The 57,671-nt window shown below is 60.8% G+C and carries 52 protein-coding genes and 1 pseudogene (1 of these 53 running past the window's edge); 33 read left to right on the forward strand and 20 right to left on the reverse strand.

Translation table 11 applies throughout. The annotated features are described in order from the left end of the window. On the forward strand, positions 1–237 hold a 237-nt coding region (locus NKI70_RS07115; RefSeq protein ID WP_352724418.1), incomplete at its 5' end, for a hypothetical protein. 4 nt (positions 238–241) lie between these two features. Here NKI70_RS07115 and NKI70_RS07120 read toward each other — a convergent pair. After that, complete coding sequence (locus NKI70_RS07120; protein WP_352454197.1) at positions 242–1,798, reverse strand: family 16 glycosylhydrolase; 1,557 nt, start codon at positions 1,796–1,798, stop codon at positions 242–244. Between the two features lie 1,623 nt (positions 1,799–3,421). On the opposite strand from NKI70_RS07120, the gene NKI70_RS07125 reads away from it, so the two are divergent. After that, positions 3,422–4,138 (forward strand): class I SAM-dependent methyltransferase, encoded by a 717-nt coding sequence (locus NKI70_RS07125; RefSeq protein WP_352724419.1) that lies wholly within the window; start codon positions 3,422–3,424, stop codon positions 4,136–4,138. Between the two features lie 129 nt (positions 4,139–4,267). On the opposite strand, the gene NKI70_RS07130 is transcribed toward NKI70_RS07125, so the two are convergent. The 5 genes from NKI70_RS07130 to NKI70_RS07150 are packed head-to-tail and all read right to left on the reverse strand — an operon-like array spanning position 4,268 to position 9,725. Then, positions 4,268–5,149 carry an NAD-dependent epimerase/dehydratase family protein gene (locus NKI70_RS07130; RefSeq protein ID WP_352724420.1) on the reverse strand — a complete coding sequence of 294 codons (882 nt, stop codon included), beginning with the start codon at positions 5,147–5,149 and terminating at the stop codon, positions 4,268–4,270. Between the two features lie 6 nt (positions 5,150–5,155). Then, entirely contained in the window at positions 5,156–6,772 is a 1,617-nt protein-coding gene (locus tag NKI70_RS07135; RefSeq protein ID WP_352724421.1) for a Rossmann-fold NAD(P)-binding domain-containing protein, read from the reverse strand. Further along, complete coding sequence (locus NKI70_RS07140; protein ID WP_352724422.1) at positions 6,773–7,951, reverse strand: glycosyltransferase family 2 protein; 1,179 nt, start codon at positions 7,949–7,951, stop codon at positions 6,773–6,775. After that, a complete protein-coding gene (locus NKI70_RS07145) occupies positions 7,939–8,460 on the reverse strand; it encodes a glycosyltransferase family 2 protein (protein ID WP_352724423.1) in 522 nt (173 codons plus the stop codon). The genes NKI70_RS07140 and NKI70_RS07145 overlap by 13 nt, the downstream gene beginning before the upstream one ends. Then, a complete protein-coding gene (locus NKI70_RS07150; RefSeq protein WP_352724425.1) occupies positions 8,457–9,725 on the reverse strand; it encodes a glycoside hydrolase 5 family protein in 1,269 nt (422 codons plus the stop codon). Before NKI70_RS07150 ends, NKI70_RS07145 begins: the two co-directional genes overlap by 4 nt. Positions 9,726–10,080: 355 nt before the next feature. Here NKI70_RS07150 and NKI70_RS07155 point away from each other — a divergent pair, with 355 nt between their 5' ends. The 11 genes from NKI70_RS07155 (at position 10,081) to NKI70_RS07205 (ending at position 22,871) form a co-directional block, all read left to right on the forward strand. After that, positions 10,081–11,742, forward strand: a complete 1,662-nt coding sequence (locus NKI70_RS07155) for a glucosamine inositolphosphorylceramide transferase family protein (RefSeq protein ID WP_352692691.1) — start codon at positions 10,081–10,083, stop codon at positions 11,740–11,742. Positions 11,743–12,431: 689 nt separating this feature from the next. Further along, positions 12,432–13,250, forward strand: a complete 819-nt coding sequence (locus NKI70_RS07160; RefSeq protein ID WP_352454205.1) for a glycosyltransferase family 2 protein — start codon at positions 12,432–12,434, stop codon at positions 13,248–13,250. Next, the gene (locus NKI70_RS07165; RefSeq protein WP_352724426.1) at positions 13,238–14,383 is read left to right on the forward strand and encodes a glycosyltransferase family 4 protein; all 1,146 of its coding nucleotides are present in this window, start codon (positions 13,238–13,240) and stop codon (positions 14,381–14,383) included. Before NKI70_RS07160 ends, NKI70_RS07165 begins: the two co-directional genes overlap by 13 nt. Continuing rightward, positions 14,383–16,359 carry a putative glycosyltransferase family protein gene (locus tag NKI70_RS07170; RefSeq protein WP_352454207.1) on the forward strand — a complete coding sequence of 659 codons (1,977 nt, stop codon included), beginning with the start codon at positions 14,383–14,385 and terminating at the stop codon, positions 16,357–16,359. The genes NKI70_RS07165 and NKI70_RS07170 overlap by 1 nt, the downstream gene beginning before the upstream one ends. A 100-nt stretch (positions 16,360–16,459) precedes the next feature. After that, positions 16,460–17,104 (forward strand): hypothetical protein, encoded by a 645-nt coding sequence (locus NKI70_RS07175; RefSeq protein WP_352569942.1) that lies wholly within the window; start codon positions 16,460–16,462, stop codon positions 17,102–17,104. Positions 17,105–17,118: 14 nt separating this feature from the next. Further along, on the forward strand, positions 17,119–18,396 hold the full coding sequence (locus NKI70_RS07180; protein WP_352454209.1) for a glycosyltransferase family 4 protein: 1,278 nt from the start codon (positions 17,119–17,121) through the stop codon (positions 18,394–18,396). Further along, entirely contained in the window at positions 18,387–19,721 is a 1,335-nt protein-coding gene (locus tag NKI70_RS07185) for a lipopolysaccharide biosynthesis protein (RefSeq protein ID WP_352692686.1), read from the forward strand. Before NKI70_RS07180 ends, NKI70_RS07185 begins: the two co-directional genes overlap by 10 nt. 13 nt (positions 19,722–19,734) lie before the next feature. After that, a complete protein-coding gene (locus NKI70_RS07190) occupies positions 19,735–20,025 on the forward strand; it encodes a hypothetical protein (protein WP_352454211.1) in 291 nt (96 codons plus the stop codon). A gap of 40 nt (positions 20,026–20,065) precedes the next feature. Then, positions 20,066–21,247: a GNAT family N-acetyltransferase gene (locus NKI70_RS07195; protein ID WP_352724427.1), complete on the forward strand. Its 1,182-nt coding sequence runs from the start codon at positions 20,066–20,068 to the stop codon at positions 21,245–21,247. Between the two features lie 93 nt (positions 21,248–21,340). Further along, positions 21,341–21,631: a hypothetical protein gene (locus NKI70_RS07200; RefSeq protein WP_352569937.1), complete on the forward strand. Its 291-nt coding sequence runs from the start codon at positions 21,341–21,343 to the stop codon at positions 21,629–21,631. A gap of 70 nt (positions 21,632–21,701) precedes the next feature. Then, positions 21,702–22,871 (forward strand): FAD-dependent oxidoreductase, encoded by a 1,170-nt coding sequence (locus tag NKI70_RS07205; protein ID WP_352724428.1) that lies wholly within the window; start codon positions 21,702–21,704, stop codon positions 22,869–22,871. Between the two features lie 127 nt (positions 22,872–22,998). Here the strand turns inward: NKI70_RS07205 and NKI70_RS07210 are convergent. The 3 genes and pseudogenes from NKI70_RS07210 to NKI70_RS07220 form a co-directional block, all read right to left on the reverse strand. Further along, a pseudogene (locus NKI70_RS07210) lies at positions 22,999–23,235 on the reverse strand (class I SAM-dependent methyltransferase); the annotation flags it as partial. A gap of 514 nt (positions 23,236–23,749) precedes the next feature. Then, positions 23,750–25,840 carry a polysaccharide biosynthesis/export family protein gene (locus NKI70_RS07215; RefSeq protein ID WP_352724429.1) on the reverse strand — a complete coding sequence of 697 codons (2,091 nt, stop codon included), beginning with the start codon at positions 25,838–25,840 and terminating at the stop codon, positions 23,750–23,752. Between the two features lie 366 nt (positions 25,841–26,206). Next, positions 26,207–26,656: a hypothetical protein gene (locus NKI70_RS07220; protein WP_352569934.1), complete on the reverse strand. Its 450-nt coding sequence runs from the start codon at positions 26,654–26,656 to the stop codon at positions 26,207–26,209. Between NKI70_RS07220 and NKI70_RS07225 the strand changes: the two genes are divergently transcribed. Beyond that, positions 26,634–27,455 (forward strand): LuxR C-terminal-related transcriptional regulator, encoded by an 822-nt coding sequence (locus tag NKI70_RS07225; protein WP_352569932.1) that lies wholly within the window; start codon positions 26,634–26,636, stop codon positions 27,453–27,455. The genes NKI70_RS07220 and NKI70_RS07225 overlap by 23 nt on opposite strands. A 336-nt stretch (positions 27,456–27,791) precedes the next feature. Further along, positions 27,792–28,058 carry a hypothetical protein gene (locus NKI70_RS07230; protein WP_352454217.1) on the forward strand — a complete coding sequence of 89 codons (267 nt, stop codon included), beginning with the start codon at positions 27,792–27,794 and terminating at the stop codon, positions 28,056–28,058. A 114-nt stretch (positions 28,059–28,172) separates the two neighbouring features. Here NKI70_RS07230 and NKI70_RS07235 read toward each other — a convergent pair whose 3' ends face one another. Both NKI70_RS07235 and NKI70_RS07240 read right to left on the reverse strand, forming a co-directional pair. Continuing rightward, entirely contained in the window at positions 28,173–28,931 is a 759-nt protein-coding gene (locus NKI70_RS07235; RefSeq protein ID WP_352454218.1) for a LuxR C-terminal-related transcriptional regulator, read from the reverse strand. A gap of 550 nt (positions 28,932–29,481) precedes the next feature. Then, positions 29,482–30,138 (reverse strand): Crp/Fnr family transcriptional regulator, encoded by a 657-nt coding sequence (locus NKI70_RS07240; protein WP_352454219.1) that lies wholly within the window; start codon positions 30,136–30,138, stop codon positions 29,482–29,484. A 920-nt stretch (positions 30,139–31,058) separates the two neighbouring features. Here NKI70_RS07240 and NKI70_RS07245 point away from each other — a divergent pair. Both NKI70_RS07245 and NKI70_RS07250 read left to right on the forward strand, forming a co-directional pair. Then, positions 31,059–31,625: a D-glutamate cyclase family protein gene (locus NKI70_RS07245; RefSeq protein WP_352724430.1), complete on the forward strand. Its 567-nt coding sequence runs from the start codon at positions 31,059–31,061 to the stop codon at positions 31,623–31,625. A 143-nt stretch (positions 31,626–31,768) separates the two neighbouring features. Next, positions 31,769–32,626: a protein-L-isoaspartate O-methyltransferase family protein gene (locus tag NKI70_RS07250; protein WP_352724431.1), complete on the forward strand. Its 858-nt coding sequence runs from the start codon at positions 31,769–31,771 to the stop codon at positions 32,624–32,626. 231 nt (positions 32,627–32,857) lie between these two features. Here the strand turns inward: NKI70_RS07250 and NKI70_RS07255 are convergent, their stop codons facing one another. Then, complete coding sequence (locus NKI70_RS07255) at positions 32,858–33,475, reverse strand: glutathione S-transferase family protein (RefSeq protein ID WP_352724432.1); 618 nt, start codon at positions 33,473–33,475, stop codon at positions 32,858–32,860. Between the two features lie 95 nt (positions 33,476–33,570). Then, on the reverse strand, positions 33,571–34,644 hold the full coding sequence (locus NKI70_RS07260) for a pyridoxal-phosphate dependent enzyme (RefSeq protein ID WP_352724433.1): 1,074 nt from the start codon (positions 34,642–34,644) through the stop codon (positions 33,571–33,573). Positions 34,645–34,731: 87 nt separating this feature from the next. Between NKI70_RS07260 and NKI70_RS07265 the strand changes: the two genes are divergently transcribed. The 7 genes from NKI70_RS07265 (at position 34,732) to NKI70_RS07295 (ending at position 41,291) form a co-directional block, all read left to right on the forward strand. Then, positions 34,732–35,214 (forward strand): Lrp/AsnC family transcriptional regulator, encoded by a 483-nt coding sequence (locus tag NKI70_RS07265; RefSeq protein WP_352724434.1) that lies wholly within the window; start codon positions 34,732–34,734, stop codon positions 35,212–35,214. Between the two features lie 269 nt (positions 35,215–35,483). After that, the gene (locus NKI70_RS07270; RefSeq protein WP_352645741.1) at positions 35,484–36,146 is read left to right on the forward strand and encodes a TetR/AcrR family transcriptional regulator; all 663 of its coding nucleotides are present in this window, start codon (positions 35,484–35,486) and stop codon (positions 36,144–36,146) included. A 116-nt stretch (positions 36,147–36,262) separates the two neighbouring features. Further along, positions 36,263–37,126 (forward strand): TauD/TfdA dioxygenase family protein, encoded by an 864-nt coding sequence (locus NKI70_RS07275; protein ID WP_352724435.1) that lies wholly within the window; start codon positions 36,263–36,265, stop codon positions 37,124–37,126. A gap of 24 nt (positions 37,127–37,150) precedes the next feature. After that, on the forward strand, positions 37,151–38,098 hold the full coding sequence (locus NKI70_RS07280) for a carbohydrate ABC transporter permease (RefSeq protein WP_352724436.1): 948 nt from the start codon (positions 37,151–37,153) through the stop codon (positions 38,096–38,098). After that, positions 38,088–38,924 (forward strand): carbohydrate ABC transporter permease, encoded by an 837-nt coding sequence (locus NKI70_RS07285; RefSeq protein ID WP_352470924.1) that lies wholly within the window; start codon positions 38,088–38,090, stop codon positions 38,922–38,924. Before NKI70_RS07280 ends, NKI70_RS07285 begins: the two co-directional genes overlap by 11 nt. A 28-nt stretch (positions 38,925–38,952) precedes the next feature. Continuing rightward, a complete protein-coding gene (locus NKI70_RS07290) occupies positions 38,953–40,242 on the forward strand; it encodes an ABC transporter substrate-binding protein (protein ID WP_352724438.1) in 1,290 nt (429 codons plus the stop codon). A gap of 395 nt (positions 40,243–40,637) precedes the next feature. Beyond that, a complete protein-coding gene (locus tag NKI70_RS07295; RefSeq protein WP_352570003.1) occupies positions 40,638–41,291 on the forward strand; it encodes an aromatic-ring hydroxylase C-terminal domain-containing protein in 654 nt (217 codons plus the stop codon). Between the two features lie 232 nt (positions 41,292–41,523). Here the strand turns inward: NKI70_RS07295 and NKI70_RS07300 are convergent, their stop codons facing one another. Continuing rightward, positions 41,524–42,036, reverse strand: coding sequence for a phosphatidylglycerophosphatase A family protein (locus NKI70_RS07300; RefSeq protein WP_352636382.1), 513 nt, complete (start codon positions 42,034–42,036; stop codon positions 41,524–41,526). Between the two features lie 235 nt (positions 42,037–42,271). Here NKI70_RS07300 and NKI70_RS07305 point away from each other — a divergent pair, with 235 nt between their 5' ends. From NKI70_RS07305 to NKI70_RS07315, 3 genes are all read left to right on the forward strand, one after another. After that, on the forward strand, positions 42,272–42,898 hold the full coding sequence (locus NKI70_RS07305; RefSeq protein ID WP_352569917.1) for a CDP-alcohol phosphatidyltransferase family protein: 627 nt from the start codon (positions 42,272–42,274) through the stop codon (positions 42,896–42,898). 68 nt (positions 42,899–42,966) lie between these two features. Next, positions 42,967–43,401, forward strand: a complete 435-nt coding sequence (locus NKI70_RS07310; protein WP_352570002.1) for an antitoxin Xre-like helix-turn-helix domain-containing protein — start codon at positions 42,967–42,969, stop codon at positions 43,399–43,401. Then, complete coding sequence (locus tag NKI70_RS07315) at positions 43,398–43,880, forward strand: RES family NAD+ phosphorylase (RefSeq protein ID WP_352569916.1); 483 nt, start codon at positions 43,398–43,400, stop codon at positions 43,878–43,880. The genes NKI70_RS07310 and NKI70_RS07315 overlap by 4 nt, the downstream gene beginning before the upstream one ends. A 51-nt stretch (positions 43,881–43,931) precedes the next feature. Here the strand turns inward: NKI70_RS07315 and NKI70_RS07320 are convergent, their stop codons facing one another. From NKI70_RS07320 to NKI70_RS07345, 6 genes are all read right to left on the reverse strand, one after another. Then, positions 43,932–44,951: an LLM class flavin-dependent oxidoreductase gene (locus tag NKI70_RS07320; RefSeq protein WP_352569915.1), complete on the reverse strand. Its 1,020-nt coding sequence runs from the start codon at positions 44,949–44,951 to the stop codon at positions 43,932–43,934. Between the two features lie 161 nt (positions 44,952–45,112). After that, entirely contained in the window at positions 45,113–45,319 is a 207-nt protein-coding gene (locus NKI70_RS07325) for a hypothetical protein (protein WP_352569914.1), read from the reverse strand. 18 nt (positions 45,320–45,337) lie between these two features. After that, a complete protein-coding gene (locus NKI70_RS07330) occupies positions 45,338–46,480 on the reverse strand; it encodes a DegT/DnrJ/EryC1/StrS family aminotransferase (RefSeq protein ID WP_352569913.1) in 1,143 nt (380 codons plus the stop codon). 253 nt (positions 46,481–46,733) lie between these two features. Then, positions 46,734–47,657, reverse strand: coding sequence for a carbohydrate kinase family protein (locus NKI70_RS07335; RefSeq protein ID WP_352724439.1), 924 nt, complete (start codon positions 47,655–47,657; stop codon positions 46,734–46,736). Further along, a complete protein-coding gene (locus NKI70_RS07340) occupies positions 47,654–48,100 on the reverse strand; it encodes an RbsD/FucU family protein (RefSeq protein WP_352724440.1) in 447 nt (148 codons plus the stop codon). The genes NKI70_RS07335 and NKI70_RS07340 overlap by 4 nt, the downstream gene beginning before the upstream one ends. A 2-nt stretch (positions 48,101–48,102) precedes the next feature. Next, a complete protein-coding gene (locus tag NKI70_RS07345; RefSeq protein WP_352724441.1) occupies positions 48,103–49,332 on the reverse strand; it encodes an ROK family transcriptional regulator in 1,230 nt (409 codons plus the stop codon). A gap of 229 nt (positions 49,333–49,561) precedes the next feature. On the opposite strand from NKI70_RS07345, the gene NKI70_RS07350 reads away from it, so the two are divergent. From NKI70_RS07350 to glgC, 6 genes are all read left to right on the forward strand, one after another. Further along, complete coding sequence (locus tag NKI70_RS07350; RefSeq protein WP_352449223.1) at positions 49,562–50,578, forward strand: sugar ABC transporter substrate-binding protein; 1,017 nt, start codon at positions 49,562–49,564, stop codon at positions 50,576–50,578. Between the two features lie 88 nt (positions 50,579–50,666). Further along, positions 50,667–51,749 (forward strand): ABC transporter permease, encoded by a 1,083-nt coding sequence (locus NKI70_RS07355; protein ID WP_023679302.1) that lies wholly within the window; start codon positions 50,667–50,669, stop codon positions 51,747–51,749. Further along, the gene (locus tag NKI70_RS07360; protein ID WP_023679303.1) at positions 51,746–52,534 is read left to right on the forward strand and encodes an ATP-binding cassette domain-containing protein; all 789 of its coding nucleotides are present in this window, start codon (positions 51,746–51,748) and stop codon (positions 52,532–52,534) included. Before NKI70_RS07355 ends, NKI70_RS07360 begins: the two co-directional genes overlap by 4 nt. Before the next feature lie 175 nt (positions 52,535–52,709). After that, positions 52,710–55,178 (forward strand): glycogen/starch/alpha-glucan phosphorylase, encoded by a 2,469-nt coding sequence (locus NKI70_RS07365; RefSeq protein ID WP_023679304.1) that lies wholly within the window; start codon positions 52,710–52,712, stop codon positions 55,176–55,178. Positions 55,179–55,324: 146 nt separating this feature from the next. Continuing rightward, complete coding sequence (gene glgB, locus NKI70_RS07370; RefSeq protein ID WP_352698740.1) at positions 55,325–57,538, forward strand: 1,4-alpha-glucan branching protein GlgB; 2,214 nt, start codon at positions 55,325–55,327, stop codon at positions 57,536–57,538. Between the two features lie 35 nt (positions 57,539–57,573). Continuing rightward, on the forward strand, positions 57,574–57,671 hold the beginning of the coding sequence (glgC, locus tag NKI70_RS07375; RefSeq protein WP_254819896.1) for a glucose-1-phosphate adenylyltransferase. It continues 1,168 nt past the right edge of the window; 98 of the gene's 1,266 nt are visible here — the first part of the coding sequence; the start codon lies at positions 57,574–57,576; its stop codon lies beyond the right edge, outside the window.

A 57,671-nucleotide genomic window follows, 5' to 3' on the forward strand; every position in this document is an offset into this window, starting at 1 on the left:
CAAGCCGATCTCCGATCCCAATACAGGATCGGCAACCTCACAGATCGCGACCACTCCCGAAAGGTGGTCCCACAACAGCGCTTACGATGGCATCGGGATGGAACCGCATCTCTTTTGCTTGAGCAGATCATCGCCGAAAACCGGGCTCCCGCCTTTGGTACGCTGACTTCGGTTCGGCACCATGGCTTTGAGGTGCTGTTCATCCAGTCCTTATTTGGCCATGGCAGCCCCGCGTAGTCCTTCAGGTCACATAGAACGAGGCTGCGCTGAGCGACAGATGTGGGGAAAGGCTGGCGAACTGTATTTGAGATGCGCCGCCGGCCCCGTCACTGTCGAAAGAGAGCGCCCCGGTTGCACTGTCGTAGATGATGTGATCGGAGCTGTCATGCGCGGCTGCACCAATAAAGAAAGCTTTGGATGGAAGCCCTCCCGGCTGAAGCCCGGCAAAAACGGTATCGCTGAGATGGAACGTATCCTGGGAGCGCTTGAAGTCGGTGATCTTGTCGACATTACCGGCTCCAAGAGCAGTATTGAACGAGAAGGCATCGTGGCCTCCGTAGCCGGTCAAGACGTCGGCGCCGAGGCCGCCGTTAATGACATTGTTGCCGGCATTGCCCTGGATGGTCTGGGCGAACTCGTTGCCGGCGAGGGTCATTGCTTTCGTGCCTGACGCGTTATTGGTAGCGAGGAGCTCGATCTCCGAGCCGGCGGAAAGCGCATAGCTCACCGAGGCGAGCACACTGTCGTTGCCGCCGCCCACCGCCTCAACCACCTTCTCGTTGGCATTATCGACATAATAGGTGTCGTTGCCGCCATAGCCAATCATCGTGTGGCCGCTGGTTCCGTGTAATACATCGGCGTCGCTGGTGCCGTACAAGGTGCCATCGCTGGTGCTGCCGGAAGAAGGAACCGTCCCGGTGCCAGACACGGGCTCGGTCCCGGTCGAGCCAGTGATTGGGGGAGTGACGTTAGCACCCGTCACCGTGTCACCGCTGCCTGCCTTCTGGTAAAGCTGAATCTGATCGACTTGCATCTGCATCGACGAAGGAGTCGAACCATCCAGAGCCGTATGCCATCCGGTCACGTTCGAATTCGCGACCCCATTGTTCATGATCAATTCCATCGGTTCATCCGGGATCGGCGCCTGTGCGCTGGTCACTTGCGCCATCTGATGCCCGTCGAGATACCAGGTGATCGATTGACCGGGCACCCAGTTGATGCCGTACGTGTGGAAGCCGGCCGTGAGGTCGGTCCCCGTATCAATGCTGTTTCCTACCCACCCTGACGGCGAGTGGAGGTGCCAGGAGAACATCTGGTCCGCCGGCCCCGAACCGGTAAATCCGCCCTCCTGCATGTCGATCTCGAAATTGTCGCCGCTGCTGCCGGCGCCATGGCCGGGCAACAGCCAAAGGGCCGGCCATGCGCCATCGCCGCTTGGCGCCTTCATGCTGATCTGAAGGTAGCCGCCATTGAATTCGAAGTTGCCGTAGCTGCTGACCGCGCCGGACGTGACCGGGTATGTCTGTGTGGTCCCCTGATTTATGCCGCTGATGGGCTGCTTGATCGCCGTGAGATCCAAGGCCCCGTTGCTCACGGAGACTTGGCTCGGCACATCGTAGTCGGCATAATATTGCGAGCCTGCGTTGCTTCCTCCTGATCCATTGCTATTCCATGGCCAGCCATTGGCGGCATTGCTGGTGATGTAGGTATGCCAGTCGCTGTCGAGCGCCGTACCGGAGAAGTTTTCCTCGAAGACGAGATCGCTAGAGGCAAAGCCTGCGGGGGCGGAAAGAGTCATTCAGTGATCCTCTTAGGTGTTGAAAACAGGGAATTCCACTGCCGCGCATCGCCAAGGCGCGCGGCAGATCGCATGCTCGCAGTTGGGCACTGCGAACGGAGTTTCAAAGTAGCGGAGATTTGGAAGTCCTCGCCCAGACATTATTGTCGAGCAAGCTGAACGTTGAACTCGCCATCCGAAGACGAATTTTGTCGAGGGTGCTGCCGCGCACGCAAGCTGTTCGGCGGTTCCAGCCGCAGCCAAATTGAAGTCGAGCGCAGCTCTTCCGGCACCGCCGAGCTGTTTAGTAAAAACACGGTGTATCCTTGGTTAGTTGTGTTTTTTTGTTGTAATTACGCCTGCGCGCCATAAGTAAAACGCAGGCATTTCCGCTCGTTGGACCTATCCCGCTTACCGTCTTATACTATCGGGAAGTGATTAATCCGAGGACGATGTATCGAGCTAACACGAGCTTACTGCCATTTGCGGCGAGAATGAGGCTCAGTGAGAACTTATTAACACATTCTAATGTAGGACGTGTGTCGAACGGCCGCACCGAAGCGCCCTTCCGGACGTCCTACCAAAACCGTGTCCGTCGGCTGAAATGTTGCGCCGGTTTGAGCGCATGTGTTCGCGGTGTCGTTCGCATGTGAGGTCGTCGACAAGGATGGCCGGGATGTCTTCCGAGTTGCGCGGCGGACGAGCCGTCGAACCTATGGCTGGCGCTGCCGGTCCGATGTTCGACCGTGCCGTTTGCGCGGCCGATGCAGTCTCTACACGTATTGCTGAGGGATCTCGCCAGCGCCACGGCGGCGATGTCCCACATGATCCGCCTTCAATGATCGAAGGTGAGAGCTGGCCCTGCTATCGAGTGCAGGCCCTACAGCGCCGACAGGCCGTTCAATCGAAACGCCAGCGTGCCTGCATGTAACGCGCCGAACCTGCAACCGCATCCAGGGGAAGTGCGATCGCTTAAGCGGCTTGTTGAAGTGGCTGATACTTGACCCCTATGGCGCGGCGCGTTCTCGCCGCGTGGCGCCTGCCACGAGTCTGAACCGCGCAGCCAGTGGCCAAAGCTCCACCTGGGGCACAGTCGATTAGCGTGCTCTTTTGCTGCATGGTCGTCTATGCAGGTTGACCGTCGTTCAGAACGCAAAGCCGACAATGCGGCATCGCTTGTCCCTGATCGGCGAAAATTTCTGCCAGTCAGCCTCGCTGTGGGCCGAGAGGAGTTGGATTCCCATGAGCTACCTCGGATGGGCCGCGTGCCTTACGGGACCTCCCCGGAAGCTTCGCCGCCGGCGGCTTGACGCCATCGAGAGTGTCGTTACATTTGTAATGGCTAGGTTTTGTTTTTATCCGGTTGCGCCCACTGAGATGCGCGGTTCGCATGTAGCGTGTAGCCCCGAGGCAACGGAGGAACCCTGAGCGACCTCAAGACCGGTGCGGCTCCCTAACATTCGTCCATTCCCGAAATGTGAAGTGCGATCGACAGGACGACTTAGGATCCCCTTCTGGACCTGGCCTTGTGGCCATGCAGCGACCTCGATCGCTGGTCGATTTCAAGCCAAAAGAAACTATTAGTAACACCGAAATATTTGAGGCAACTTAATCTGGCTCAACCACAAAAGATGGCAGAGATGAATGTCAAGTAATGACCTCTATACCGGAATAGATTATGCCGCTGCTAATCCGACTTGGCATGACGAAGATGGCGGTGTTAAGGCCGAGAACATCGCCAAGATCGTGCGCGCCAACAACATCAGTTGCCAGAAAATCGTCGATACAGGTTGTGGGACGGGAGGCGTTCTGGATGCTCTTCTTCGGCATGATATCTTCCGTGATTCAACAGCCATCGGCTACGATATCGCTCCCTACGCTATAAATTTGGCCAAACACCGAGAAAAAAACAACCTCAAATTTCACTGCGGCGACTTCTTTCAGACCGGCGAGAATTGCGATCTTCTTTTGTGCATCGATGTTTTCGAGCACGTTGATGATTATATTGGCTTCCTTCGAAGACTAAGAGGACGATCAAGATACTATACTTTCCATATTCCACTTGACATGAATGTCGTCGGACTTCTACGTGGTCAGCATCTTAAGCAACGCAAGGAGGTTGGTCACCTGCATTACTTTGATCAGGCAACGGCGCTGGCGACTCTGCGCGACACAGATTTTAAAATTATTGACGCACAGTACACTAGGACCGCGGAAGATATTCTGCAGATCCATCCCGAATGGAGAACCACTACAGCCATCCTCGGTAATGCCGCCCGAGGCATTGTCCGGACTATGGCCGGAGAGGACCTGTCGGTGCGCTTACTCGGCGGCGCCTCGTTGATCGTCCTCACGAGCTGAGGTGGTGTTCGTGCGCGTCGAGCGCGAACCGACCTTTGTGTGCTGGAGGCTCACGAAGGTGAAAGTTGCAGTTGCCCGGGAAGTGTCAAAACGCTGTCACCCGCAGGGCTGGGCAAATCTCCCATATTTTTAACGTCGATCTCCGTCCAGCGAGAAGCTTCGAAACCTGATTCCGAGCTGCTTGAGCTGCCCTACCCCGGGAACCTCTGCCGCCGGGTGCACGAGCCCCAGGATGGAGTCGGATCGGAAGGGTAGGGGGACGTGCAGGGCCTCTCCTGCCCGGAGCATGCAACTGACAAGCTGCGAGGGCACCGGGACGGCACGCAGTGTTCTGCCTTGTGACGCGGCGATCTCGTTCATGAGCCGTCGGAACGGCACCGGTTCGGGGTTGGCCAGCCCTACCGGTTCCGGCAGGGGCATGTCCGACTCGGCAATACGCACCATGGCGGCTGCCATGTCTGCCTCATGCACGGTGAACTGATGGGAGCGCGCCCCGATGAGAGGTGTAACCGGCAGTTTGGTGAGTTTGCGCAGCGCGCCGGCCATCCCGGCCCAACCGGGGCCGTAAACCAGTCCGAGGCGGGTGGAGACGCCTCCCAGACTGCTGGCTGTGCGCTCACACGCCAGCTTGGCCTGGCCGTACAACTGTCGGGTTCCCTTGTAAGCGGACATCGAGGAGATGAAAATGACCCGGCGAACCCCTGCGTCGGCGGCATTGCGGAGGAGGTGCTGCGAGCCGGACACATTGACACCCCATACATCGCCGGCACTGATGAGACTCAGGTCCCATGCACTATGTATGAGCACATCTAGGTCGCTGAATGCGGGCCCCGACGGCGGGCGCTTAATCTCATATGGGCGCCATTCGGCGACGCTGGCCATTGCGGCGGCAGATGCGGAGGTCGCCCGGTTCGGGCGGGCGAACGCGATGACCTCATGCCCTTGCTGGGCGAAGGTAGCACGCAGGATGGACCCGACATACCCAGTCGCTCCGGTGATGCCGACCCGCATTGATGCTCACCCCGTCAGTTCCATCGCCTCGCAGGCGATGCGATGAGAATTGGCCATCACAGTCAGCGTAAAGGTAGTCGCCGGAACATTTGGGAAAACCGAACCGTCGATAAGATGAATCCGGTCCCAACGCGCCAGCCGCCCGACGCGGTCTGTCGTCGCACTCCGGGCGTCCCGCTCACTAGCGTGGGGAAAGCTGCCGCCAAAGTGGTAGCTCTTGGCCCCACCCGACCACAGCATTTGCGACGTGACCGGCCACAAATCAAGGTAAGGTGCTGCCCTATAGATGCGCTTTATTACGTCAGGCAGCGTCGGAGGCACGTCTTTGCCCCTGACCCTGGTCTCGCTGAACCCCTCGGAAGTAAGGGTAATCCGGGGTAGCTCATCAGGAGCTGCGGGCACCTGGGCTGTGATCCGTATCTTGGGTGACGCCCAGGATGGCAAATAGCCGAGGCCTACCGTCAATCGGCTCAGCAGCCGATCTGTCGCGAAGGCGGCGGCGGGATGTTGGAGGAAGCCGGGCAGCGCATCGTAGTATGCGTGGTTGAACGGGTAAAAGTGAACCTGTGAGACGTCGAAGCCTTCGTCGTCCCGGCCGATGACCATGTTGAACTGGTTGAGTGTGAACTCGCGCCTTGTACGTGGGTCGGGAGTCGGCTTCACGGACATCATTGGAAGAACGAACTGAGCCGATTCCGAAAGATGGACCGGCTGGTCCGATCCGAGCGAGCCCAGGATCAGCCGAGTGGTGCCGATAGCTCCGCAACCCACGAAGACCCGGTCGGCTGCGAATCGCTGGATCCGGCCGCTGGATAGCTCCCGAGCCTCCACGACTGCCGTGTCGGCCTCCTGGCCGACTCGAACCGCGAGCAGCCCGCTGTGGTAGTCAATCCTCCCGCTGCGCCTGAAGCGGTCGAAGCTGTGCGAGGCCGAGTAGATCAGCGACCGCGGGCACCCAGTCATGCACAGGCCGCAGGGCTGGCATTCGGGCGCCGAGAAGGCGAGCCGCGCGCGCCCTATGGTTATTCCGGTGGAGCGTACACGATCGCGGTGCCGGTCGTAGTTGGCCAGCACCATCTGCGTCCGCGGTGCCAGCGGCGGAAGCGGGTGCGGAGATCCGATGAGCGGAAACCACTCATCGAGATCGTCGGACTCTCCGGCGAACGGAATGTGACCAAGGATCGTCCGATAGTGCTCTTCCATATCCGAGAAACCGAACGGCCATCTCTTGAATGTGGCAGCGCTGAAGGGCATGATCTGGGCCCCCCAGATGTTGCTGAACCCTCCGTAGGCGCATGAGATCACAGCAGAGTTGACTCTACCCTGGGAGTGGACTCCGTCGAGTTGGCCCTTGTTGACAAACGGAAAATCGGATCCGTAGCTTCTCTTTTCAGGGAGCGAATCCGACTGTACGCGCTTGGGTTGCAATCCGATCCGGCGGACGTCCTCCTCATCCCAGTCGCCGACACGCAGCTTGGACAGCCTGGAGATTACCTCTTGCGTCTGGACGTCCAGCACGGTGCCCGGATCGAACACAGTTATCTTCTCGTCAGACTTCCCGGACAGCGCCAACACGGCGGCGGCTGCAGCCGGACCCGAACCAATGATTATCGAAGAAGGCATTCACTTCTCTCGCCCATTGGCTCGCGCGGCTGTGTTAAATACCTGCCTGGTGGCCTGTCGGCGCTGCCGGCGCAATCGCCGCGCCCGCTCGACATGACCGGCGGCGTGGCCTGCCGCGGCCAGACCTATGCCAATGATTATGGCCGAGGACCGGACCAGCCCGTGGGGGTCACCCTTGGCGGCTTGCCAAATCCCTCGCGGTACGCCCTTGGTCAGCGCGTACCAGACGAAGCGGGTTTCCGCACCCAGAGTTGCGGCGTCGCCCATCTGGGCAAGAGCCTCGATCTTCCCCTTGTTGACGAAGAAGCAACGGCGCCAGAAGTACTTCCATCTCGGCCGTGAGGCGGGTACAAAGTGGCGGACGGTCGCTGCCGGTTCGTAGATGACAGCCTCACTACCCTTGATCTGCGCCACGCGGTGGCACATGTCCATGTCGTCGTGATTGTCGGAGTGGAACCCTCCCACCTGCTCAAGGAGGGTTCGCCGCACCGACATGTTGGCACCTATAAGATGAGCCAAGGGGCCTCGGCTTGTCGGAAGACCGTCATAAGCGCATCCGAACACCCAGTCGAACTGCACGGGAAACCAGGCCGGGCGGCTAGACTCGAAAACCGGTAGGGGGCGCCCGCCGACGGCGCCGACGCGCTCATCCTGGTACGGGTCTGTGAGAATCCCGAGCCAGTCCTTGTCGGCCGCTGCATCGTCATCCAAGAACGCCAGAATGTCTCCCGCAGCTGTCTCGGCTGCCGTGTTTCGGGCCGACCCCAGGTGCCCGTCGTACTTGTTCTGGATCACCCGTATCGGAGGGGTGGATGCGGCGAAGCCAGCCCAGTACGCGGCACAACGGTGAAACAGGATTTCATTGTGGTCGATGCATACGATGATCTCGCAGGGTTGCAAGGTCTGCTCCTGAACCGAGACCACCGACTGAAGCATCAGCTCCCATCTGTCCTCGGTGTAGGCACAGATAATCACCGAGATCGTGGGGGGGCGCGGGACCTGCCGGCGTTCGCTGGTGACGCCATGCTCGGTCTGCCCGGTTTTCGATCCAGGCTGACCGGTTGTGGCAACGCCAACGTCATTACCGCGGCGGGCGAAACCGATACTTAGGTTCCGGACGTGGCCCCGCTGGCCAACGCCAATCGGCGTACAGGATTGCGCAAGCATCAGAATACGCATCTAGGAATTCTCCCGACTTGAGCTGCCAATGTCTGCCCCAAGCTCTTCGATAGACGGTGCGATAAAGCCAGACTTCCACGCGCTGGATTCGGCTTACCCGGAAGCCGGCTCTCAGCATAAAGAAACCACGAGGGCCGAGGTTTGCGCCACAGAGGCTCGAGGCGGCCGCCGACGCCAAGCACGCGCGGGTCGGCGTAGGGCATCAGCAACTCGTCCAGCCAGCGCTCATCGGCGATCGCATCGTCATCGAGAAACGCCACGACCGGCGCGGGCGCCACTCCGGCTCCCGTCGTGCGACCGCCGCACAGTCCACGCACGTTGGTATTAGGTGTGACGACGACACCCTCGATCTCGCGCCGGGCGCGCTCCAAGAGCGCCTCATCGTTGTCGACGACGAGGACGATCTCGCGGGCCGGGCAGGTCTGGCGGCGCACCGACGCGGTGGCCGCGTTCAAATCGTCCCAGCGATCGAGTGTGTTGGCGCAGATCACGACGGAGGCTTCGGTCATGGCAACTGCCGGCTGGTTTCTGAGGCCGGGTTGGTTTCGCGTGTCTGCGTCGCCCGAGCCGTGGCGGCTTTGAGGATGTTCCAGAGCGGACCTCCGTCGTTGTGAATATCGAACTTGTCATATTCGTCGACGGGATAGCGTCCGCTGTCCTGCCGCGACACCAGCCGCCACACCATCCAGCCGGCGCAGTTGCGCTCGCGCGTCAGCGTGTCGAGCCACATCGCGTAAGCCTGGGCAAAGTTCTGATTGGAGCGGGCATAGCCGAACTCCTCCAGAAGCACCGGCTTGCCGGCGCGAACTGCCAACCGGCAGAACTCGGTGATCAAGCTGTCGAACTGCTGGACGGTGAGCTTGTAGTAGAGCGGGTAGCCGTGCCAGGTCCCGAAATCGAGAGTCGGGATCGTCAGATCCGATAGCTTCGACTCGACGTTAGCGTGCCCTGAGGTGACGAGATGGTTCGGATCGAGCGACTTCACGTAAGCCGTCATTTCGGTGGTCCAAGCAAATCGTAAGGCCTCCGGCTGCGCATTGCCTTCGTTCATTAGCTCCCAGGCCATGATGGTCGGATCATCCCGGTAGGCGAGCCCGGTGAGCGGGTTGACTCGCTGCACGATGTGGCTGACCCAGGTCCTGTAGTCGCGCTTCGTGCGCGGATCCTGGAAGAAAAACTCCGACTTCTCTTTGCTGAGGTCGGTGTCGTACTGGCTCTGCACGCCTGGGGCGTCCCGGCTCCCATACCAGGCCCGCATCTGCTGGGCGCCGCCTGTGAAGGCCCAGAAATCCAGGACGGCGATGATCAGCCTCAGGCGTCGCTTGCCGGCCTCGGCGATGAGGAAATCAACCTTCTGCATGCCGTCGGCGCCGTCATTGATCGCCATCCTGTTTTGGCTCGGGTCCCAGTAGAGCAGGTACGTGCCCTTGACCGCGAGATTGCTGGCTTCGCCTTCAAGCCGCCAATCCCAGATCGTAGGCTTGCTTCCGTCGAGCGACCCGATCACCGGCTGGAGGAAGGTGCGGACCACATTGGCGCCCATCGCCACCGCGTCATCGAGAACGCGGGTGACCTCATCCGGCGACCCGTAGGTCAGATAGTGGTTGTTTACGCCAGTCACGAAGAACGGCTTGCCGTCCAAGGTGAAGTTCGTTCCGGAAGTCTTGATGAAGGACGTTGCCGACGGGTCATCCGCGGCGCTCACGACTGCCGGAACGGACAGCAACGCGCACACCAGCACCCGCAGTCCGGCGTTGCGCAGCCTATTTTTCACTCGTTGCCAGCCAACAATCACCCGGGCATGTGGCTCTCGCCGGGCGCCGAGTGCAACAGCCCCGAGGGATTACCTCCTCTGACCTCGCACAGCCCGGGCGTCGTTCGGGCATAGTGGTGCTTGGCCGATTCCGGTCGCTCGAGTATGGACCCGTGCTGTCAGACATCGCTCCCAACCAAGAGTTCGGCTCCTCTTATTGGCGAGTCCCCGCGGTAGTAATAGGTGGGAAATATTCTCGCGCTGTGACACGCGCCATCGCTTTCCATCTACCTCCCTGGCCCGCGGGCCCGCGGCGGAGTCTTGGTAAGGCGGATCGCCGCAGGCGGTTCTCGTCAAGCTGTGAGCCGGCGTCCTTTTGAAATCCGCGGTCAGAACAACAATGCGCATTTGCCTGAGTCTCGATCCATCGCGGCTACTTCGGTGGCACCTCTGGCTGGCAGAAGCGCTTGCTGAAGTGCCCGGCAACGAGGTCTCCTGCGCTTTGGCGGCCGGTCGCCGCCCGCTGCCGTTGACCTGCCGTCTGCTGCTCGAACTCGAACGACTGGTCTATGGCTTTCGCGGGAACGGCGCCACTGACTCCGTCGAGGCGGCGCTGCGGTCCCTGCCGCCGCCTCCGTCCGACCAAGTGGACGTGGTGATCGATTTGAGCGGAGAGGAGACGCGCCCGGCGGGGCTGCGGGTGCTGACGCCGCTCTTCAACGGCGTACCCGGCGAGATCGGCGTCATGGCGGCCGTGGCGAATGATCAGGACCTTCTCGTCGACCTGCACGACACGGCGCGCCCGTTGCGGCCGTGGATGGCCCGTCCGGCCAGTGTAGACCGTGGAGTGTTCTCAGCGAGTCTAGACAGCGTCCTCTCCTGCGCTGTGCTGCTGATCCTCAAAGCCTTGCGCGAGGAAACCGGTTCAGCTGCGTCCGGTGTCCCCGGTTCACGGACGGCCGTGCCTTCACTTGGCGCATCCTCGGCCCTTGCAAGGGCGACCGGCACGGTGGCATCGAAAGCGATCAGGTTTTTGGACGTCCTGGCAAGAGGCGGCAGGATGTGGGGGGTTGGCTGGCGCTTCGATGAATCGGCGAGCCTGCTCGACAAAGGCGAAGCAACCTTCTCGGTGCTCACCGGAAGCACCGACAGCTACCTTGCCGACCCGTTCCCGTTCCGGCGCCAGGGGCAGGATTTCATTTTTGTCGAACAGTACCTCTACTCGAAGAACCGGGGGTGCATTGCGGTCGTGGCAGCGGACCGGGACGGGACCGTCGGCGCACCCCAGATCGTCTTGGAGGAACCGCATCACCTCTCATACCCGTTCGTGTTCGAGCAGGACGGGCAGATCTGGATGATCCCCGAATCGGGGACGGCCAGGAATGTTAGCCTCTACAGGGCAGTGGAATTCCCTTACCGGTGGACGCGGGAGGCCTGCCTCATCGAGGGGATCGAGGGCTACGATACCACGCCTCTCTGCCATGAGGGCGGCTTTTGGTTTTTCGTCAGCCCAAGGCGGTGGAGGTCCACGTCTTGGGATGTCCTCAGCCTCTACCGTGCCGAGAGCCTGACCGGGTCTTGGACGCCCCATGCCGCCAACCCGGTCCTGATCGATGCCAGGCTCAGCCGCCCCGCAGGCGCCGTCATCCGACACGGCGGACGCACGCTACGCCCGGTCCAAGACTGCGCGCGCGGCTATGGCAGCGCGGTGACGTTCTGCCAGATCGATGCGCTCGGGGCGTCGGAGTTTGCCCAGACCCCGGTCGGTCGCATTTGGTCCGGAGCGTTGGGGTGTCACACCTACAACCGCCGGTCTGGCTTGGAGGTGATCGACCTGTTCGGGCATATCCGGGGTTTGCGAGAGGTCACGACCTCCTATCGTTTGCTGGTACCCGACGCGCCGGTCTCGGGACCGCGTGGGCAGTCCCTCTCTTGGGCGGTCTCGTCCGGGTCAGCCACCCGTAGCCAGGTGGTCGAGCGCAAGGTACCCCGCCTGAGAAGGGCCGGGCGCGCCCGACCCTTCTCGGGCACAGAATAAGCTCGGAAATCACGGCCGAGTGAAGAAGCGAGCCCACCTGCACATTGCAGCTTCTGGCCAGTGGCAATGTCAGCGTTGTCTGGACGTTCATTTCTTCGCGCCGACGATCTTCGCTGCCTTCCGCACGGTTCGCTCAGTAGAAAATTATCGCTTGTGAGCTAGTGCCGACCGCGGGTCGATGGATGTCCTCGCCGGCGTTGGAAGTGGCCCCAGAGGTCTGAACGGGTTTGGCAACGCTGCCAACACAGCTGCTGAAGTGATCGGTGCCGCTGCCGTGCTAAACGCGCTGGTGGTATGGGCTGGAAATAACCTGAAGAGATACCCCAAAAGAGCTAATCATCTATTGTCTTTTCCTAACCATCCATCGTCCTTCCATTTAAGATATGCATAGGTAATGCTCGTATACAACCTAAAATTAGGGGGCTGCAACCGATCTTCTTTCATCTCACCTTCATTCTTCATTCCACTATGGCCGGGAGCCCGCATATGATTGGATCAAGCACATCCGTGGATGTGGCGGTCATTGGAGCTGGTCCCCACGGCTTGTCGCTGGCCGCGCATTTGCGCGCGCGCGATGTGGAGCACCGGACGTATCACCCGGCCCATCATCTCGCCCGATACCTATCGGCAGTCCTGGCGCGCTTTCAGCCCGCCCCCTGGGTTCCATCGTACGACCTTAAAGCGCTGCCATGAACGCCCGTCTTTCCAGCATTGTCGCCCCCATCGGTGCCGCATCGCCGCCTGACTCGATCAATTTCGCGCTGCGGCGATCGTTGATTCTGCCTCGAGTCAGCTTTGTCGTCCCGACGCTCAATGAAGCCGAGAACCTCCCTTGGCTTCTGCCGCGCATCCCCAACTGGGCGCATGAGATCATTATCGTGGATGGCCGTTCCACCGACGACACGGTCGCGGTCGCGCGCCGCCTGCGCGAGGACGTGAAGGTTGTCATGGAGCCCCGCCGGGGCAAGGGCGCTGCACTGCAAGCGGGATTCCTGGCCGCCACAGGCGACATCATCGTCATGCTGGACGCCGACGGCTCCATGGTCCCGGAGGAGGCGATCGTGTTTGTCAGTGCGCTGATGGCCGGCGCGGATCTCGTTAAGGGTTCACGATTTATCCAGGGCGCCGGCACCGGTGACATGTCGCTGTTCCGGATGTTCGGCAACACGGGCCTGACCCTGTTCGTGCGGCTGCTCTATGGCGGTTGGTTCTCCGATCTATGCTACGGATACATAGCCTTCTGGACCAAGCACGTCGCCACGCTGAACTGCGATTGCGACGGGTTCGAGATCGAGACCCTCATCAACGTGCGAGCTTTGAAGAACCACCTCAATATCGTCGAGGTGGCAAGTTTCGAGGCTCGGCGCATCAGCGGTGTGAGCCACCTGCGCCCCATCCCGGACGGCTGGCGCGTCCTCAAAACCATCCTGCGCGAGAGGCTGCACCAACAGCACAGGCGGAGCGCCACAGCCTGTGATGACGGTGGACAACCCCGATGCGAATCCTGATGGTTGCCGCTCGCTGCTACCCCTTCATGGGCGGCATCGAAACTCACATCCAGGAGGTCGGCCCTCGCTTGGCTGCGCGTGGCCACACGGTTGACGTGCTCACTACCGATCCTTCGGGGGAGCTGCCGGTTGAGGAGGCGGTGCCCGGCATGCGCGTGCAGCGCGTGCCGGCCTGGCCGAGGGAGCTGGACCTCTACGTGGCGCCCCGCATTTATACCGCCATCCGGCGCGGGGTTTGGGATCTGATCCATTTCCAAGGTTACAACAGCTTCGTGGCGCCGATCGGGCTGCTGGCGGCCGTCCGCGGGGACCTTCCGTTCATCCTGACCTTCCACAGCGGCGGGCATTCCTCCCGGCTGCGCAACGCCATGCGCGGCACGCAGCACGCGCTGCTCCGGCCGCTAGTGGCCCGGGCCGCGCGGCTGATTGGCGTCTCCGAATTCGAAGCCAGCTTCTTCAGCGCGAGGATGGGCGTGCCGCGGGAACGGTTTGTGGTCATCCCGAACGGTGCCGCGATGCCGGTTGCGAGCCCCGGCGTCAAGGTCGATCCGCACCTGATCGTCTCGGGCGGCAGGTTGGAGCGTTACAAGGGCCATCACCGGGCGATTGCGGCCTTGCCCGAACTGATCCGCCGGGTACCGGATGCCCGACTGCACATCGTCGGAAGAGGCCCGTACGAGGGAGAATTACGACGCCTCGTCGCGACGCTCGGCCTCGAAAAGCGGGTCACCATTGCGGGAATCCCCGGATCCGAGCGGCAGAAAATGGCAGACCTCCTGGCGAGCGCCGCGCTCTTCATACTGTTCAGCGAATACGAAGCCCATCCGGTCGCCGTGATGGAAGCCCTTTCACTTCGCCGTCCGGTCCTCGTCAGCGACACGTCCGGTCTGCGGGAGCTGGCCACCAACGGCCTGTGCCGGGCGATCCCGTGCAACGCCGGTCCGGGAGAGCTGGCCGCCGCCATGGCCGAGGAACTCGAGTCCCGTCGGGAGGTCCCGGATTTGGCGCTGCCCGACTGGGATGCTTGCGCGCACGCGCTTAGCGACGTCTATTATGATGTCCTCGGCAACCGATCCACTGTCCCCTTGCCCTCCGGTGGCCTGACATCCTGGTCTCCTGCGAGGAGAGTATGATGCTGATGTTGCCAGCTCATTTCACCGCAGGAACCAGGATCAACCCGCTCCAGGTCGGGATCCGATTCGTCTCGGCCGTTGTCGGTCCCGACCTTCGCGACGGCAGCGCCGATGCCCCATCGCAACGCGCCAGTTCCGGATGGATCGCGGCTCTATGCCTAACGATCGCCGCGGCTCTACTCCTGGTCGTGGCCGGGCACGCAGCCGGGCGCCGGGACTATGACGTGGCGGCGCCGCTCTTCTGGTCCGGTGTCGTTCTCCTGGTCGCTCCGATCAGCCTTCGCATCGCCTGGCCGACAACAGCCAGGGGTGAGCGCCTGGTGCTCCTGTTCCTGCTTGCCGAAGCCCTGTTCTACTGCAAGGTAGTCTATTCCCCGACAAGCTTCAGCGGTTACGACGAGGTTTTGCACTGGATCGCGGCCGAGGATCTCATCACGGCCCGGCGGCTGTTCCTGTCCAACCCGCTTTTTCCTATCGGGTCAAGCTATCCCGGCCTGGAAATCCTGACGACCGCGATCGTCGATTTGACGGGACTGCCCTTGTTTGTGGCGGGAGCGCTCTTGTTGGTCATCCTTAAGGGCACGTTCATCGGTGCACTGTTTCTGTTCCTTGAAAGCATCGCCGGATCGCCGCGTATCTCGGCCGTCGCCTGTCTGGCCTATATGGGTTGCTCAACCTTCTTCCTGTTCGACTCGATGTTCTCTTACGAGAGCCTCGGCATGGTGCTATGCCTGCTGACTTTCGCGGTTGAAGCAGCGTCCAAGGATCTCGTCGGGCAACCGAGGCTGAAGTCGCTCGGGTTGATTGCATTGCTGTTGGCAAGCCTCGCGGTCACGCATCACCTCTCGGCCGCCTTCGCCGCCATCTATTTCGGAGCGCTAGCGGCCCTCGAGGCTTTGCGCCGGCAAGACTCCCTTCGGATCAAGACCAGCATTGCCGTGGGTCTCGCCGCCATCCTCGCCATAGCCCTGCCGATCCTGTGGGTGCAGGCCCGTGACGTCCCTCTCACAGGCTATCTCGGTCCGGTGATCGAGTCCGGCTTCGACACATTGCTCGGGAAGATCCGAGGCGCGCCCACCCCGCCGTCGGAGCACCTCGGAGCGCCGGACAAGGCCCTCTACATGCGGCTCACCACTTTGCTGGCGCTCCTGCTGGTGGCGCTCGGACTGGCAACGGGATTCTTTCGGTCGCTGGCCCTGGCAGCGCCGAGCGGTGCGCGATCCGGTTGGCGTCCCATCCACGGCATTCTCAAACGCCGCTGGCGCGACAGCCGCCTCGTGCTGCTCAGCTTGCTGGCCTTCGGCCTCCCAGTCTCGGTGGCCTTCCGACTGACCGTCGCCGGCTGGGAAATCGGCAACCGCATGGGAACGTTCGTGTTCATCGGGGTTGGACTGGTCGTCGCGGTGAGCATCGTACACTTCTGGCAGGGTCGCGCGCCACGCGGGTGGCGCCGCATCGCGCCTGCCGTTGCCTTGGTGATCATGGTCCTAGGCGGCGTGACGAGTTCTTCGATTAATCCGATCCATGGGCGCTACAGGGTGGGTGCAGATCAGGAATCGATCGAGCCGATGGGGATCGAAACGGCACTCTGGGCCAGGGAATGGCTGGGTGCCGGCAACCGGTTCACCACCGACCGTATCAACCGTCTTCTGCTTGCGGGTTACGGCCGGCAGGACGTCAGAGTCACCATCGTCAAAGGGATCGATCCCGCGCGCATATTCGATGCCGAGACATTGGGGCCCGACGAGTTTTGGGCGTTGGCGCGAAGCGACATCGATTTCCTGCTCATTGACCTTCGCCTGACCACGGCTCCGCCGGTGCTCGGCTTTTACTTTCAGCCGTGGCAAGCCCAGCAGGGAACTCCGCTCTCGGGCGCAGCGCTGCTCAAGTTCAATGACGTCAAGGGCGTCACCCGCATCTACGACAACGGCTGGATCGTCATCTACGATGTGAGAGGATTGCATGAGAATTGGTAGCAAGTGGGACCTTCTGGCCGCGTGCCTGTGGGCGGGGGCCGCAGTGGCTGCCGTTTCGGTTAGCGACAGCTTGCTCCTGCGTACTGCCCTGGGCGCGCCCATGGTGTTTTTCGTCTCGGGCCACGTGGTGCTGCGGGCCATGGGTGTCAGGACCACCTCCGCCTTGCAACACCTGGTCTACGCGGTCGGAGCAAGCCTCGCCGCCGGCATTGCCGGGGGCTTTGCCCTGAACGCCGCAGGCTTCCTTACACCGCTCGGGTGGGCGCTGTGGTTCTGGGCCGTGACGGCCGCCGCGGCGCTGCTGGCGGCCGGGCGCCGCGACACTCCCGATCTGCCAGCCTGGCCGGCACCAGCGCGGATCCGGTTCTGGCAGGGGGCCGCGCTCATGCTAGCGCTGCTTGTGGCGACCGGAGCCTACGCGGTTGCTGTCCGGGACGAAGCGGCCTACCGGGAATTCAAATACACCGCGTTCTGGTTGTTGCCGTCGGCCAGTGGCGAGTCCGGCCAGATCACCGTCGGCATCAGGAGCGCCGAGACCCAACCTCAGCGATTCGACCTGGAAATCACCCTTGATGGGCAGCCGTTCGCCATCTTCCGATCGCTCACCATCGCGCCGGGCGACACCTGGACACGGAAAATCCCGGTGCCCGTCTTGGGAACTCGCCAGACGGCCGAGGCGCGGCTCTATCGACCGGAAGACAACCGGCTCTATCGCAGCGTTTCGACGATGGTGCCGCGCATCTAGAACGAGGCTGGACCATGCGCATCCTGCTGCTATCACAGTTCTATCCTCCGGTGATCGGGGGAGAGGAGCGGCACGTCCGCAATCTCGGCGCGGCGCTGGCGCAGCGGGGCCATCATGTCAGCGTCGGGACTTTGATGCATCCTGGATCGCCTGAAACCGAGCTGGACGGCGCGGTCCGCGTGCATCGCCTGCAGGGAACGCTCCAGCGCCTGTCGGGCCTTCACACCGATCCCGAGCGGCGCCATGCACCGCCCTTTCCAGATCCCGAATTGGTGCTTGCCCTGAGGCGGCTGGTCGCTCGGGAGGAGCCGGACATAGTCCACGCCCATAACTGGATCTACGCGTCCTTCCTGCTGCTCAAAGGTTGGAGTAGGGCGCGCCTCGTGGTTACGCTCCACGATTACGGCCTTGTCTGCGCCAAGAAGAACTTCATGCATTTGGGCGCCCGTCTCTGCAGTGGCCCAGCGCCGGCCAAGTGCCTGCCCTGCGCCGCAGGACATTACGGGGCGGTGAAGGCAGCCGCGACCACTTTGGGCAACTGGGCGTCGAGTTTTGCCGCTCGGCGCGCGGTGGACCGTTTCATCGCGGTGAGCCACGCGGTGGCGCGCCACACCGGACTGACCGAAGGCCGCGCCCCCTACGAGATCATCCCCAACTTTGTGCCCGATGATGTTGCGATGCTTGGCCCGGAACATCCCTGTCTGCGTGAGCTACCCCGGGGTGAATTCATCCTGTTCGTCGGTGATATGATGCGCCTCAAGGGCATTGACGTTCTCCTGCAAGCCTATGCCGGCCTGGAACGGGCGCCGCAGCTGGTCCTGATCGGGCGCCGGGTCGCCGATACGCCAACAGAGTTTCCGCCGAGCGTTCGCGTCTTCAATGCATGGCCGCATTCCGCCATCATGCATGCGTGGCGGCGCTCACTGTTCGGGGTGCTGCCGTCGGTCGGGCCCGAAGCCTGCGCGACGGTCATCATGGAAGCGATGGCTTCCGGCAAGGCGGTCGTCGCAACCGGCGTGGGCGGCATGCCGGATCTCGTCGATCATGGCGAAACCGGGCTTCTCGTGCCGCCCGGTGATGCGCACGTCCTTGCCCACGCAATGCAGACCCTTCTGCAGGACCGCGCCTTGCTCGCTCGCCTGGAGGCGACAAGCCTCGCCCGAGTCGGGCGCCTCAAGGCAGGAGCGGTCGTGACTCGGATCGAGCAGGTCTACCGGGACGTCGTGTGCCCAGCCGCTAGCAGGTCAGCGGTACCGGCGCAGCAAGGTTCGGGGGAGCCATCATGCCAATAGGTCTCGTGGGGACAGCCATTATTCGCGTCCGGCGAGAGCTTCAAAAGAGCGCCGCGCTCGTTCTGAATTCCGGCGCTGTGGCGATCGGAACGATTGCAACGGCCGGTCTTGGGTTTGTCTATTGGTGGCTCGCGGCCCGGCTGTTTCCGCCGGAGGTGATCGGCAAGGCCTCCGCCCTCCTGTCCGTGATGGCGCTCGTCGGCCTGCTGGGCGAAGCCGGGCTCGGGACCCTGCTGATGGGTGAAATCGTACGGCATCCCGGCAAGGGGCGCGGCCTCGTGGCCGCTGCAGCGTCCGTCGGGGTGGCGCTGGCGGTCGGCCTGGCCTTGTTGTTTGTCTTCGGGGAGGCGTACCTCAACAGCTCGACCGGGCCGATCGGCGGCTGGTTCGAGGGTGTTACGTTCGTCCTCGGCTGCTGCCTGACCGTACTCTGCGCGATGGTCGATCTGGCGCTCGTCGGCAACCTGCGCAGCACCGGCAGGATGATCCGGCAGGTGCTGTTCTCCACGTTCAAGCTGATGCTGATCGCCGTCGCCGCTGCCGCTGGCTACACCTCCAATGCCGCGCTTCTTCTGAGCTGGGTGGCCAGCCTGGTGGCGTCCTGTATCGGCGTCGATCTCTTGACCCGGGGCGGTGCGCGTCGCCTCGTTGGGCCTCCCGATTTCCAGCTGCTCCATACGCTCCGAAGCAAGGTCTTCGACCACTACGCGCTCGATGTCGCCTCGCAGGCACCAGTCGTCATCATGCCCTACCTTGTGCTGGTTCTCCTGTCGCCGATCACAAATGCCGCCCTCATGCCGTTGTGGATGCTGGTCTTCACGGCCTCGTTGATTCCAGCAGCCATGGCCACGATCCTGTTCCCTGTGATCAGAACAAGCCCGAAACAATCCAGACACGACATCCTTGTGTCGCTGTCGGCGTCATTGCTGTTCTCGCTGGCCTGTGCCGTCTTCGTCTTTACCTATTCGCAGGAGATCCTTGCGGTCTTCAATCCGGTCTATCCTGAGATCGCCGGTTCGAGCCTACACTTCCTCGGCTTCAGCCTGTTGGGATCAACGCTCAAATTTCATGCCTGTACGCTGGCGCGGTTGGGCGACAGGATGCGCAAGGCATCTCGCTGGTTCGCGCTTGGCGGATTGCTGGAGCTGTGCTTCGTGGTCGCGGGGGCGAAGCTTGATGGACTTCAAGGCCTGGTCCTAGGCTGGACGCTCGCGGTCAGCATCGAGGGTGCATGTGCCGCCCTGATTTTGGCCTTCGCGATGAAACTGGATTCTGCGGCCGGCCCCGCGCACGACCGACCGACCGCGTCGCCGCTCCAGACTTGAGGAGACACCGATTATGGCGCTGGATTGTCGACTGCAATTGGATGGCCGGTGGGCCATCGCGATCGGACTCGTCGGCGTCGAGCACTTCGGCTGGCCGTGGGTCAAAACGCACTTCCGCATCGGGGCGGGAGCGCTGCGGGTCCAACTGTTCTTCATTTTGAGTGGCTTCCTGATCACGCGCAACTTGCTGCTCAGACTGGAGCAGCCTGCGGGCGAAGTCATCCGCAAGTTCTTCCCTATAATTCGATCGGCGATCCGGACAAGGCACGCTACCTTTTGGGATTTCAAGCAGAACATTCTCTAGCAGCAGGACTGGCTAAACCTTTGTTACATAGGCACACCCAATGACAACGGCGAATATTGCTCTGCAAATTTTCACCGATATGGACTCGGTGGAAGCTCAATGGAGAACATTAGAGCAGCATGCGGATTGTACCGTATTCCAATTGTTTGATTGGCAGATGGAATGGTATCACCACATCGGCTCCAAAGAGAGACTGATCCCGGTGATCGTGCTGGGTCTCGACGATACCGGCGTGGCGGTTTTTATTCTGCCATTGGCGATCGAACGCCATAGTCTGATCCGCCGGCTGGTTTGGTTTGGATCGGAATTGTGCGATTATAATTCGCCCATTCTGGCGATAAATTTTAGCGATCACGTGAAACCTGGGCGATTCGGCCGCCTGTGGAAAGACATAATTCGGGCGATTCAAGACTATCCTCGACTTCGTTTCGACACTGTTGAATTTTGCAATATGCCCAGTGTTGTCGGCTCTCAACCTAATCCCTTTCTCGAGTTGCCGGTCTTGCTGGCTAATTGCGCCGGACATGTCGCAACCCTCCCGGAAGCGAACTGGAATCGGTTTTATGTGTCAAAGTTTTCGAATTCGACGCTGCATACCCACCGGCGCAAGGCCAAAAACCTCGCCAAGCAAGGTGGCGGCGCGATTCGCTTTGTAGACGTGCAAGAACAGGCCGAGATCGAGTGCACCATTGCAAAGCTGATCGAACAAAAACGGAGCAGCTATGCCCGAATGGGTGTTCATGATATGTTCGAACGTCCGGGTTTTCGCGAATTTTATTTGGCGATTGTCGCCAATCCTCGGTTGCGCGAGGTCATCCATGTCACGCGGCTGGATGTGGATGGGATTCCGGTGGCGACGGGTCTGGGTCTCCGGTTCAATTCCAGTTATTCACTGGTGATGTCGAGTTATCTGGAGGAGTTTGCCAAATACAGTCCCGGGCGTCAGCATATTCAGGAAATGATGCAATATGCCATTGGCCGGAAGATTCAGAAATTCGATTTCACGATCGGCGACGAGCCTTATAAGCTTTCGTGGTCCGATATCAATTTGCTTCTGTTTTTCCATTTTGATAGCAGAACTTTGCTCGGTCGTATTGTCGTTGCGGTGCGAATGGCGATTCATTATATAGATACATGGTATGCCAAAACGCCGTTAGTAAATCCGCCGCTGCGGCAGGTTTTTCGCAAGACAAGACGATCCTTGCATCGCATGTTTCTCTGACTGGACGATCGTGAGTTTGAACTTGGTGTGGGATACATCATAGCGCTTCGCGAAAAAGTATGGTATAATTCGATTTATCTGCGGGAGACGATGATGTATAGTGCAGATATTGGGATTGTAGGAGGCGGTCTGGGGCGGCTCTATCGCCGCCGCGACGCTCGGGCGAGCCGGATTTCGATCGTCCTGATCGACGTGCATCATCCCTGTGCGGAGGATTTTTGCTGCGAGAAAATTGAGGAGAAGCACTTCAAGTTGCTTCGCGAGACTGGCGGGTCGATGGAGGGGATTGCGTCAAAGCTGTTTACCGAACTGTGGATTGCGCGGTTTGGTCGCGTGATAAACAAGCGCGCTAGTTTGGTTTTGCAGCAAAAGACAGAGTCTTGAATTTTCTTCGACACCGTTTGGTGCCGTCATGATCGTGCTGTCAATGAAGTGGTGAGCGGAGGAGCGGGAATTGAATAATATTGATGTAGCGGTCCTCGGGGGTGGTACCGCCGGCTCGTTAGCCGCTGCGATGCTTGGCCGGATGGAGATTTCGACCATCCTTGTTGATATCCATCAAGTCTATCCAGTGGAGTTTCGCTGCGAAAAACTCGATGACGATCAAGTCGACTTGCTCAAAAAAACCGGGCTGGCGGATGCCGTATTGGCGGCTGCGACACCGATGACTGAGATATCGGTGGCCCGTCACGGTTATGTCATCGGTAAAAAGCATGGGAAACACGGCGAGCCTTGCGAATATGGGATGGCTTATCAGGATTTGGTAAATGTTATTCGCCGCCAGATTCCAGATAGTGTCCAATTCATCTGCGCTAAAGTGACCAAAATAACGACGAGCTCCGACCGGCAGAAAGTTACCCTGTCAAATGGTGACACATGGTCGACCCGATTGATTGTGGTGGCGACCGGCTTAAACAATGTCGTCCGGGGTGCGATCACTCGATCCGAGATCAGTAAATGCCACTCGATCAGTGTTGGTTTTGATCTCACCTCTAAAGCTGGTTTCAAATTTCAAGCTTTAACGTATTTTGCGGAAAAGCCAGGGCCCATGGGTTATGTGAGCATGTTTCCGATTGGTTCAAGAATGCGCGCCAATGTGTTCGTCTACCATGGTGATATACGCCATCCGTGGTGTCAGGACGTGCGCACATCGCCGTTATCTGCATTGTATGCGGTAATGCCCCGATTGAAGCGTCTCCTTGGTGATGCTGTCGTGTCAAGCGATATTCAGATTCGACCCGTTGATCTTTACGCCGCGCAGAATCACGAACAGCAACCCGGTCTGGTATTGGTTGGTGACAGTTTTGCTACCAGCGATCCGGCGGCGGGTACCGGTCTCAATAAAGTGCTAACCGACGTTGATCGGTTACGCCATCATATTCCGACATGGTTAGCCACACCCGGAATGGGGGTCGAGAAAATCCGGACATACTACAATGACCCCGTCAAAGTTGCCTGTGATGAATGGTCGCTTGCTGAAGCATCTTACAACCGATCACTGGCGTCCGATACAACGCTTTTATGGCGTATTCGTCGGATGGGCAGGATTGGTCTCGACATGATGGGAATCTCGATCCCACAACTTCGCTTGGCGGCAAGCGCAGTTCGTTGGGGAGCAGGCTGAACTTGGCGGTATCGACAGCGTTGTTGGCAGCAACGAGCTCATTAACGCCCCATGGCCGAACAGCACAGCCTGCTTTCGAGGCCAATCCCCGTAAACGCGCGTGACAGCTCACGATAGCTATATTCCTTCAGGTGGAATCCACATGCAACTTTGTCAAAGTATACCGAATGTCGTGAGGACCCGTGACCGCGTGTGTAGTGATGCAATAGTAGGCACCGCCAGGTACAAGAACACGGTATAGCTGCGAAAGCTGCCTTACTGCGTCGTCGGGGTGGAGGTGCTCCATCAACCGACCACTAAACACAAAATCAAGACTATTATCGGCGAAATGTAGATGGATACCATCGATCTTGACAAATTGAAAAGTGGCAGGCTTCTCCCATGTGGCGGTAACGCGTCAGTTACGTCGATTGCATCTGATGAGCAATTATTGCACATGCTAAGGCTAAGCTTACAATAATCGGCCCCCAATTCGCCGAAACGCGCGCCTTTCTGGACAAAAAAGCTTGCTGTACACTTTAGCATGGAGGCTGAGCCGAGCGTCTTGATCTGAATTCAGCAGCTGAGTAGCCAGAGCCTTCTCGATTTGATAGTGCGCAAATTTCGCTCGGGCGTACGCGCGTCGTGACAAAATTCCGAGATCTTTGACCAATCCCCTTGATTGGCACCTGCATCCCGTTCGATGTCATCTCACTGCAACCTTTGTCAGTGATCCGAACTCCTGAGCGGAGGCGGACATGCAAGCGGAGGCGGACATGCTCGATCATGAATCGGTTCAAGCTGTCGGCGACGGCGAGTGGTCGGTTCGCGCTTCCCACTTGGTGCCGACGAGTTCATCCACGCAGACCAGCCATGCAGACCAATGTCCTTGCCGGGCGTCAATTCGGACCGATCCTCTCCTCCCTCACCACGCGGGCAGGCTCGACATCGTTGGGATTGCACGCTGCCGGCAAGCTCTCGCAACTCGGCGACACGGTTGGGACCGACGAACCGGCCGGCTCTCTTGGCTCGCTTTCGCCTATGATGATGTTGACGAGGTCGCCTGGCTTTAACAGGGTCATCCCAACGGTCTCGATGCTGACCGGCCCGGCAGCCGATTGCCGCACGATTTGATAAGTTACGCTGTTTGCGTCCTTCGCAAACTGGGCGCGGGTCACCGGCAACGTGTACAGGACGCCTTCGCTGGCGTTCAACTCGCGCTGATTGGCCGCGATCTGACTCTCCATGGTCTCGATCTCGACCTCCAGATCGATCCTGAGGTCGGCCCTGGTCCGCAACACCTCAGACTCCAGCGAAGCGAGGCGCTGCTTGGCGGCCGCGTACTGGTTGAGGGCGTCCTGCCGGCGCTGTTCCGCGTCGGACAATTCGCCCTGGACTTGATCCATCACGGTCATGCTGACAACTTTGCGGTCCACGAGCGTGCGCATGCTGTTGACGCGCTCCTGGCGCAGCTTGATGAGTTCGTTGAACGACTCCATGCGCCCATACGCGACAACGTCCTGCTTGGCCGCGTCCAGCGCACGCAGGGTCGCGCGCTCACGATCCTTGCGGGCCGTGGCGACGGCCTTGCGCCGGTCGCTCTGCTCGTTGACGAGTTTGGCAGCTTCGGTCGCGCCGGCCAGCTCCAGCAACTGGCGCGGGATTGTGGGTCTCGTACCGTCGCGCTCGGCCTTCAGCACGGCCGCGCGCGCGAGCAACTTCAACATGGCGTCGATTGCCCCGCTCCGCTTCTGGATCTCGCGTACGGCTTCGATCTTCTGCCACGGCTCGCCCTCGGCCCGGTCCAGTCCGCCTGCTAGCGCGATCGCGTGCAGGACGGTCATGCCGGCCGCGTACTTGAACGAGCCTGGATTCTTGACCGGCCCCAGCACGTAGATGGGCGGGCGTTCCAGCGGCAGGACGTTGACCAGTCCCTCGCGGCCCAGCAGTTGATTGAAGGTTTCCACCAGGTCGGCCTGTACCTGTTGCGTAGACCTGTTGGCGACCGGAATGGAGCCAAGCAAGGGCACGGAAATCGTGCCGTCCTCTTGGATAATATATTCGCCGCTCAGTTCCGGACGCTGCAGGATGCCGCGCAAGGCCGAGGGCGCGCGCCCCCACTTGTCTTCCTCGACCTCGACGCGCTCGTAGAACGCGACCTTGAGGCGATCGCCGACGCCAAACAGGTATCCGGTGGGCACGCTTGGTGCCTTGCTGCGGGTTTTGGGGAGTTCGGCATTGGTTTCGACACTCCGTTCGACTGACGCCACGCCCGCCGCATTCGGTCCTGACGCGATCGCACGGGAAGGTTCGTCCATGGCTTGAACCGGTTGTTCTTGCCAGCCATTGATGACAGCAGATACCTTCTGCATCACGGCTCCCGCGGCTCCGGAGACATCCTCGGCCTTCTGCATCACGGCTCCGGAAACATCGTCGGCCGTCTCCATCATGGCCCCGGAGACATCCTCGACCCTCTGCACAACGGTTGCGGAGACTTCCTCGACCTTCTGCGCCACGGCTGCGGAGGCAGCCTCGACCTTCTGCGCCACGGCTGCGGAGGCCGCCTCGACGTTTTGTATCACGGCTGCGGAGGCATCTTCGACCTTCTGTCTCACGGGCTGCATCACGGGTCGGGAGACTTCCTTGACCTGTGCCACGGCTCTGGAAACAATCTCTAGTGCCCCTAAGTTTTTGGCCGCGGCCCCGCCCAAGGCGGCGACCCCGGAGAGCCCGAAGACAAGCAGGATGGCCTTCAATCCCCTGCGCTGGGCCGCCTGTGACGAGGGAGCGACGGGCTCGCAATTGAATTCTGTATTAACGGCCATGGCGTGTGGCTTTCTCTTTCGATGGTGGCCATCCCGCCCGCCCGATGCGTCCGATCCGGTCGAGCAAGGCTCGACCGGATCGTGACCCTTCACCGCCGGCAGCACAACTGTCCCTTTGTGGGCACTCCATTCGGATAAAGGAGAATCTGGGGCAAACTCGTCCAACCGGATTGCTGCGCTCCAGGAGAGCTTCCTCGATGGTGACAGGACAAACGCGATCGAACGAAACGGAGGGCCGGAAACTTGGTTTGCCGACGTGCGTCTCTGTGGCTCCGACATGCATTGGCAGGATAGCTGGGCCGTTTCCCACTATGTTGTCCGGGCCCAGAAGAACGACGCGACCAAGCCGTCAGTCTTGGCAATCCTATCGGGTAATCATAGCGAAACTGGCCGCATCGCGTTTCTTTCGTCGGCTCTCACGTCTGGCTAGAATTCCGGCCCCGACAAAGCAAGATCCCTTGCAGCGTTACCCTAAATCGGCCGCGGCACGCATTGCCTCAGCTGCTGAAGCTCGGCGTGTGCGGCGTGTGCTCAGATCAGCGTGCCCGCGTCAGTGTCGGCTTCACCCGGCCCTGCGCGACATCCCCGAGTGGTCGACTGCCGCGGGGCGGCTCGCCTGAGCCCGCCGCTCGCCGCATAAACCGCGACGCTCTCCCGCCAGATCGGGGGCACCACCACGCCCACCGGAAAACAAGCCCTGGCAATCCTCACGGCCGCGCAGTCCTTTGCTACGATGGCCGCCTCCCTGAGCTGCTGAAACCAAGAGCTCGTGCCCTTGACCAAAAGCCCCAGGTTGAAGAATTCGGATACGCCTCGATGATGCTGCCCTACGCCTAAAGATGGTATTTGGGTGTAAGGGTTTCCGAGCGTAACATTAAGAACAAAAGAAACTGTGCGGCTGGCGCTTTGGAGCATCCCAATCGACATGTGTATCCCAATCGCGCCGAGCGAGAATGCGATGATGACAAGAAAATCTTTCATAACGGTGCTTGTCGAGCCGAGCGAGTTGCTTCGAGAAGCGCTTAGTCGAACCCTGAATGCGGCAAATTTTCGTATTCTTTTCTCCGCGGCGACTGTTCACGATCTTCTGCAGAAGCCGCTACCCCAGCACCGTTCCATCTTGCTCATCATAGATGTCGGCGATACTGATGCGGATGCTGAGTTCGCACAAATTGCAGACTTTAAGGCGATCTACCCGACCAGCCATGTCGTTGCGCTAGCCGATCACTGTCGAACGACCAATATAATCTCAGCTTTTCGTGCCGGGGCTAACGGGTATCTGACAAAGGTCGCTGCTTACGACACGTTCATTAAAGCTCTCGAATTGGTTACGCTAGGGCAAATCGTGTTGCCTACGGAAACTTCGATGGTAATTGAAGATATCAGACAAGGGTTGAGAAATGATGCTGTAGCTGCTGAGTTACCGAGCGCTGCAGTTAAAGTGGAGATTGAAGGTGAAGAACTAGTGATTTTGTCAAATCGGGAGAAGTCCATTCTGCGTCGCTTGATCGGAGGGGAATCCAACAAAGTCATCGCGCGCGAGATTAATATCGCCGAGGCTACAGTGAAGGTACACGTCAAGGCCATCCTTCGAAAGGTTCGGGTTCGCAACCGAACACAGGCCGCAGTTTGGGCAATGAACCATGGTATGCTTACTCCAGCGTCTGGCGACGGCCCGACGGGGAACGACACGATAGAACCTCAGTCAGCTCACCATCCGCATGACCTGCCTGAAGCACAAAACGGATACCTCTTTCTCGATGATGATCATCCAATATGACCTGCGATAGATCTTCGTTTGGGCTGGCGCATCCCTGTGCCAAACTTCGTTGCCGATCAACAAGGCATAGGGCTCAAATCGTTCCCGGGCTGGGCGAAGGAGCGCGGTGGAGACCGCACGCATCATGTGGACGGCGCCGATGTGACCACGACCCGGCCCTTTGTATTGGCGGCGGTCGTCTCAGATCCGGTTTCCTTACGCGTTGTCGCCTGTACTCAATAGCGTCGATTGCCGAATTAGATCGCCTCAAACGGCTCGAACTCACTGCGTGATTTGATAACAAATTGCAAAGCTCACGGATTTTATTGCCATTTTGAATCTGAGGAATTCATCAAAATGGGCCAAGCGAAGACTGTTTCTGGATTGTCATTCAGCGAAGTCCGGATCGGAACGGTTGAAGGCGGAGAATCCGGGGTGCTGGTGTGGAAACGCGACCAATTGGTGGCGGTCCTTACCCAAATCGACGAGGAAGCATATTCCACGAAAGGCAAATGGTTCCTCGAAACGGGATTCGGGCTGCTGAGCGGGCAGCACAAGAATTTCGATACGATCGAGGAGGCCATAGGATGGGTGGGAAGACACACCTTCCCCGAGCCTGCTTAGACAGCCGATTAGCCGCCGATTCCGCCCTTCGACTTTCACAATACATGTTTGATAGGGCGAATAGCCGAACATGGCCACAGGATTCACCCAAGGTGGGCAGTGTTATACTTGGGCTCACTCTTCAGGCAGAGTTCCTTCTGAGAGAAGATCGTTGACCTTGCAGGCGACTTCCGTGCGGTTGGTCGCCTTTAGCTTCTTCATGATATTGCGGATGTGGACCTTCACCGTGCTTTCGCGCAAATTCAGTTCGTAGGCGATGATCTTGTTCGCCTTGCCGCGCCGGAGCGCTAGCGCAACCTCGGCCTGCCTAAGCGTGAAAATGCCCGCCAAAGGCTGCGTGTCGCGGCGGCCCGACTCTATCAGGTGCCGCATAGCAAGGACACTGCTCGCCGGCACGAAGATGCCTCCCGCTGCCGCGAGGTTGATTGCCTCGACACAGACATCGATTCCAACAGAGGTCGGGATGTAGCCGCGTGCACCGCATTCGAGAGCGGTCAGTATCTGGGCAAGGTCTTCTGTCTCGGCCAGGACGACCACAGGGACCGATTTGAACTCGGATGAAATGTGCCTGATCTCGTCAGCGAGGCCATAATCTGTAACCTTCCGACTGCCAAGGTTGAAGAGTATGGCTGCAAGGGGAGGGGCAGAGCTCTTTCCGACGCGCCATTCCTCGACGGAACGCCACGCGGTGACATCCATACCGAGTTCGTGGTCCACGAGAGCCGATGCGAGACACTCGCGGTCTAGTGCCCTTCCGTCCAGAATGAGGAGGCATTCCCTGCCTGTCTGCCCGCGGACGGTTTCCGTTCCACCGGACGGGACTCCGGATCGATTTGCCGAAGTGTAATTGTGCAGTCCTGCTGTGGAGCCCATATCAATACCCGCTCTTCCACACAAGCCGCCTTGCGCCGGCCGATATGGTTTCCGCATTCTCTGGCATTGAAAAACTTGGTATTGCGCCTTGTGAAACGTCGAGGCTCGATTACTCCATTTGCGTCCTGTTTAGTTCCCGACCCAGCAGACACCCAACTTGGGTAAGTGTAGGGTTTATTTATAAGCAGTCTCTAACATAGGTTGCTTTTTTCATAATTTTCAGGGAACCGGCGCCAAGCCGGACCAAAAGGGCTGCAATCCGCCTGAAGACGCATGCACAGGACCACTTGGCCATCTCACCTAGCAGGCAGCCGAATGTTGATCGGCTGGTACCTTCGGCGATTCCCGCGGTAGACCAGAACTCCTGAAGGTGCCGTTGACATGGTTAGCGCACCGCGCTGATAGCCATGGCTCAACAATTTAGCTTGAGCCCCACCCGTGGATCTGCCGCAGTAAAAGGGGCTCCGCGCATATTTCAGCTACACACCGGCCTCGGTGCGACAGGCCGAGTTGCCGCCCGTCATGATAATCTCTTCAAGAGAGATAGCCGCTACCTGAGATACTCGCTGTCGAATCCGGCTGTTTCGACCAGCTTCTTGCGATTGATCACCTCTACATGGCCTGACTTGAAAGAGACGAGATCGGCCTTGCGGAGCTCCCTTAACGTTCGGTTGACGTGAACCGTGGTCATGCCGAGTATGTCGGCCAGTTCATGCTGGGCAAGAGGACACTCATACCTTCCATGCGCCGACAGCCCAACCCTGGAGAGCCTCACCTCCAACTCTAGCAGGAAGTGGGCGGTACGCCTCATCGCGTTCCGCCGCCCGGTATTCATGAGATGTTCGGCAAGGATGGCGTTCAGGCGCGCCAGAGAGCAGGCGATCTTCTTCCCGATTCGGCCTTCCGACAGGATGGCCTCGACCAGTTCCTTACTGGAAATTTCATAAACAGCTAGTTCGGTTATGGACGCCAGCGACGCAAGACGGGGTCCGTCCAAGCCACGGAAACCGACGACATCCCCCTTGAGGGGAGTGTCTATGATCTGCCGCTCTCCGTCCGGCAGTGCCTGATAAAGTATGCCCCAGCCCGATTTTACAATGAATATCTCACTGTTGTCGTCCTCCTGCCGGCATATCACCGAATGGGGTTTATAGATTTTTGCGGTAACACCGAGAAAATCGTTGTTCCCCCACTCGTCCTTCGACAACGTTCCCCCTATGGGATGCGAGCACATGAACTCCAATAGTGTCTGCATGAAGAATCGCGAACTTGCTTCTGGTTCCACACGACTTGCAATAGTTTCTCCCGAACAAATCGACAGAACGACCTCTTACCCTAGGGGCGGGGTTGCATACTGTCCTCGTCTGTTTGAATGAGGTAAACTGCAATTAATTTAAGGGGTTCAGCGGCGGTGAACTCTCCCGTGCAGCCGGACAACAGGCTCCGAAACGCTAATCACATTGCGGTCGCAACACTATGGCTTGGCTATGGAACGCAAAAGCTGACCCGCGATGCGGATGGCAATTACAGGTCAAGCAAAACGTCGCCTTGCGGGCGGCTGCAGCACGCCAGGACGTAGCCTGCCGATTTGGCTTCCGATGTCAGCCCGCCTAAGTCATGAACCGCGATCTTGGTTTCCTGCATGAGGCAAGCCGACAGATAGAAGCGATCGGCTGCCGCGAGTGTCAATGAAAATAAATATGAGCAAAAGCTAATAAAAAGTGCCATCCTTCGCCGGCCAATAAATACGATTTATCAATGAGGAAAGATTCTGATGATTTGACAAGCGGCAGACCCGCCGATGATCTTACGCGCTCTCGACGTGTCGTTGAAACGCGCATCCGTTGGAAGCCATGGCTCGCCCGATCACTTTACCGATCTACGAGGATTTGCGAATGGTCGATGCGGGCAGATTGCGCAGACTCGTCAGGATGGGTGCCTATGAAGGGCATACAGGAGGGCTTGCGCGCGGCAAGCTCCAGGCCAACGTCGTGATTGTGCCGCGCAGCTTTGCCGCCGATTTCTATCAGTTTTGTGTCCGCAATCCGAAACCCTGCCCTTTGGTCGGTGTGAGCCGTGCGGGCAGCCCATTTCTGCCTGCGCTGGGCGATATCGATATCCGGACCGATGCACCACAGCAGCATCTATCACTTCGGCGAGATGATCCGCCAGACCACAGACATCATCGACCTGTGGCAAGATGACTTTGCGGCCTTCGCGCTCGGCAGTTCGCTCACCGTCGAGGCCGCACTTGTCGAACGAGGCGTGAAACTCCGGCGTATCGGCCGTGGAAAAACCGCCCCCAAGTTCCGCACCAAGATCGAGACGTCCCAAGTCGGACCGTTCGGTGGCGAAATGGTCGTCTCCATGCGTCCGATACGGCATAGCGAAGTCGACAAGGTTCGCGTGCTCACCGCGCGCTTTCCGCATGCGCACGGGTCTCCCATCCATGTCGGAGAGCCCACGACGGTCGGCATCCGAAATTTGATGGCTCCCGACTGGGGTGATGCCGTCGAAGTCTTGGACGGGGAGATCCCTGTATTCTGGGCGAGCAGCCTGACCGCCCAAGACGCTCTTGCTCGTGCCGAACTCGCGATCTCCATCACAGTCTCGCCGGGCCATATGCTGATCACCGACGTGGATGCACGAGCGCTGTCTTGGCCTAATTTCGAACTTGGCGCGAGCTTGCAATGATCGTGCTCAAGTCGGAGCTTGCCTGATCCAACGGCTCCGAATCACTTCGACTGCAGGGCGGACGCGAGGATAGGCACCCTTTGCCGCCGTTCGGTTTTCTGAGAGCATGACTCGGGTACGCGCAATCCGGGAGCCGATATTCCATGCCGACCAGAACCGATGTTAGTGAACCGCGCCGGTGGTTTGCCGAAGACCTGCGTGTCTCATCGCCTGTCTTGCACAACCCTGCAGTCATCGAGGCCTTCGCAAAGGTTCCGCGCGAACAGTACCTTGGCAACGGGCCTTGGCGTATCCATTCGAGATTGCAAATCGGGGCGGTCCATACCAGCCCTTCAGCCGCACTTCACGAGATTTACCACGACGTTCTGGTCTCGCTTGACGAAAAGCGCGGATTAAACAGCGGCTTGCCGTCGCTTTGGGCATTGGTTTTCGACCATCTGAACGTCGCCGCCGGCCAGACTGTCCTTCAGGTGGGTGCTGGTGTCGGCTATTTCACCGCCATCCTCGCTGAACTGACGGGTTCTGAAGGCCGCGTGATTGCATATGAGATCGACGAAGAACTGGCCCGGCGAGCGCAAAGCAATCTTGCTCATTATGCCCATGTAGAAGTGATATCCGGTGATGCAACGCAGGCAGTCGATCTGCCAAACCTCGATGTCGTGGCCGCCTTTGCCGGAGTGACGCACGTGCCGGAACGGTGGCTTTCAAATTTGTCCGACAAGGGTCGGATGGCGCTGCCGTTCACAGGTGAAGACCAACGAGGCTTCATGATGCTTCTGGAAAGGGCTGGCCGTGCGTTTCCTGTAAGATCACTTATGCCATGCGGGTTTTACCCCTGCAGCGGAGCTAGGCGCAGTGACGAAGAAAAGGCGTTGATGGCCGCCCTCAAGACTGCGCGAGGCAAGGTCACCCGTCTCGCGCAATATCACCGAGGGCGACCAAAAAATGGCATCGAGAACGGTTGGCTGGTGACCGACACATACTGGATTTCGAAAGCCTAGAGATTGATGTCAATCTTGCGTGTCGCCGTCGTAGCGTGCGGCACGGCGTTCCACGAGCGATCTATGCCGTCGGGAGCAGTCCGAAACATCATTGCGTCCGAAATTTCCCCGATCCGCGCGCGCGGATCGCAGCCGCGGTCCTGGCCGGCTGAAGCGCAGGCTTTCTCTTGGCTTCGAGAATGCTTGGCTGATGACCGACACATACTGGATTCGAAAGCCTGGCGATCGATATCAATCTCGCGTGTCGCCGTCGTAGGGTGTGGCACGCATTGAAGGGCGTTCCACGAAGGATCTATACCATTGTGCCAGTCGTGGCCTTCCCTGCAGGAAGTCGGGCAGTCCGCGGAATTCCAGCCAGCTTAGACAAGTGGCTAGCGCGATGTGGCCGACATGGAGCGGCGCGTCGAATTCGACCTCACGTTCCACGAAGTCATAGGATTCGATAAGCTTCATCGTCATGCCTGCGCCCAAGGCGGGATAACGCAGATGTTCAGGGCGGCGCTCGTTTTCCCAGCGAATGGAAATGCCTGCGCCGCACATGCCGCCGGCAAGCGCCTGGAGGCGCAGGGCGGACCATTTGGCCCGCCCTGTTTCGGGGATGAGCCGACGACTGCTTTCGAGATTGTCGAGATAGTCGCAGATTACGCCCGAATCGAAGATCGCATAGCCGTCGTCGAGAACGAGAACGGGCACCTTGCCAAGCGGATTGATCGCAAACACATCATCGTTGCGATTGATGGGGCTCGTCTCCTGATGAATGACGCGCAGACGTCCGGCAAGCCCCGCCTCGTGGGCAAAGACCAGAACCTTGCGCGCGTAGGGGGAGTGGGTCTGGTAGATGAGTTTCATGGACCCGTTCTGCGTTGGGTCTGGAATGCGGGCATATCGAGCAGTCCGTGGCCCAGCCGCTCTTCTGTTCAATGATCCCGGGTCCGGTGCCATCGTCATGCGTCCTTCTCCAGTTCGGCCTCGGTCACGATGATCAGCACCCGGCTTGATCCGTCGAGCGCAAGCTCCTGCGACAGGCCGGAAGCCGCGACGGCGGTGGCGAGGCCGGCGAGGCCGGCGGCACCCGACGGGGTTGTGCCTGGACCGTTTGCCTCACGAAGCCGGCTCTTCGCGTCGGCAAGCGCCGCTTCGGACACGGTTATGACCCGAGCGTTGCCTTGGCGGAGTACGCCGAGCGCCGATGCGGCTGCTTCGCCACAGGCGAGCATGTCTGCCGACGTCTTGAGATCGCCGGATATCCGCACCGACCGTGCTTTCGACAGCGCGGCCGCGACGCAGGCTGCGGCCTCTGGTTCTACCACGACGATCATGGCCGGAGGCATCAGCCAGTCCTTCAGCCCAGTCGTCAGGGCGGCGGCAAGTCCACCGACACCGGCCTGCACGAAAAGGTGGGTTGGCCTCAGATGGCCAATCTCGTCGACTTGGCGACGGATTTCCGCAGCAATCACGCCATAGCCAGCGACGACATCAGCGACCGCTGGATCATCCGGGTCGCTCGAGGTATCGGCCACCAGAATACCTTCTCCGGCGCGGGCTGCCGCAGAGGCCCGATCGACGGCATCGTCATAGGTGCCGTCGACCCACACGATTTCGGCGCCTTGGGACTCGATACGCCGCACCCGCGCCGCAGGAACGCCCGTGTGGAGGTATATCCTCGCCCTCCCGCCGGCAAACTTCGCCGCCGCGGCGACGGCAAGTCCGTGATTGCCGGCGCTGGCCGTGATTAGCGCCGGCAGCGGCGTCTGGGCCCGCTCTGGATCGAGCAGTTCATCGATATCCATCTCGGTAGTGCGAGCGAGAGCGCACAGACCGGCATACGTGCCGCCGAGGGACTTGAAGCTGCCCAGGGCACGGTGGCCCTCGTTCTTGGCAAGCACCTGGGTCACATCCAGGCTCGCAGCCAGATTTGGCAGGTCGAGCAGCGGTGTCGGTGCATAAAACGGCGACAGGCGCTGTAACAGCGCTGCAATGAGATCGGAGCCAAAGCCCGGCTGTGTGTCCGTGGTCATGAGGCGAAATTCTATTCCGGAAACGATGGCGCTTGGCGCCTATTGTCGTTGCCCAGCTGCCTGATTTCGTCATAGATGCCTGTCCAAATGACGAAAACCGCCGCCCTCGATCGCTTCGACCATGTGCTACTGTCGCTGGTTCAGCGCGACAATCAGATCCCGGCGCGGCGTCTCGCCGAGCAGGTCGGGCTTTCCCAGAGCGCGGTCCTGCGCCGCCTGCGCCGGCTGCGGAAGGATGGCGTGATCGCGGCGGATATTGCCGTCGTTCTGCCGGCGGCCGTGGGCCTGCCGCTAACCATCCATGTGCTCGTTTCCCTGGAACGGGAGAGCGCTGTCGAGTTGGACGCCTTCATCGGCAAGCTCCGCGGGCGCTCGGAGGTTCGTCAGGCCTGGTATGTCACCGGTGAAGCCGATTTCGTACTCCTCCTGCAATTGCCGGGGATGGAGGCGTACGATGTCTTCGCGCGGGAAGTCTTCCACGCCAATTCGAACGTGAGGGCGTTCCGCACCATCGTGACAATGCGGGAAGTGGTCGGCGCAGCGAATGCGCAGCCGCTATTCACTGCCTGAGTTGCGGCGTGCCCCCGGCAAGCTGACTGCCCTGCTTGACCCGGAATTCTAGTCAAGGGCGCGAACCCGATTGAAGTTCGATACACGCATCCCGTATCTACTCACCCGCCGCACCGAGCTAATCGCTGCCGCCAAGATGCTTCGCGAATGTCTGCACCTGGCGCAAATTACTTCCACTCGTGCGTAGAAGAATATCCATGTATGAAACGGGGGGGCAGCTCGCTCCCGTATACTGATCGTCCAACGGCGGCATGAATTTCGGAAGGGATATGAGAGCCAACACTTCAGGATCTCCCGGCGATGAGGCGCACTCTACCCGCAGCAGAATCAAAGAGGTTGCGGCCGAGTTCTATGTCCTGCGCGGCCACGATGGTTTCAGCTTCGGCGATATAGCGACGGCAATCGGCACGACGCGCGCCAACATCCATCATCACTTCGGCAACAAGCGTCAGCTGATGGAGGAATTGATCGCGGACTTCGCCGCCAACGCCGAGGCCCGCATCAAGCGCTTCTGGACGACCCCCGATATCCGGTTCTTCGACCGTCTCGATATGCAGCTCGAGGATCTGCGCCGCTTCTACGAACGTTTCAACGCTGAGAAGGGAGCCCGCAATATGTGGAGCCCGCTTTCGCGCCTTCGCCACGACCTCCCGGTTCTCGGCGAACCAGCGGAACGTGCCCTGGAGCGCGTCAACCGGGTCTATGATCAGAGCCTGCGTCATGCGGTGGACCAGGCGGTGAAGGACGGAGAGCTTTCCTCCCACACACTCAGCGACGAGCTCGTGCACATGCTGCGCATTACCCTTCTGTCCTGTCCACCGATGACGCAGGACACCGGAAGCTTCGACGAGGTCGCCAGGACTTTCGCAGCGCTCGCCGCGATCATCCGCGCCGCTTGGCAGGATGCGGGGAAGGGCTCGGGTCGAGGCTAGACATCCGGTGGATCAAAGCGAGGGTGAGTTGACAGCCTTTGGCTTTCAAGTTACTTACTTACAGGTAAGTCAGCCCAGCCCATGATGGCGACGAGGCGCGTATTAGGGAGGATCACGTGCTGCGCGATGATGCATTCACCCGTTTCGAGGTCAGCCCCTTCACTGGAGCGCTCGGTGCAGAAATTCGTGGGATCGATCTGGCGAGCACGAGCGAGGATGCCTTCCAGGACGTTCGCCGCGCGCTCTACAAATATCATGCGCTCGCCGTGCGCGATCAGGAGCTTGACGCCGCCGGCGTCCACAAGGTCGCCCGCCGGTTCGGACCATTTAGCGGCAATCCGGTGCACACGCCGATCGACGGCTTCGACGATATCGTGCGCTTCGTGCGCGAGCCGGACGACACGGGCAAGGTGATCGGCGAGGACTGGCACATGGACCTCGCCTGGCTACCGAAGCCACCGGGCATTACGATCCTCTACGGTGAAGAGGTGCCGCCGGTTGGCGGCGACACCTGCTTCTCCAGCCTCGAGAAGGCATATGACTCGCTTTCGCCGCGGCTGGTCGAGATCCTGCAAGGGCTGACGGGCGTTCATAGCGGCCGCGGGGTCTTCGCCATCAACGCGGCCCACAGCCGGCTCGGCGTCAAGGCCGATGTCGAGGCGATCGAGAATGCCGTCGTCGAGCACCCTGTGATCTGTCGGCACCCCGAGACTGGCCGGCGCTATGTCTTCGTCAGCAGCGTGATGACCAATTTTAAGGGGATGACGGAGGAAGAAAGCAAGCCGATGATCGACTTCCTGATGGCGCGGGCTGTCCGGCCCGAGTTCAACTGCAGGCTGCGTTGGGAACCGAAGACGCTCGGCATGTGGAACAATCCCCACGTCCTGCACACTGCCATCAACGATTATCCCGGATATCGCCGGGTGATGTACCGAACGACGGTGGAGGGCACCGTTCCACTTGCCGCCAGGGACGGCTGACGCGCAACCGCTCAGGGAGGAGCAATGGCATTTGGTTCCGAGGCGTCCGTCGGCCACAGAGGGGAAGGGGCGGCGGAAGCGGCTGGCGAGACCAAGAGGCGGCGCTTCGCGTTTTCGCCTGCCTATCTCTATGCGACGCCCGTGCACCTCCTGGTGCTTGGGATCATCGTGCTGCCCTCCATCTTCGTCCTGTGGCTGAGTTTCGAGGCCTCGTCATTCGGCCAATCGGCAAGCTTCGTTGGGCTCGATAACTATATCCGCGTCCTCACCGATCCATATTTTTGGGGTTCGATCTGGAACACGGTCCTCGTCGTCGCCGTTGCGGTTCATATCGAACTGCTGCTCGGCCTTGGCCTGGCCCTGCTTTTCGCCTCCGGGCTTCCCCTCCAGCGCGTCATGCTCGTCGTGGTGCTCGCTCCCTACGCCATCAGCGAGGTGACGGCGGTCGCAATGTGGCGCTTCCTGTTCGATCCAGACGTCGGCCCGATCACGCTGATGCTGCGATACACCGGTCTGCCGACGCTCGACTGGACGTTCATCCCTTCTCACGGCCTCATCCTCGTCGGCCTGCTCACGATCTGGCTGCACCTGCCATTCACATTCATCATCCTCTATGCGGCACGGCTCGCGGTTCCGAAGGAGCTCTACGAGGCTGGGCGCACCGACGGAGCCAATGCGTTCCAGCTCTTCCGCAACATCACGCTGCCGCTTCTGGCGCCAGCGATGCTGATCGCGCTGCTCTTCCGCTACATCTTCGCGTTCCGCCTCTTTTCCGAGGTCTGGCTCCTGACCCAGGGCGGCCCGGCACGCACGACCGAGGTCGTTTCCGTTTATCTTTATCAGGAAGGCTTCCGCTACAACTCGTTCGGCACGGCGGCCGCGACGGCATGGATGATGGTCGTCATCTCGCTGCTGCTTGCGACTGGCTATGTGTGGCGGCTGCGCAAGGAATCCATGGCCAATGCGTTCTAGGCGTCTCGCTATCGGTGCCGGAAAGACGCTCGCTGTTGCGGCAATCGTCGTCTGGTCACTGTTTCCGATCGGCTTCATCGTGCTCTCGTCGTTCAAACCCGGTCGCGAGATTTTCGCGGTTCCACCGGAGCTCTTCTTCGAACCGACCTTCGAGCACTACGCCTCGCTGTGGCAGCGCTGGCCGGCCTTTTTCGACGGGCTCGTCAACAGCCTGGTCATCACCACCGGGGCGACGGCGCTTGCCGTCATGGCAAGTCTGCTCGCCGGTTTTGCCTACTCGCGCTATCGAGGCGTCCGTTTCCTGGAGGGATCAGTGATGTTTCTGATCGGATCGCGGCTGATCCCGCCGATCGTCGTGACGCTGCCACTGTTCCCGGTCGTCAATCGGCTCGGGCTCAACGACACCCATCTGGTGCTGATCCTGCTCTACGCGACCTTCTTCGTCTCGCTCGGCACGCTCCTGATGCGCACGTTCATTGACCAGGTACCGCGCGAACTCGACGAGGCGGCCGTCCTCGATGGCGCGCGGCCGCTGACGATCCTTGTGAAGATCATCTTGCCGCTCGTAGCGCCCGGCATGCTCGCCGTCGCCGTCTTCGTCGTCGTCTTCGCGTGGAACGAGTTTCTGTTCGCCTATATCTTCACCGCCAACCACGCCAAGACCGCGCCTCTGGTCCTTTCGGAGATGATCAGTTCGATCGATGGCGTCGACTGGGGCGTGCTCTTTGCTGCCTCTACCGTCCAATTGCTGCCGGTTCTCGTCTTCGTGGTCCTGATGAACCGGTTTCTCGTCGCCGGATTGACCGCCGGCGCGACCAAGGGGTGACGACGTCACCGAGAAAGGGAGGAAGACAATGCCTTTGCACATGACACGCAGAGCCCTGCTGACGACGGCGATGGCCGCCGGCGCGACGGGTGCCTTGGGTCGGTTGGCCCATGCCCAGGTAAAGACGCTGAACGTGCTTTGCCATCGCGTCCACCAAGCCAACCTGACGACCGGCGCCGCCGGCAATGTCATCAAGCCCTGGGAGGACAAGAACAATGCCCAGATATCCTGGACCACGCTCGACAGCAATCCGCTCCAGGACCGGCTATTCCGGGAGGCGAGCCTGAGCGAGACCGATTTCAACGTCGGCTATGTCATCGACAACCGCATGACGTCGCAGATCGCCTCGCTGTTCGAGCCGCTAGACGACCTCCGGAAAGCCGAGCCGATCGAGGATTTCGACGATATCGCCGAGGGCCTGCGCCAGTCGATGACCGTCGGCGGCAAGCTCGTCGGCGTTCCGGTGCGCCATGCTACGCAGGGGCTTTTCTACAACGAGGAGCTGCTTCAGGAGACCGGCATTTCGGCGCCACCGAACACGCTGGAGGAGCTGGTCGAGCAGGCGAAGAAGCTGACCTTCACCTCCAGGTCCGGCACGCCCGTCGTCGGCATGATCCTTGCGAGTGACCTCGCCGTCTTCCCGGTCATGTTCGCCCGCGCCTTCGGCGGCGATTTCATCGACAAGCAGTTCAAGGTGGTCCCCGATCCGGAGGCGATGGAAAAAGGCCTGTCCGTGCTCGCCGACCTCTTCAAGGCCGGGGCGCTCCCCCGCAGCTACGCCACGACGCGCAATGACGACATGGTGACTTGGATGCAGCAGGGACGCGCAGCCTTCGCGGTGCTGCCTTTCGCCCGCTACGCGCAGCTCAACAACAAGGAACAGTCGACCGCGCCGGGAAAGATCAAGGCGATCGAGTTCCCCGGCTCCAAGACCCTCGGCAGCGGTCAGGAAATGCACCCGGTCGTCGAATCCTGGGCTATGGCCATTCCCGCCAATTCGGCGGACAAGAAACTCTCCTGGAGCTATCTCCGCTTCGTAGCGAGCAAGGCGGCTACACTCGATATGGCGCGCAACGGCAATGGCCCCGTCCGCTCATCGACCTATGCCGAGCCGTCGTTCGCCGGGTCGCAGCCGCAGGCGAAGGTCGAGGCTGCCGCCCTTGCCAAGGCGAGACCAGCCTTCCCGGCTTTTCCCGAAGCCGCTCGCGCTCAGTCGACGTTTCTCGAGGAGGTTCAGCTCGCCGTCCTCGGTCGCAAGAACCCGAAGGAAGCGGTCGCCGCCATTGTCGACCGCGTCAAGCCGCTGATGCCAGCGTAATCGTATGGACCACGTCGCCAAGTCGCCTGGTACTTGCCAGGCGACCAACCGGCGAGGATCAGCACGGTCGTAAAGTGGTCGTCGGATGAGGCGATGTTCCATGGACCTGAATTCGATCGCGCGAGCTCAGGACTGCCTGGCAGTGCGCTGGCGCAGATAGCAGGTTCATCGCACCGCCGCCGATATCCCACTACGCGGCATAGGCAATGGCCGCTGACCGTCGGCGACTCCCCATGATCGAGGTAGATACCATGATGCCGCTTGTCGGCACGCATGGCCTACTGACTTTGTAGATGCTTTCGAGCGGCGCCGGGGACGCTTATCGCCTGCTACTCGATGTAGTGCACGGGCGCCGCCCCTCCGGGGGGACGTAATCAACCCTCGGACTTGCCAGCCTGTTTGCCTGGAAGCTTGCGATGGTAGCACGCGGGCATGCCGATCCCTCGTTGCTGGATAGCTATGACATGGAGCGCAGGCCGGTCATCGAGGCTACGTTGGCGCAAGCGCTCGCCCGCCTACAGAAATGGTTCGACGATCCGTCGAAGCGGTTGCCTCCTCCTGTTGCGATCGTCGAGGATTACGACGTGGTATTTGGCCAACGCTACACTGCAGGCATCGTGGCTCGGGAATCCACACCGGACGATCACCCGTTCCAAAAATCCGCCAAGCTGTCGGGTCGCCCTGGCACGCGTTTACCGCATTTCGCGGTCGGGCGCGCCGGCCGGCGGATTTCGAGTCTCGATTTGTGCGATCGCGATCTTCTTCTCCTCTGCGCTGACGAAGCATGGTGTCAGGCCGCTGACGCGATAAGCCAACGCCTCGGAATGCCGCTGACCTGCCACGCCTTGGGTGCCAATGACGATCTGATTGACTTGGACCATCGGTGGCCTTCCGCGCTCGGGGTTGAAAGCGGCGGTGCCGCCTTGGTCAGGCCGGACGGCTTTGTCGCGTGGCGGTCATCGCACGGTGTGCCTGATCCCGTACAGGTGCTGATCGAAACGCTTGACGGGTTTGGTTTCCGCACGCAGGCACACGAACACCATCGGTGAGCGGCGGCGAGTGCGGATGCCTCCTGCGTTCTGGCACGCCGATGTCGTCGCCGGGAATGCGGGCGATGCCAGGGTGCAGACGGCCAGCGCACGAAGCCCGGCCGCTACGACTCCCTTGCCGATCCCATCGCCTGGAATGGCCGCGATCCTGTGGCTTCGCATCGGTCCGGTCTTCCCTTGTGGCGCTAAACTCCGATGAACCACCGTGGCCTTGGCAGACCGAATGTCGCCGTTACCGCAAATGGTCAATCAAACCGTTCAGCAGGAGCAGCAACGCCCCAGCGACGACAGCCGCGGCCGCGTCGTCCAGCATAATGCCGGCCCCACCCCTTACCTTGTCATGCATGATACGGATGGGCCAAGGCTTGACGACGTCGAAAAACCGGAAAGCAAGGAAGCCTGCTGCCCACCAGAGTGGGTCGATCGGAAGCATGGAAAGTGTCGCGGCGGCGCCGAAGGTCTCATCGATGACGACGATCTGCGGATCCTCCGCCCCGGTACGGGAGATAACATGCGATGACGCCCATACGCCAACGGCGAACAGGGCCGCATAGGCAAGCACGGTCAGCCAAGGCGATGCAGGTATCAGAGCTGCGGCAACAGCCACTCCAACTATTGCGCCGACCGTGCCCGGCCATATTGGAGATAATCCCGCGCCGACAGAGGTCGCGAGCAGGTAGGCGAACTTGGGTGGAAATTTATGCATCGAGTTTCGGCCGGCTTCCCACGGATCGCAAGCGATCATAGTCACATCGTTCGGGTGCTGCCGCCAGACTGCCGTTCGATTTGCTCCGTCAGCTTGGCGAGCGCCTTATTCCGCCGGCCGCATTCGCCAAAAAGAAATCGCTGTTGCGGCGAGTTGAGAATGTTGCTGAGCCCGGTCTCGGCCCGCTTTGACCAATTGGAACGGTAGCGACGGTGGAACAAACCCGCAAATTGCTGGTAAAGCTCGGTGAAACGACATCATCAGAGGAGCCGCCATGATCGCCGGTCTCATGAAAAGTCGCATCGACCCGCTATGGGAGCAGGCCGCCTCTCCGCTGATCGGGATCGGCATGACGCCGAACCAGGTTACGGCTAGCGGGCTCGTGCTCGTCGCTTTGTCGTCGGCCGCCTATGTCTATCACCATTCAAGTCTTGCCTTTGGCCTTTGCCTGGCGTTTGCCTTCACCTTCGATGCGCTGGACGGTGCGGTAGCCCGCCGGACAAATATGAGCACCAAGGCCGGTGGCTATTTCGATGCCGTCGTCGACCGTTATCAGGAATTGGCCGTCTTTGCGGCAATCGGCTGGGTCGCCGATCTGTGGGCGATCGCAATGTTCGCGTTCGCCGGCGGGATACTCACAAGTTACGCCAAGGCACGGACGGCGCTGGAAATTCCCGTAGAAAACCATGGTTGGCCGGATTTCTTCGAGCGGATGGAACGTCTGGTGTTCATTTGCGTGCTGCTCGCCGCGGACGGAGTCGCGACCGCCATGGGCGCGGCTTCGCCCTGGATTCTGGCGGGTGGGTTCGCGCTGTACGCAGTGCTGGCCAACGCCACAGCGCTACAACGGATCAGTCGTGCATTTGCGATGCTTAAACGAGCCGACGGCAACCAGCCGTGAGACCGCAAGAACGTTTGCATTCAGCCTCATGTGAGGCTATATACTGCTTCATATGAATGGAAGCAGAGATGTTAGCATTTGGAAATATAGCCGACGTGCTGGGGCTGTCGCCCAAGGAAACGGCTGCACGGTCGCCATTCGGGCTGATGGCTCGAATTGAAGGCGGATTGCCCATCGGCGCGCTCGAACGCGTCTCACAATTGCTGGCACCGGCCGATGCCCAATTCAAATACCGCCTCGTTCCAAAGGCAACCTATGAACGTCGCAAGAGGGGCGCTCTTCGACTGTCTTCGGAGGAGGGCATGCGGGTGGCACGGGTGGCTCGTGCATGGGACTTGGCCCTCGACGTCTGGAAGATCGAAGATGAGGCTCGTGACTTTCTATTTCGACCTCATCCCATGCTGGAAGACCGACGCCCGATCGAAATGGTCATCCGAAACGAGATCGGCGCCGAGCTGGTGATCGATATCCTTGCAGGCCTGAAATACGGCACTGCCGCTTGACGGCGCAGATACTCGATCGGACGCTGCCGTGCTTCAGGATCGGCGATCCTGCCGGCATCCATCCGTTCTTTGACGCGACGGGCTCGACGATCGCGCCCGGCCGCTGGAACACGCCTGGCAGCCCAGTGATTTACACCAGCGAGCACTATTCGACAGCGTTGCTGGAAAAGCTGGTGCACGGCAGCGGCAGACTGCCGCCCAACCAGCACTACGTCCAGATCATGGTTCCGCGCGGGCTAAGCTACGAGATATTTTCGCAGCCGTCGCTGCCGGGGTGGGATATGATGCCGGCAAAGGTGAGCAAGGAATTCGGCGAGACGTGGTATGTCGAGCGCCGCAGCGCGATCTTGATCGTGCCAAGCGTCGTGGCTCGCCTCGACAACAACGTGTTGATCAATCCGACCCATCCGGAGTTTGCCTTGATCACAGCCAGCCTGCATCAACCCGTATATTGGGACAGTCGCCTGTTCGGCTCCTGAGCAGGTCAGGAGGGGCAGGTTCCTGCCTGTGGCGTCGATTGTTCAAACTCGTCAGCGCCAGGCCAAGCCTGGGGCGACATGGGTCAGAATCGCCTCGATGACATGGGCGTTGTAGTCGACCCCGAGCTGGTTGGGGACGGTAAGCAGCAGCGTATCGGCCTCGGCGATGGCTTCGTCGCCCTTTAGCTGCTCGATGAGGATGTCCGGCTCGGCGGCATAGGAGCGGCCGAAGACGGCGCGCCTGTCTGCCTCGATGTAACCGAACTGATCTCCGCTCTCATTGCCGCCGAAATAGGCGCGGTCGCGATCGTCGACCAAGGCAAAAATGCTCCGGCTGACCGACACCCGCGGCTCGCGCGTGTGTCCGGCCGTCTTCCAGGCCTCACGAAAAGCCCGGATCTGTTCGGCCTGCTGGATGTGAAACGGCTTTCCGCCTTCATCGAATTTGAGCGTGGAGCTTTGCAGGTTCATCCCCAGCTTCGCCGCCCATTCCGCCGTGGCGTTGGTGGCGGCGCCCCACCAGATGCGGTCGCGCAGGCCCTCCGAGTGTGGTTCAACGCGAAGCAGGCCGGGCGGGTTGGGAAACATCGGCCGCGGATTGGGCTGCGCAAAGCCTTTGCCCAGCAACACTTCGAGCAGCACTTCGGTGTGTCTGCGTGCCATGTCGGCATCGCTCTCGCCCTCTTGCGGGGCATAGCCGAAGTAGCGCCATCCCTCGATTACCTGCTCCGGCGAGCCGCGGCTGATGCCCAGCTGCAGACGCCCTCCGGCGATTAGGTCGGCGGCGCCGGCGTCCTCGGCCATGTAGAGCGGGTTCTCATAGCGCATGTCGATCACCGCCGTGCCGATCTCGATTCGGCTGGTCTTCGCCCCAACCGCTGCCAGCAGCGGAAAGGGCGAGGCGAGCTGACGGGCGAAATGATGCACGCGGAAATACGCCCCGTCCGCACCCAGCTCCTCGGCCGCGACGGCCAGCTCGACGGACTGCAAAAGCGCGTCGGATGCCGTCCGCGTCTGCGATTGCGGCGAGGGCGTCCAGTGCCCGAACGAGAGGAAACCAATCTTCTTCATGAGAACCAGCCTAAAGGGGAGCCAGGTGCAGACTATGCTGCGGCGCGCAGCAAAGCATCGCAAAATCGGTGCCGATGATCGCCTGCCTTGACGCGCAAAGCTTGAATCGGCGGTTGTTGATCAACGATGCCGACCGTGCCGAGCTGCCGTCGGACGCGGGTCTAGGAAGGTGCCGCGAACGCGAGCAATATCGCGATGAGGATCAACAGCGGTCCCATCCATTTGAAGTGAACCCCAAAGTTGGTCCACCATGCTTGCTGCTGGCCCGGGCGAGCTTGGAACGGGTCCGCGAGAAATCCGAAGCCGACGCCAGCCATCCACAACCCGGCGCAGAACATGATGAACTCGTCGATGTACTCCGCGACCACGCTTCGAAACTTTCGAATTTATGCCGCCGCTACATGCGCCGAATTCGAGCCGATATAGTTACGGATCGTTTCGATGATCCGGTCCTGGTCAGCCTCGCTCAGATAGGGATGCATCGGCAGGCACAGGATGCGCTTCGGCAACTCTTCCGAAACGGCAAGGCCGGTCGGCGTGCGCGGATAATCGCGATAGGCAATCTGGCTGTGCAGCGGTTTCACATAGTAGATAACCGACGGAATGCCCTTTTCACCGAGATGTGCCTTGAGCCCGTCGCGTTTCGGCGTTTCGATGGCGTATTGCGCCCAGGCCGAGCGGCCGCCGCCCAGATTGCGCGCCGCCTTGACGATATCGCCGAGACCTTCGGCATAGCGATTGGCGACCGCTTGCCGCGCCACCATCTCGTCCTCGAGGATGGCCAGCTTCTCGATCAGGATCGCCGCCTGCAGCGTGTCGAGCCGCGAGTTGATGCCGACGCGGACATTGTCGTATTGCGTTTCGCCCTTGCCGTGGAAGGCGAACGAGCGCAACTGTTCGGCCAGCGCATCGTCATTGGTGAACATCGCACCGCCGTCGCCATAGCAGCCGAGCGGTTTTGCCGGATAGAAGCTGGTCGAGCCGACGGTGCCGAACGAGCCGCACATCTTGCCGTCAGCCGAGCCGCCGGTCGCCTGCGCCGCATCCTCGATGACCATCAGGCCTTCGCGGTTGGCGATGGCCATGATCGCCTCGTAATCGGCGGCGAGGCCGAACAGGTCGACGGGAATGATTGCCTTCGGCCTCAGCCGGCCTTCCGCCTTGATCATGGCAATCGCCGCCTCGAGGCTGGCGACGTCGATGTTGTAGCTGTCGGCATCGACGTCGACGAACACCGGTTCGGCCTTGGTCAGCGCCACCACTTCGGCCGTGGCGGCGAAGGTGAAGCTCGGCACGAACACCGCGTCGCCCTGGCCGATGCCGGCGGCAAACAGCGGCAGCAGCAGCGCATCGGTGCCGTTGGCGCAAGCGACCACATGCTTGGTGCCGATATAGGCGGCGAGCTTGTTTTCGAATTCGGTGACCTGAGGTCCGAGAATATAGCGGCCTTCGTCGACAACGCGGTCGATTGCCGCTTTCAGCCTGTCGCGGATGCGTTCGCGCTGAGCGCCAAGATCGATGAACTGCATGTCGGCCTCAAACGGTTTTAGCCAGATAACCGGCCGCTGGTAGCAGACTTGGCACGGCCGAGAAAGCCGCAGGGCAAAACCCTGAATTGCTCAAGTGTCGCAGCCTGTTACCTCTGATTTCCGATCTGCCCTCTTAAACGCGGGGAAATCCGGGCTTCGGCCGGCCTGATACAGGCTTCGCATCCCGCCCGCCAGGCTGGACGAAACATAAAGTGATCGCCGGTGAGCAGTCCATGGGCTGCGCACCAGCCGGTCAGGCGATTTCATGCCGCCATGGCGGGTTGGCGCCGGCCCGCGATACCGTCACCGCCGCGGCTTTGGCGCCGAGCGTCAGCGCCTTGTGGATGGCTTCTTCCGGCAAGCTGGCGATTGCCGTCTTCGACAGCAGGCCCTGCTCGTGCAAGGAGGCGAGGATGCCGGCATTGAACGTGTCGCCGGCGCCGACCGTATCGACCACCTCGACCTTGTCCGGCACGACCGTGACGCGGTGCTGGCTGCTGTAACCGACCGCGCCCTCGCTGCCGTGGGTGACGACGATCAGCTTCGGGCCGCGATCCAGCCAGTTGCGGACGACGTCCTCATGCGAGCCGGCTTCGCCGAACCAGTTCAGATCCTCGTCCGACAGTTTCACGATGTCGGCCATCGCCATCATGTTGCGGATGCGCCTGAGGTGCTTGGCTTTGTCCGGAATGAAGTTTGGCCGGATGTTGGGGTCAAGCATCATCACGCGGCGCTCATGCTCGCGTCGCATGAACTCCTCATAGGCCGATCCGGCGGGTTCCGAGATCAGGCTGATGGCGCCGAACAGCATGGCCTCGATCTCGCTGCCGAGTTCCGGCAGGTCCTCGATGGTCAGCATGCGCCCGGCGGTGTTCTCGTCGTAAAACGTGTAGGTCGCCTGGCCATTGGTGAGCCGCACGAAGGCAAGCGTGGTCGGCCGTGGTGAGGTGTGCGCATAGGTCGAGCTGACTTCGCTGGCCCCCAGCGCCTCCCTGAGCTGGCCGCCGAACAGATCCGACGACAGGCCGGAGAAGAAGCCGGCCGGCGCGCCGAGCCGGCCGAGCGCAATTGCCGTGTTGAAGACGGCACCGCCGACATAGGGGGCAAAGGCCGGCTCGCCCTCGGTTGTGGTGCGCGGCAGCATGTCGATCAGGGCTTCGCCGCAGCAGAGAATCATGAAGTCTTGCTTTCCGGCGGATAGATCACGCCCTTGCGAATGATGATGTTGGCATAGAGCCGCGGCTCGCTTGTCGCGACGATCGCGTGCGCGGCCTTGACCCGTGCATAGAAGTCGGCGCCGGCAAGCGCAACCACCGTGCGGCCCGGCGCACGCCTGGCGCAGATCGCTTCCATCTCATGGTGAACCGGATCGGCGAGCAGGGGATCGCCTTTGGCCGAGGCGCGAAACAGCGCCTGCGGCACGGCGTCGTCGACAGGCAATACGCTCAATACCGCATCGAGCACGGGGACGAGATGATGACCGTCGGCGCGGATCAGCCGTTGTGCCTGCTGTTCGGCCGGGTAGTTGCCGTCGACCAGCGCGATCTCGTCGCCATGGCCCATGGCGCGCAACATCGCCAGAAGCTCCGGGCCGAGCAGCGCCGGGATACCGATCAGCATGCTCAGAAGCTCCGGGAAATCGTGGTCGAGCCGATGAGGAAGCGCTCCGACAGCGGCAGGCTGGCGCCACCCAGCGCCCGCGCATGGATGCCGACCGTTCCCTCGCGAACGGCCGGCAGCCTCAGGCCTTCGCCGTCGATCCTGCTGATGGCTTCGATGACGGCATCGACAAGCCGCCGGCGCACGCCGAGCGGCATCCATCCGTCGATCACCGCCGCTTCGAAATCGATGACAGAGGACGCCGCCACAATGGCATAAGCGAGCGCCTGCGAAGCGCTGGCGATCCAATCGTCAAGCTCGGCACCGATCTCGCCCCAGTCCCCCGGTGATGTCCACAGATGCGAGGCCTCGACGCCGCGTGCGTTGAGCGCCTTCTCCAGCATGGCGATCGAGGCCACGTCGATCAACTGCGTCGGCTTGCCGTCAGGCCCGGGCACTGGCATTGAGCCCAGCGCGCCGGCATTGCCGGTCGGGCCGCCAAACAGCCGGCCGTTCAGCACGATGCCGCCGCCGGCAAAGGCGCCGATATAGAAATAGACGAAATCGCGCGCCGCACCCGCCGCCTGGCCGAACACGAGCTCGGCGCCGCAGGCCGAGGTGGCGTCGTTCTGCAGATAGACTGGAAATTCGCATTGCGCCTGGATGTCGGCGCGGATGTCGCGATGGCGCCATTCGTCCATGATTTCACGCGGCGCGCCGGCGGTATCGGCCCAGTTCCACAATTCGAACGGCATGGCGATGCCAAGCCCGGCGATGCGTTTGTCCTGCGCAGGGGTGAGTTCGCCGCGCATCTTCTTCATGCCGCTCGTGACGAATTCCACCGTCTCGCGCGGCGCCGGATAGCGGTACGAATGCTGCAGCATCGAGCGCACATTGCCGAGGAAATCGATCAGCACCAGCTCGGCGCTGCGGCGGCCGATCTTCAGGCCGATGAAATAGGCGCCGTCGGGATTGAGCGCCATGGGTATCGAGGGCTGGCCGATCTTGCCGCGCAACGGCGCCTGGCGGACGAGCAGGTCGTCCTCCTCCAGCTCGCGCATGATGACGGACACTGTCTGCGCCGAAAGGCCCGTCATGCGCGCAATATCGGATTTGGCCAGGCTGCCGTGCTGACGCACCAGCGACAGCACCAGCCGCTCATTGTGGTCCCGCATGCCGCTTTGATTGGTGCCGCGGTGCAGGCGGCTTTCGGCCGCATCGGGCGAACCGTGCCTCGTAACGCCGGTCTCCACCCCTGTTCCTCCCGTCGTTTCCCCTCAATGCTTTTGGTCTAGAGTGGGTGAACAATCCCGCGATGTCAATAATAAATAAGAGTGATTTAATTATTGACAGTGCTGGCGGACTGGTGTCTCTTGAGATCGGCGTCGACACTGGGAGATTTCGTCGGACGCGCTGCAGGTGCCGGTTGGCCGGCATCCTAAATGGTTCCATGGGAGGAAAATCGTGACCACGTCAAAACTGTTGAAATCCACCGTGTTTGCCGCGGCCGGACTGAGCCTGATGGCCTTTGCGTCGACGGCATCGGCCGCCGGGGTCGGCGCCTGCTTGATCACCAAGACCGACACCAATCCCTTCTTCGTCAAGATGAAGGAAGGTGCCGCCGCGAAAGCCAAGGAAATTGGTGTCGATCTGAAGGCCTACGCCGGCAAGGCGGAAGGCGACAATGAGGGCCAGGTTGCGGCGATCGAATCCTGCATCGCCGACGGCGCCAAGGGCATTTTGATCACCGCCACCGACACTGCGGCCATCGTGCCGGCGGTGAAGAAGGCGCGTGATGCAGGGGTGCTGGTGATCGCTCTGGACACCCAGCTCGAGCCTGCCGACGCCGCGGATGCGACGTTTGCGACCGACAATTTCAAGGCCGGCGAGCTTATCGGCTCCTGGGCAAAGGCCACCTTGGGCGACAAGGCCAAGGACGCGCACATCGCCTACATGGATCTTATCGCCAGCCAGCCCTCTGTCGACGTGCAGCGTGATCAAGGCTTCATGAAGGGCTTCGGCATCGACCTCGGCGATCCCAACAAGATCGGCGACGAAACCGACGCACGCAATGTCTGTCACGATCTGTCGAGCGGCAATGAGGATGGCGGGCACACTGCCATGGAGAATTGCCTGCAGAAGGATCCGGATATCAACGTCGTCTACACCATCAACGAACCTGCGGCCGCGGGCGCCTACCAGGCGCTGAAGGCCGTCGGCAAGGAGAAGGACGTCCTGATTGTCTCGGTCGATGGCGGCTGCCCGGGTGTCAAGAACGTTGCGGAGGGCGTGATCGGCGCCACTTCACAGCAATATCCACTGCTCATGGCCTCGCTCGGCATCGAGGCGATCAAGACCTTTGCCGACAGCGGCAAGAAGCCTGAGCCGTCGCCCGGTCTGAACTTCTACAACACCGGCGTGACGCTGATCACCGACAAGCCTGCCGCCGGCATCGAATCCATCGACACGAAGCAAGGCCTCAGCAAGTGCTGGGGTTGATTTGATCCCCTGATCGGCTCAACTTCAAAAGAACAATAGAGAATGTGGAGCGGTTTCGGCCGCTCCACATCACAGGCGGGAGGTCGACTTGAGCGTCGAAACAACCAGGAGCAAGGGACCGCAGGAATTCGAGACGGTCCTGGCCACTAGCGACACCAGCGTCGCTTCATTCGAGACGCATTCCCGCTCGACGCTGGAGAGCATCCAGCACCGCTTGCACAAAAGCCCTGCCATGGTGCCGCTGATCATTCTGATCATCTCGGTGGCTCTGTTCGCAGTCGTCGTCGGCGGACGCTTCTTTTCTCCTTTCACCCTCACCCTGATCCTCCAGCAGGTGGCGATAACCGGCATGGTCGGCATCGCGCAGACACTGGTGGTGCTCACCGCCGGCATCGACCTGTCCGTCGGCGCCATCATGGTGCTGAGCTCGGTCGTCATGGGCCAGTTTGCCATGCACTACGGTGTCCCAGCGCCAGTGGCCGTTGCCGTCGGGCTGCTTGTCGGCGCGATTTGCGGCTTGATCAACGGCATTCTCATCGCCTGGGTGAAACTGCCGCCCTTCATCGTGACGCTCGGCACCTGGTCGATCTACGCTGCAATCAACTTCATCTATTCCGGTAACGAGACCATCCGCAGCCAGGATCTCGAGACGACGGCGCCGCTGCTGCAGTTTTTCGGCGGATCATTCAGGATCGGGGGCGCCGTCTTCACCTATGGCGTGCTGTTGGTGCTGATCATGGCGGCAATTGCCTGGTACGTGCTCAATCACACCGCGTGGGGCCGGCATGTCTATGCGGTCGGCGACGACCCGGAGGCCGCGGAGCTGTCGGGTGTGCGCGTCAGCCGGATGCTGGTCGCGGTCTACACGCTGACTGGTATCATTTGCGCCATCGCCGGCTGGGCCCTGATCGGACGCATCGGATCGGTCTCGCCGCAGGCCGGGCAGTTCGAGAACATCAATTCGATTACCGCCGTGGTGATCGGCGGCACTTCGCTGTTCGGCGGCCGCGGCTCCATCCTCGGGACCATCTTCGGTGCGCTGATCGTCGGCGTGTTCGCGCTCGGCCTCAGGCTTTGGGGGACAGATCCGCAATGGACGCAATTGTCCGTCGGCGCCCTTATCATCATCGCTGTTGGTATCGACCAGTGGATCAGGAAGATCTCGGCATGAACCAGACTCACGAACCGATCCTTACCGCGCGCAGCCTGGTCAAGCGCTACGGCCGCGTCACCGCTCTCGACAGCGCAGACTTCGACCTCTATCCGGGCGAAATCCTTGCTGTCATTGGCGACAACGGCGCCGGCAAGTCGTCGCTTATCAAAGCCATTTCCGGAGCGGTCACCCCCGACGAAGGTGAGATACGGCTTGAAGGCAAGCCTATTGCCTTCAAATCACCGATGGAGGCGCGCGAGGCCGGCATCGAGACCGTCTATCAGAACTTGGCGCTGTCGCCGGCGCTGTCTATCGCCGACAACATGTTCCTCGGCCGGGAGATCCGCAAGCCCGGGTTCCTCGGCGAATGGCTGCGCATGCTCGACCGTCCGGCGATGGAAAAGCGTGCCCGCGACAAGCTCACCGAACTTGGCCTGATGACGATCCAGAACATCAGCCAGGCGGTGGAAACGCTCTCCGGCGGCCAGCGCCAAGGCGTGGCGGTGGCGCGTGCCGCCGCCTTCGGCTCGAAGATGGTCATCATGGATGAGCCGACGGCCGCGCTCGGCGTCAAGGAGAGCCGCCGCGTGCTCGAACTCATACTCGACGTCAAACGCCGAGGCCTGCCTATCGTGCTGATTTCACACAATATGCCGCATGTCTTCGAGGTGGCCGACCGCATCCACATTCATCGGCTCGGCCGTCGCCTGTGTGTCATCGATCCGAAGCAGTATACGATGTCCGACGCCGTCGCCTTCATGACTGGCGCCAAGGTGCCGCCGGAAGCGGCGCTGGCGGCTTGAGCAAGAACTTGAGGCCCATCGCCGAGGGGCCCAAACGCGATGTTTCCAAATGCCAAATTGCCGCAGGGCAACCCGGCTTGCGATCACCCGAATCGATTGAACATCCGGTGGGATGCACTAGCATTGGCAGAGATGGTGAAAGCCGCATGATCCTGGCAACGTCACGAGAGGCAGCATGACGCGCGCGATGACAACCGAAGCTCCTCTGCCCACGCTCAAAAACCCGGATCCCAAGACGCTCGCCGAGGAAGTCTTGCAAGCCCTCAAATACAGGGTCGGCAAGGGCACCAACGTTGCAACCCAGTACGATTGGCTCACCGCCTCGATCAAGGTTGTACGCGACCGCATAGTCGATCACTGGATGCAGGCGACCCAAGAGGCCTACGCCCAGCAGGAAAAGCGCGTCTACTACCTGTCGCTGGAATTCCTCATCGGCCGCCTGATGCGCGATGCCTTCTCCAATCTCGGCCTGATGGACAATATGCGCGAGGCGCTGTCGTCGCTTGGCGTCGACCTCGACATCATTGCTGCGCTCGAACCGGACGCTGCCCTTGGCAATGGCGGTCTTGGCCGGCTCGCCGCCTGCTTCATGGAAAGCATGGCGACCGTCAATATCCCCGCGCATGGCTACGGCATCCGCTACGCCAACGGCATGTTTCGGCAGGAGATCCATGACGGCTGGCAGGTGGAGCTGCCCGAGACATGGCTCGATCACGGCAATCCCTGGGAGTTCGAGCGCCGCGAACGCTCCTTCGAGGTCGGCTTCGGCGGCTCGGTAGAATCGGTCACGTCGAAGGACGGCCGGCTCGAGCGCCACGTCTGGAAGCCGACCGAACATGTTCTGGCAGTCGCCTATGATACGCCGGTTGTCGGCTGGCGGGCCAACCGCGTCAACACGCTGCGTCTGTGGTCCGGCATGCCGGTCGACCCGATCCTGCTCGACAAGTTCAACGCCGGCGATCACATCGGCGCGCTCGCCGAAAGCAACAAGGCCGATGCGTTGTCGCGCGTCCTTTACCCGGCCGATTCCCACAAGGCGGGCCAGGAGTTGCGGCTCAGGCAGGAGTATTTCTTCTCCACCGCCTCGCTGCAGGACATCGTCCAGCGTCATCTCAGCCAGTATGGCGACCTGCAATCGCTGCCCGACAAGGCGGCGATCCATCTCAACGACACCCATCCGGCGATCGCCGTAGCCGAGCTGATGCGCCTGTTGATGGATGTCCACGGCATGGATTTCGACCAGGCCTGGAGCATCACCAAGCGCACCTTCGGCTACACCAACCACACGCTCCTTCCCGAAGCGCTGGAAAGCTGGCCCGTGCCGCTGTTCGAGCGGCTGTTGCCGCGCCACATGCAGATCGTCTACGCCATCAACGCCGAGGTGCTGCTCGAGGCGCGCGCCTCCGACCAGTTCTCGGACGAGCAGATCAGCCGCATCTCGCTGATCCAGGAAAATGGCGATCGCCGCGTGCGTATGGGCAATCTGGCCTTTGTCGGCTCGCACTCGATCAACGGCGTGTCGGCACTGCATACAGAATTGATGAAGGAGACGGTGTTTGCCGACCTCCACAGGCTCTACCCGGATCGCATCAACAACAAGACCAACGGGATCACACCGCGGCGCTGGCTGATACAGTGCAATCCCGGCCTCACTGCACTCACCCGAGAGGCGATTGGCGACGGCTTCCTCGACGACATCGACGAGATAAAGCGGCTTGATCCTTTCGCTGAGGACGCAGCCTTCCGCGACAAGTTCGCCGCCGTCAAACGGGCGAACAAGACGAGGCTTGCCAAGCTCGTTGCCGACCGGCTCGGCATCAAGGTCGACCCATCGGCGCTGTTCGACATCCAGGTCAAGCGCATCCACGAATACAAGCGCCAGCTCTTGAACATTCTCGAAGCGGTCGCGCTTTACGACCAGATCCGCTCGCATCCGGAGCGCGACTGGATGCCTCGCGTCAAATTCTTCGGCGGCAAGGCGGCGCCCAGCTATCACAACGCCAAGCTGATCATCAAACTTGCCAATGACGTCGCCCGGGTCATCAACCGCGACCCGGCGGTGCGCGGCTTGCTGAAAGTGGTATTCGTGCCGAACTACAATGTCAGCCTGGCCGAGATCATGATGCCGGCCGCCGATCTTTCGGAGCAGATATCGACCGCCGGCATGGAAGCGTCCGGCACCGGCAACATGAAGTTCGCGCTGAACGGCGCGCTGACCATCGGCACGCTCGACGGCGCCAATGTCGAGATCAAGGAATGCGTGGGCGACGACAATATCTTCATCTTCGGCCTGACCACCGATGAGGTCGCCGAGCGACGCAACAATGGTTACGATCCGCGCGCTGTGATCGAGGGATCGCCTGAATTGGCGCAGGCGCTGGCCGCGGTTTCATCCGGAGTCTTTTCACCTGACGATCCGGACCGTTATCGCGACCTGATCAACGGTCTTTACCAGAGCGACTGGTTCATGGTCGCCGCGGATTTCGATGCCTACGCCGCCACCCAGCGCGACGTCGATGCCGTCTGGCGCAACAGCCCGGACTGGTACGCCAGAGCCATCCGCAATGTCGCGCGCGTCGGCTGGTTCTCGTCCGATCGAACGATCCGCCAATATGCGAAAGACATATGGCACGTGCCCGCCTGATATGATTGCATGTGGCCACGAACAATGTGGTCCTAGTGGAGTGGATTTGACCCTCGCATCCCTTGGAGGGTAAGGCGGCATGCGAATGTCGAATTCAAAACTCCACTAGAAACATACACTTGGTGCCCGGGGAGGGTCACTGCCTGATGAGCAAGCCGCGCGCGACCGTTGCGACAAGCGGGCCGGACGGACTGGCGCCAGCCGGCGATGTCGCGGCGATTGTCGCCGGCACGCACGGCGATCCGTTTGCAGTGCTTGGCGTGCATGAGGCGGGAAAGGGCTTTGTCGCCCGCTGCTTCGTCCCTCATGCCGAGTTCGTCACCGCCTATACGCTGACCGGCAAGAAGGCCGGCGAGCTGTCGAGACGCGACGACCGCGGTTTCTTCGAAGGCAAACTGTCGCTGCGCAAACGCCAGCCGCTGCGCTATCACGCCAGGAATTCCGGCGGTGACTGGTGGCTGACCGATCCATATTCCTTCGGTCCCGTGCTCGGCCCGATGGACGATTATTACATCGCCGAAGGGTCGCATCTCAGGCTGTTCGACAAGCTCGGCGCCCATCTCATCGACCATGAAGGTGCATCGGGTGTGCATTTTGCGGTGTGGGCGCCCAATGCAAGGCGCGTCTCGGTGGTCGGCGACTTCAACGAGTGGGACGGCCGCAGGCATACCATGCGCGTCCGCCGCGACACCGGCATCTGGGAGCTGTTCATTCCCGACATCGGCGCTGGCCGCCCGTATAAGTATGAAATCATCGGGCCGGATGACGTGAGATTGCCGCTCAAAGCCGATCCGTTCGCCTTCAAGTCCGAACTGCGCCCGGCCACCGCCTCGGTGACGGCATTGCCGCCGGCGCATGAATGGGGTGACGAGGCGCACCGGAACTACTGGCGCAATGCCGACCACAGGCGCGAAGCCGTATCGATCTACGAGGTTCATGCCGGGTCATGGCGGCTTCACGACGACGGCAGCTTCCTGTCGTGGGATGAGCTCGCCGACAGGCTGATCCCTTACGTGGTCGAGACCGGTTTTACCCACATCGAATTCATGCCGATCTCCGAACACCCTTATGACCCGTCCTGGGGCTACCAGACGACGGGTCTTTATGCGCCGACTGCCCGCTTTGGCGATCCGGACGGTTTTGCCCGCTTCGTCGACGGCGCCCACCGTGCAGGCATCGGCGTCATCCTCGACTGGGTGCCGGCGCATTTCCCGGTTGACGAACACGGTCTGGCAAAGTTCGACGGTACCGCGCTCTACGAACATGCCGATCCGCGCAAGGGCTTCCATCCCGACTGGAACACCGCGATCTATAATTTTGGGCGCCGCGAAGTGATTTCGTTCCTGGTCAACAATGCGCTGTTCTGGGCCGAGAAATATCACGTCGACGGACTGCGCGTCGATGCGGTCGCCTCGATGCTTTATCTCGATTATTCGCGCAAGGCCGGTGAATGGATTCCCAACGAGAAGGGCGGGCGGGAGAACCTCGAAGCGGTCAGCTTCCTGCAGCGTATGAACAAGGAGGTCTACGGCCACCATCCAGGTGTGATGACCATCGCCGAGGAATCGACCTCGTGGCCGAAAGTCTCGCAGCCGGTGCATGAAGGCGGACTGGGCTTCGGTTTTAAATGGAACATGGGCTTCATGCATGACACTTTGGAGTATTTCTCCAAGGAGCCGATCTTCCGCAAGCATCACCACAACGACATCACCTTCGGTCTGGTCTACGCCTTCAGCGAGAATTTCGTGCTGCCGCTGTCCCATGACGAAGTGGTGCACGGCAAGGGCACGCTGCTCAACAAGATGGCCGGCGACGACTGGCAGAAATTCGCGACGCTGCGCGCCTATTACGCGTTCATGTGGGGTTATCCCGGCAAGAAGCTGTTGTTCATGGGCCAGGAGTTCGCACAGCGCCGCGAGTGGAGCGAGGGGCGCGCGCTCGACTGGAACCTGCTCGATTTCCGGCTCCACCGCGGCGTCTGGCAGACGGTGCGCGATCTCAACTATCTCTACCGCTCGCGCCCCGCGCTGCATGCCCGCGACTGCGAGCCGGAGGGCTTTTCCTGGCTGATCGTCGACGACAGCGCGAACTCAGTATTTGCCTGGCTGCGCAGCGCGCCGGGCGGCAACCCGGTCGCGGTCATTTCCAATTTCACGCCGGTGCCGCGCGACAATTACCGCGTGCCGTTGCCGCACGCCGGAAAATGGCGCGAGATCATCAACACCGATGCCACGGATTATGGCGGTTCCGGCAAGGGCAATAGCGGCGGCGTCGAGGCTCAGGCGGAAGGAGGAGGCATTTCGGCGACGATGCTTTTGCCGCCGCTGTCGACGATCATGCTCGAATTCGTCCCGGACTGAGCTATGTCTGGAGCATCTAACCTGGGAGGATAGGAATGGCTGAAATAAAACGAACACAGCCGCTGGCACGCGACGCCATGGCTTATGTGCTGGCCGGCGGCCGTGGCAGCCGGCTCAAGGAACTGACCGACCG

Source organism: Mesorhizobium sp. M0500, from assembly GCF_040321165.1.
Taxonomy (GTDB): domain Bacteria; phylum Pseudomonadota; class Alphaproteobacteria; order Rhizobiales; family Rhizobiaceae; genus Mesorhizobium.

Bases quoted from the DNA above. Each gene is read 5' to 3' on its own strand.
- NKI70_RS07185 (WP_352692686.1), top strand. From the start codon at position 18,387: ATGCCAATAGGTCTCGTGGGGACAGCCATTATTCGCGTCCGGCGAGAG.
- NKI70_RS07125 (WP_352724419.1), top strand. From the start codon at position 3,422: ATGTCAAGTAATGACCTCTATACCGGAATAGATTATGCCGCTGCTAAT.
- NKI70_RS07310 (WP_352570002.1), top strand. From the start codon at position 42,967: ATGTTAGCATTTGGAAATATAGCCGACGTGCTGGGGCTGTCGCCCAAG.
- NKI70_RS07120 (WP_352454197.1), bottom strand. From the start codon at position 1,798: ATGACTCTTTCCGCCCCCGCAGGCTTTGCCTCTAGCGATCTCGTCTTC.
- NKI70_RS07145 (WP_352724423.1), bottom strand. From the start codon at position 8,460: ATGACCGAAGCCTCCGTCGTGATCTGCGCCAACACACTCGATCGCTGG.
- NKI70_RS07255 (WP_352724432.1), bottom strand. From the start codon at position 33,475: ATGAAACTCATCTACCAGACCCACTCCCCCTACGCGCGCAAGGTTCTG.
- NKI70_RS07280 (WP_352724436.1), top strand. From the start codon at position 37,151: ATGGCATTTGGTTCCGAGGCGTCCGTCGGCCACAGAGGGGAAGGGGCG.
- NKI70_RS07180 (WP_352454209.1), top strand. From the start codon at position 17,119: ATGCGCATCCTGCTGCTATCACAGTTCTATCCTCCGGTGATCGGGGGA.
- NKI70_RS07165 (WP_352724426.1), top strand. From the start codon at position 13,238: ATGCGAATCCTGATGGTTGCCGCTCGCTGCTACCCCTTCATGGGCGGC.
- NKI70_RS07230 (WP_352454217.1), top strand. From the start codon at position 27,792: ATGGGCCAAGCGAAGACTGTTTCTGGATTGTCATTCAGCGAAGTCCGG.
- NKI70_RS07270 (WP_352645741.1), top strand. From the start codon at position 35,484: ATGAGAGCCAACACTTCAGGATCTCCCGGCGATGAGGCGCACTCTACC.
- NKI70_RS07340 (WP_352724440.1), bottom strand. From the start codon at position 48,100: ATGCTGATCGGTATCCCGGCGCTGCTCGGCCCGGAGCTTCTGGCGATG.
- NKI70_RS07170 (WP_352454207.1), top strand. From the start codon at position 14,383: ATGCTGATGTTGCCAGCTCATTTCACCGCAGGAACCAGGATCAACCCG.
- NKI70_RS07130 (WP_352724420.1), bottom strand. From the start codon at position 5,149: ATGCGGGTCGGCATCACCGGAGCGACTGGGTATGTCGGGTCCATCCTG.
- NKI70_RS07360 (WP_023679303.1), top strand. From the start codon at position 51,746: ATGAACCAGACTCACGAACCGATCCTTACCGCGCGCAGCCTGGTCAAG.
- NKI70_RS07235 (WP_352454218.1), bottom strand. From the start codon at position 28,931: ATGGGCTCCACAGCAGGACTGCACAATTACACTTCGGCAAATCGATCC.
- NKI70_RS07300 (WP_352636382.1), bottom strand. From the start codon at position 42,036: ATGATCGCTTGCGATCCGTGGGAAGCCGGCCGAAACTCGATGCATAAA.
- NKI70_RS07160 (WP_352454205.1), top strand. From the start codon at position 12,432: ATGAACGCCCGTCTTTCCAGCATTGTCGCCCCCATCGGTGCCGCATCG.
- glgB (WP_352698740.1), top strand. From the start codon at position 55,325: ATGAGCAAGCCGCGCGCGACCGTTGCGACAAGCGGGCCGGACGGACTG.
- NKI70_RS07250 (WP_352724431.1), top strand. From the start codon at position 31,769: ATGCCGACCAGAACCGATGTTAGTGAACCGCGCCGGTGGTTTGCCGAA.
- NKI70_RS07175 (WP_352569942.1), top strand. From the start codon at position 16,460: ATGGTGTTTTTCGTCTCGGGCCACGTGGTGCTGCGGGCCATGGGTGTC.
- NKI70_RS07330 (WP_352569913.1), bottom strand. From the start codon at position 46,480: ATGCAGTTCATCGATCTTGGCGCTCAGCGCGAACGCATCCGCGACAGG.
- NKI70_RS07190 (WP_352454211.1), top strand. From the start codon at position 19,735: ATGGCGCTGGATTGTCGACTGCAATTGGATGGCCGGTGGGCCATCGCG.
- NKI70_RS07220 (WP_352569934.1), bottom strand. From the start codon at position 26,656: ATGAAAGATTTTCTTGTCATCATCGCATTCTCGCTCGGCGCGATTGGG.
- NKI70_RS07245 (WP_352724430.1), top strand. From the start codon at position 31,059: ATGCACCACAGCAGCATCTATCACTTCGGCGAGATGATCCGCCAGACC.
- NKI70_RS07265 (WP_352724434.1), top strand. From the start codon at position 34,732: ATGACGAAAACCGCCGCCCTCGATCGCTTCGACCATGTGCTACTGTCG.
- NKI70_RS07365 (WP_023679304.1), top strand. From the start codon at position 52,710: ATGACGCGCGCGATGACAACCGAAGCTCCTCTGCCCACGCTCAAAAAC.
- NKI70_RS07195 (WP_352724427.1), top strand. From the start codon at position 20,066: ATGACAACGGCGAATATTGCTCTGCAAATTTTCACCGATATGGACTCG.
- NKI70_RS07225 (WP_352569932.1), top strand. From the start codon at position 26,634: ATGATGACAAGAAAATCTTTCATAACGGTGCTTGTCGAGCCGAGCGAG.
- NKI70_RS07135 (WP_352724421.1), bottom strand. From the start codon at position 6,772: ATGCCTTCTTCGATAATCATTGGTTCGGGTCCGGCTGCAGCCGCCGCC.
- NKI70_RS07335 (WP_352724439.1), bottom strand. From the start codon at position 47,657: ATGATTCTCTGCTGCGGCGAAGCCCTGATCGACATGCTGCCGCGCACC.
- NKI70_RS07285 (WP_352470924.1), top strand. From the start codon at position 38,088: ATGCGTTCTAGGCGTCTCGCTATCGGTGCCGGAAAGACGCTCGCTGTT.
- NKI70_RS07140 (WP_352724422.1), bottom strand. From the start codon at position 7,951: ATGCGTATTCTGATGCTTGCGCAATCCTGTACGCCGATTGGCGTTGGC.
- NKI70_RS07290 (WP_352724438.1), top strand. From the start codon at position 38,953: ATGCCTTTGCACATGACACGCAGAGCCCTGCTGACGACGGCGATGGCC.
- NKI70_RS07305 (WP_352569917.1), top strand. From the start codon at position 42,272: ATGATCGCCGGTCTCATGAAAAGTCGCATCGACCCGCTATGGGAGCAG.
- NKI70_RS07200 (WP_352569937.1), top strand. From the start codon at position 21,341: ATGTATAGTGCAGATATTGGGATTGTAGGAGGCGGTCTGGGGCGGCTC.
- NKI70_RS07320 (WP_352569915.1), bottom strand. From the start codon at position 44,951: ATGAAGAAGATTGGTTTCCTCTCGTTCGGGCACTGGACGCCCTCGCCG.
- NKI70_RS07260 (WP_352724433.1), bottom strand. From the start codon at position 34,644: ATGACCACGGACACACAGCCGGGCTTTGGCTCCGATCTCATTGCAGCG.